This is a genomic window from uncultured Lactobacillus sp. (assembly GCF_947367125.1).
Classification (GTDB): Bacteria; Bacillota; Bacilli; order Lactobacillales; family Lactobacillaceae; genus Lactobacillus.
The window spans coordinates 1-57,671 of sequence record NZ_CANBCQ010000008.1; the positions used below are offsets into that span (position 1 = coordinate 1).

57 protein-coding genes and 1 pseudogene (1 of these 58 running past the window's edge) are annotated in these 57,671 nt (G+C 37.9%); 43 read left to right on the top strand and 15 right to left on the bottom strand.

From position 1 onward, the window contains the following. The first annotated feature begins 317 nt into the window (after window positions 1-317). The 9 genes and pseudogenes from Q0Y84_RS03480 (at window position 318) to Q0Y84_RS03520 (ending at window position 5,945) form a co-directional block, all read left to right on the top strand. Window positions 318-968 (top strand): hypothetical protein, encoded by a 651-nt coding sequence (locus Q0Y84_RS03480; RefSeq protein WP_297950884.1) that lies wholly within the window; start codon window positions 318-320, stop codon window positions 966-968. A 142-nt stretch (window positions 969-1,110) separates the two neighbouring features. Beyond that, entirely contained in the window at window positions 1,111-1,326 is a 216-nt protein-coding gene (locus Q0Y84_RS03485) for a hypothetical protein (RefSeq protein ID WP_297950886.1), read from the top strand. Window positions 1,327-1,845: 519 nt separating this feature from the next. Next, window positions 1,846-2,241, top strand: a complete 396-nt coding sequence (locus tag Q0Y84_RS03490) for a helix-turn-helix domain-containing protein (protein WP_297950889.1) — start codon at window positions 1,846-1,848, stop codon at window positions 2,239-2,241. After that, window positions 2,213-2,374: a hypothetical protein gene (locus Q0Y84_RS03495; protein WP_297950891.1), complete on the top strand. Its 162-nt coding sequence runs from the start codon at window positions 2,213-2,215 to the stop codon at window positions 2,372-2,374. The genes Q0Y84_RS03490 and Q0Y84_RS03495 overlap by 29 nt, the downstream gene beginning before the upstream one ends. 6 nt (window positions 2,375-2,380) lie before the next feature. Continuing rightward, window positions 2,381-2,683 carry a hypothetical protein gene (locus Q0Y84_RS03500; protein WP_297950893.1) on the top strand — a complete coding sequence of 101 codons (303 nt, stop codon included), beginning with the start codon at window positions 2,381-2,383 and terminating at the stop codon, window positions 2,681-2,683. A gap of 63 nt (window positions 2,684-2,746) precedes the next feature. Continuing rightward, window positions 2,747-2,959, top strand: a pseudogene (locus tag Q0Y84_RS03505) (hypothetical protein); the annotation flags it as partial. 66 nt (window positions 2,960-3,025) lie between these two features. Further along, a complete protein-coding gene (locus tag Q0Y84_RS03510) occupies window positions 3,026-3,934 on the top strand; it encodes an EamA family transporter (RefSeq protein WP_297950895.1) in 909 nt (302 codons plus the stop codon). A gap of 82 nt (window positions 3,935-4,016) precedes the next feature. Further along, window positions 4,017-4,937 (top strand): DMT family transporter, encoded by a 921-nt coding sequence (locus tag Q0Y84_RS03515; RefSeq protein WP_297950898.1) that lies wholly within the window; start codon window positions 4,017-4,019, stop codon window positions 4,935-4,937. A gap of 78 nt (window positions 4,938-5,015) precedes the next feature. Then, window positions 5,016-5,945, top strand: a complete 930-nt coding sequence (locus Q0Y84_RS03520; protein WP_297950900.1) for a DMT family transporter — start codon at window positions 5,016-5,018, stop codon at window positions 5,943-5,945. Here the strand turns inward: Q0Y84_RS03520 and Q0Y84_RS03525 are convergent. Beyond that, entirely contained in the window at window positions 5,942-6,298 is a 357-nt protein-coding gene (locus Q0Y84_RS03525) for an ABC transporter substrate-binding protein (RefSeq protein ID WP_297950902.1), read from the bottom strand. The genes Q0Y84_RS03520 and Q0Y84_RS03525 overlap by 4 nt on opposite strands. A gap of 227 nt (window positions 6,299-6,525) precedes the next feature. Here Q0Y84_RS03525 and Q0Y84_RS03530 point away from each other — a divergent pair, with 227 nt between their 5' ends. Beyond that, window positions 6,526-7,011, top strand: a complete 486-nt coding sequence (locus tag Q0Y84_RS03530) for a C40 family peptidase (RefSeq protein ID WP_297950904.1) — start codon at window positions 6,526-6,528, stop codon at window positions 7,009-7,011. 46 nt (window positions 7,012-7,057) lie between these two features. Here Q0Y84_RS03530 and Q0Y84_RS03535 read toward each other — a convergent pair whose 3' ends face one another. The 3 genes from Q0Y84_RS03535 to Q0Y84_RS03545 are packed head-to-tail and all read right to left on the bottom strand — an operon-like array spanning window position 7,058 to window position 8,546. Then, window positions 7,058-7,744, bottom strand: coding sequence for a cobalamin biosynthesis protein CobQ (locus Q0Y84_RS03535; RefSeq protein WP_297950906.1), 687 nt, complete (start codon window positions 7,742-7,744; stop codon window positions 7,058-7,060). A gap of 44 nt (window positions 7,745-7,788) precedes the next feature. Next, a complete protein-coding gene (locus tag Q0Y84_RS03540; RefSeq protein ID WP_297950908.1) occupies window positions 7,789-8,115 on the bottom strand; it encodes a hypothetical protein in 327 nt (108 codons plus the stop codon). Window positions 8,116-8,129: 14 nt separating this feature from the next. Beyond that, entirely contained in the window at window positions 8,130-8,546 is a 417-nt protein-coding gene (locus Q0Y84_RS03545) for a type II toxin-antitoxin system RelB/DinJ family antitoxin (protein WP_297950910.1), read from the bottom strand. A gap of 193 nt (window positions 8,547-8,739) precedes the next feature. On the opposite strand from Q0Y84_RS03545, the gene Q0Y84_RS03550 reads away from it, so the two are divergent. The 3 genes from Q0Y84_RS03550 to Q0Y84_RS03560 all read left to right on the top strand — a co-directional run bounded on the left by Q0Y84_RS03550 (window position 8,740) and on the right by Q0Y84_RS03560 (window position 11,808). After that, window positions 8,740-9,753 carry an ABC transporter transmembrane domain-containing protein gene (locus Q0Y84_RS03550; protein WP_297950912.1) on the top strand — a complete coding sequence of 338 codons (1,014 nt, stop codon included), beginning with the start codon at window positions 8,740-8,742 and terminating at the stop codon, window positions 9,751-9,753. Window positions 9,754-9,818: 65 nt separating this feature from the next. After that, entirely contained in the window at window positions 9,819-10,343 is a 525-nt protein-coding gene (locus Q0Y84_RS03555) for an ATP-binding cassette domain-containing protein (protein ID WP_240407118.1), read from the top strand. 241 nt (window positions 10,344-10,584) lie between these two features. After that, complete coding sequence (locus Q0Y84_RS03560; RefSeq protein ID WP_297950919.1) at window positions 10,585-11,808, top strand: MFS transporter; 1,224 nt, start codon at window positions 10,585-10,587, stop codon at window positions 11,806-11,808. 229 nt (window positions 11,809-12,037) lie between these two features. Here the strand turns inward: Q0Y84_RS03560 and thiD are convergent, their stop codons facing one another. Then, window positions 12,038-12,853 carry a bifunctional hydroxymethylpyrimidine kinase/phosphomethylpyrimidine kinase gene (gene thiD, locus Q0Y84_RS03565; RefSeq protein ID WP_297950922.1) on the bottom strand — a complete coding sequence of 272 codons (816 nt, stop codon included), beginning with the start codon at window positions 12,851-12,853 and terminating at the stop codon, window positions 12,038-12,040. 122 nt (window positions 12,854-12,975) lie between these two features. On the opposite strand from thiD, the gene glpK reads away from it, so the two are divergent. The 5 genes from glpK to Q0Y84_RS03590 all read left to right on the top strand — a co-directional run bounded on the left by glpK (window position 12,976) and on the right by Q0Y84_RS03590 (window position 18,014). Further along, on the top strand, window positions 12,976-14,475 hold the full coding sequence (gene glpK, locus Q0Y84_RS03570) for a glycerol kinase GlpK (protein WP_297950924.1): 1,500 nt from the start codon (window positions 12,976-12,978) through the stop codon (window positions 14,473-14,475). 57 nt (window positions 14,476-14,532) lie between these two features. Next, the gene (locus Q0Y84_RS03575) at window positions 14,533-15,306 is read left to right on the top strand and encodes a tyrosine-protein phosphatase (protein WP_297950928.1); all 774 of its coding nucleotides are present in this window, start codon (window positions 14,533-14,535) and stop codon (window positions 15,304-15,306) included. Between the two features lie 7 nt (window positions 15,307-15,313). Beyond that, a complete protein-coding gene (locus Q0Y84_RS03580) occupies window positions 15,314-16,264 on the top strand; it encodes a LacI family DNA-binding transcriptional regulator (RefSeq protein WP_297950932.1) in 951 nt (316 codons plus the stop codon). Between the two features lie 142 nt (window positions 16,265-16,406). Beyond that, on the top strand, window positions 16,407-17,585 hold the full coding sequence (locus Q0Y84_RS03585; RefSeq protein ID WP_297950934.1) for an acetate kinase: 1,179 nt from the start codon (window positions 16,407-16,409) through the stop codon (window positions 17,583-17,585). Then, window positions 17,586-18,014: a PAS domain-containing protein gene (locus tag Q0Y84_RS03590; protein ID WP_297950936.1), complete on the top strand. Its 429-nt coding sequence runs from the start codon at window positions 17,586-17,588 to the stop codon at window positions 18,012-18,014. 51 nt (window positions 18,015-18,065) lie between these two features. Here the strand turns inward: Q0Y84_RS03590 and Q0Y84_RS03595 are convergent, their stop codons facing one another. Continuing rightward, window positions 18,066-18,704: a TetR/AcrR family transcriptional regulator gene (locus Q0Y84_RS03595; RefSeq protein WP_297950938.1), complete on the bottom strand. Its 639-nt coding sequence runs from the start codon at window positions 18,702-18,704 to the stop codon at window positions 18,066-18,068. Window positions 18,705-18,708: 4 nt separating this feature from the next. Continuing rightward, complete coding sequence (locus tag Q0Y84_RS03600) at window positions 18,709-19,287, bottom strand: TetR/AcrR family transcriptional regulator (protein WP_297950940.1); 579 nt, start codon at window positions 19,285-19,287, stop codon at window positions 18,709-18,711. Window positions 19,288-19,583: 296 nt separating this feature from the next. Between Q0Y84_RS03600 and Q0Y84_RS03605 the strand changes: the two genes are divergently transcribed. The 9 genes from Q0Y84_RS03605 (at window position 19,584) to Q0Y84_RS03645 (ending at window position 37,879) form a co-directional block, all read left to right on the top strand. Beyond that, the gene (locus Q0Y84_RS03605; RefSeq protein WP_297950942.1) at window positions 19,584-26,507 is read left to right on the top strand and encodes a Rib/alpha-like domain-containing protein; all 6,924 of its coding nucleotides are present in this window, start codon (window positions 19,584-19,586) and stop codon (window positions 26,505-26,507) included. Between the two features lie 131 nt (window positions 26,508-26,638). Further along, a complete protein-coding gene (locus Q0Y84_RS03610; RefSeq protein WP_297950945.1) occupies window positions 26,639-28,300 on the top strand; it encodes an alpha-glucosidase in 1,662 nt (553 codons plus the stop codon). A 3-nt stretch (window positions 28,301-28,303) separates the two neighbouring features. Beyond that, window positions 28,304-30,025, top strand: a complete 1,722-nt coding sequence (locus Q0Y84_RS03615; RefSeq protein ID WP_297950947.1) for a glycoside hydrolase family 13 protein — start codon at window positions 28,304-28,306, stop codon at window positions 30,023-30,025. Between the two features lie 172 nt (window positions 30,026-30,197). After that, window positions 30,198-32,462, top strand: coding sequence for a glycoside hydrolase family 65 protein (locus Q0Y84_RS03620; RefSeq protein WP_297950949.1), 2,265 nt, complete (start codon window positions 30,198-30,200; stop codon window positions 32,460-32,462). After that, window positions 32,455-33,117, top strand: a complete 663-nt coding sequence (gene pgmB, locus Q0Y84_RS03625; RefSeq protein ID WP_297950951.1) for a beta-phosphoglucomutase — start codon at window positions 32,455-32,457, stop codon at window positions 33,115-33,117. Before Q0Y84_RS03620 ends, pgmB begins: the two co-directional genes overlap by 8 nt. Window positions 33,118-33,138: 21 nt before the next feature. After that, window positions 33,139-34,245, top strand: coding sequence for an ABC transporter ATP-binding protein (locus Q0Y84_RS03630; protein ID WP_297950953.1), 1,107 nt, complete (start codon window positions 33,139-33,141; stop codon window positions 34,243-34,245). 114 nt (window positions 34,246-34,359) lie between these two features. Next, complete coding sequence (locus Q0Y84_RS03635; RefSeq protein WP_297950955.1) at window positions 34,360-35,586, top strand: extracellular solute-binding protein; 1,227 nt, start codon at window positions 34,360-34,362, stop codon at window positions 35,584-35,586. Between the two features lie 74 nt (window positions 35,587-35,660). Next, entirely contained in the window at window positions 35,661-37,019 is a 1,359-nt protein-coding gene (locus Q0Y84_RS03640) for a sugar ABC transporter permease (RefSeq protein WP_297950957.1), read from the top strand. 2 nt (window positions 37,020-37,021) lie between these two features. Further along, window positions 37,022-37,879, top strand: a complete 858-nt coding sequence (locus Q0Y84_RS03645) for a sugar ABC transporter permease (RefSeq protein ID WP_297950959.1) — start codon at window positions 37,022-37,024, stop codon at window positions 37,877-37,879. Window positions 37,880-38,027: 148 nt separating this feature from the next. On the opposite strand, the gene Q0Y84_RS03650 is transcribed toward Q0Y84_RS03645, so the two are convergent. Then, window positions 38,028-38,867, bottom strand: coding sequence for an Rgg/GadR/MutR family transcriptional regulator (locus tag Q0Y84_RS03650; protein ID WP_297950961.1), 840 nt, complete (start codon window positions 38,865-38,867; stop codon window positions 38,028-38,030). Window positions 38,868-38,880: 13 nt separating this feature from the next. Between Q0Y84_RS03650 and Q0Y84_RS03655 the strand changes: the two genes are divergently transcribed. Genes Q0Y84_RS03655 through Q0Y84_RS03670 form a run of 4 tightly spaced genes read left to right on the top strand, consistent with a single transcriptional unit; the run spans window position 38,881 to window position 40,300 of the window. Next, on the top strand, window positions 38,881-39,021 hold the full coding sequence (locus tag Q0Y84_RS03655; protein ID WP_297950964.1) for a hypothetical protein: 141 nt from the start codon (window positions 38,881-38,883) through the stop codon (window positions 39,019-39,021). Between the two features lie 37 nt (window positions 39,022-39,058). Continuing rightward, window positions 39,059-39,436: a hypothetical protein gene (locus tag Q0Y84_RS03660; protein ID WP_297950967.1), complete on the top strand. Its 378-nt coding sequence runs from the start codon at window positions 39,059-39,061 to the stop codon at window positions 39,434-39,436. A gap of 2 nt (window positions 39,437-39,438) precedes the next feature. Beyond that, window positions 39,439-39,825: a hypothetical protein gene (locus Q0Y84_RS03665; protein ID WP_297950969.1), complete on the top strand. Its 387-nt coding sequence runs from the start codon at window positions 39,439-39,441 to the stop codon at window positions 39,823-39,825. Window positions 39,826-39,850: 25 nt separating this feature from the next. Then, entirely contained in the window at window positions 39,851-40,300 is a 450-nt protein-coding gene (locus Q0Y84_RS03670; protein ID WP_148238944.1) for a hypothetical protein, read from the top strand. A gap of 182 nt (window positions 40,301-40,482) precedes the next feature. Here the strand turns inward: Q0Y84_RS03670 and Q0Y84_RS03675 are convergent, their stop codons facing one another. Further along, a complete protein-coding gene (locus Q0Y84_RS03675) occupies window positions 40,483-40,839 on the bottom strand; it encodes a hypothetical protein (RefSeq protein WP_297950973.1) in 357 nt (118 codons plus the stop codon). Window positions 40,840-41,348: 509 nt separating this feature from the next. Here Q0Y84_RS03675 and Q0Y84_RS03680 point away from each other — a divergent pair. Beyond that, entirely contained in the window at window positions 41,349-41,852 is a 504-nt protein-coding gene (locus Q0Y84_RS03680; protein ID WP_035443773.1) for an O-acetyl-ADP-ribose deacetylase, read from the top strand. A gap of 98 nt (window positions 41,853-41,950) precedes the next feature. Here Q0Y84_RS03680 and Q0Y84_RS03685 read toward each other — a convergent pair whose 3' ends face one another. Then, window positions 41,951-43,198, bottom strand: a complete 1,248-nt coding sequence (locus Q0Y84_RS03685; RefSeq protein WP_297950984.1) for an MFS transporter — start codon at window positions 43,196-43,198, stop codon at window positions 41,951-41,953. Window positions 43,199-43,351: 153 nt separating this feature from the next. On the opposite strand from Q0Y84_RS03685, the gene Q0Y84_RS03690 reads away from it, so the two are divergent. Continuing rightward, on the top strand, window positions 43,352-44,335 hold the full coding sequence (locus Q0Y84_RS03690; RefSeq protein ID WP_297950987.1) for a cytochrome C5: 984 nt from the start codon (window positions 43,352-43,354) through the stop codon (window positions 44,333-44,335). Between the two features lie 72 nt (window positions 44,336-44,407). On the opposite strand, the gene Q0Y84_RS03695 is transcribed toward Q0Y84_RS03690, so the two are convergent. Next, the gene (locus Q0Y84_RS03695) at window positions 44,408-44,770 is read right to left on the bottom strand and encodes an aggregation promoting factor surface protein (RefSeq protein ID WP_297950990.1); all 363 of its coding nucleotides are present in this window, start codon (window positions 44,768-44,770) and stop codon (window positions 44,408-44,410) included. Window positions 44,771-44,982: 212 nt separating this feature from the next. Between Q0Y84_RS03695 and Q0Y84_RS03700 the strand changes: the two genes are divergently transcribed. From Q0Y84_RS03700 to Q0Y84_RS03720, 5 genes are all read left to right on the top strand, one after another. Further along, window positions 44,983-47,520 carry a M1 family metallopeptidase gene (locus Q0Y84_RS03700; RefSeq protein WP_297950992.1) on the top strand — a complete coding sequence of 846 codons (2,538 nt, stop codon included), beginning with the start codon at window positions 44,983-44,985 and terminating at the stop codon, window positions 47,518-47,520. Between the two features lie 114 nt (window positions 47,521-47,634). Next, a complete protein-coding gene (locus tag Q0Y84_RS03705; RefSeq protein ID WP_297950994.1) occupies window positions 47,635-49,128 on the top strand; it encodes a peptide MFS transporter in 1,494 nt (497 codons plus the stop codon). Window positions 49,129-49,186: 58 nt separating this feature from the next. Beyond that, the gene (locus tag Q0Y84_RS03710; RefSeq protein WP_297950996.1) at window positions 49,187-49,468 is read left to right on the top strand and encodes a SemiSWEET family transporter; all 282 of its coding nucleotides are present in this window, start codon (window positions 49,187-49,189) and stop codon (window positions 49,466-49,468) included. A 140-nt stretch (window positions 49,469-49,608) separates the two neighbouring features. Further along, a complete protein-coding gene (locus tag Q0Y84_RS03715; protein WP_297950998.1) occupies window positions 49,609-50,058 on the top strand; it encodes a LytTR family DNA-binding domain-containing protein in 450 nt (149 codons plus the stop codon). Window positions 50,059-50,060: 2 nt separating this feature from the next. Beyond that, window positions 50,061-50,822 (top strand): LiaF domain-containing protein, encoded by a 762-nt coding sequence (locus Q0Y84_RS03720; protein WP_297951001.1) that lies wholly within the window; start codon window positions 50,061-50,063, stop codon window positions 50,820-50,822. A 27-nt stretch (window positions 50,823-50,849) separates the two neighbouring features. On the opposite strand, the gene Q0Y84_RS03725 is transcribed toward Q0Y84_RS03720, so the two are convergent. Together Q0Y84_RS03725 and Q0Y84_RS03730 are read right to left on the bottom strand one after the other, a co-directional pair. Then, a complete protein-coding gene (locus Q0Y84_RS03725; RefSeq protein WP_013086978.1) occupies window positions 50,850-51,041 on the bottom strand; it encodes a hypothetical protein in 192 nt (63 codons plus the stop codon). Window positions 51,042-51,132: 91 nt separating this feature from the next. Then, on the bottom strand, window positions 51,133-52,335 hold the full coding sequence (locus tag Q0Y84_RS03730; RefSeq protein ID WP_297951015.1) for a L,D-transpeptidase family protein: 1,203 nt from the start codon (window positions 52,333-52,335) through the stop codon (window positions 51,133-51,135). Between the two features lie 154 nt (window positions 52,336-52,489). Here Q0Y84_RS03730 and Q0Y84_RS03735 point away from each other — a divergent pair, with 154 nt between their 5' ends. After that, a complete protein-coding gene (locus Q0Y84_RS03735; protein ID WP_297951017.1) occupies window positions 52,490-53,287 on the top strand; it encodes a DUF4931 domain-containing protein in 798 nt (265 codons plus the stop codon). 94 nt (window positions 53,288-53,381) lie between these two features. Here the strand turns inward: Q0Y84_RS03735 and Q0Y84_RS03740 are convergent, their stop codons facing one another. Then, window positions 53,382-54,026 carry a hypothetical protein gene (locus Q0Y84_RS03740; RefSeq protein WP_297951020.1) on the bottom strand — a complete coding sequence of 215 codons (645 nt, stop codon included), beginning with the start codon at window positions 54,024-54,026 and terminating at the stop codon, window positions 53,382-53,384. A 57-nt stretch (window positions 54,027-54,083) separates the two neighbouring features. Here Q0Y84_RS03740 and yaaA point away from each other — a divergent pair, with 57 nt between their 5' ends. Continuing rightward, window positions 54,084-54,845: a peroxide stress protein YaaA gene (gene yaaA, locus Q0Y84_RS03745; protein WP_297951022.1), complete on the top strand. Its 762-nt coding sequence runs from the start codon at window positions 54,084-54,086 to the stop codon at window positions 54,843-54,845. Here the strand turns inward: yaaA and Q0Y84_RS03750 are convergent. Beyond that, window positions 54,842-55,597, bottom strand: a complete 756-nt coding sequence (locus tag Q0Y84_RS03750) for an alpha/beta fold hydrolase (RefSeq protein ID WP_297951025.1) — start codon at window positions 55,595-55,597, stop codon at window positions 54,842-54,844. The genes yaaA and Q0Y84_RS03750 overlap by 4 nt on opposite strands. 130 nt (window positions 55,598-55,727) lie before the next feature. Between Q0Y84_RS03750 and Q0Y84_RS03755 the strand changes: the two genes are divergently transcribed. From Q0Y84_RS03755 to Q0Y84_RS03765, 3 genes are all read left to right on the top strand, one after another. Beyond that, window positions 55,728-56,327 (top strand): histidine phosphatase family protein, encoded by a 600-nt coding sequence (locus tag Q0Y84_RS03755; protein ID WP_297951027.1) that lies wholly within the window; start codon window positions 55,728-55,730, stop codon window positions 56,325-56,327. Window positions 56,328-56,445: 118 nt separating this feature from the next. Continuing rightward, window positions 56,446-56,970 (top strand): TetR/AcrR family transcriptional regulator, encoded by a 525-nt coding sequence (locus Q0Y84_RS03760; RefSeq protein ID WP_297951028.1) that lies wholly within the window; start codon window positions 56,446-56,448, stop codon window positions 56,968-56,970. A 2-nt stretch (window positions 56,971-56,972) separates the two neighbouring features. Further along, window positions 56,973-57,671, top strand: the 5' portion of a protein-coding gene (locus Q0Y84_RS03765) for an ABC transporter permease (RefSeq protein ID WP_297951030.1). It continues 363 nt past the right edge of the window; the window shows 699 of its 1,062 coding nt (coding positions 1-699); the start codon lies at window positions 56,973-56,975; its stop codon lies beyond the right edge, outside the window.

Below are 57,671 nucleotides of genomic sequence, written 5' to 3' on the forward strand. Positions count from 1 at the left end.
GGAACTCCTTTTTCTAATGTTTAAAGAAATAAATTTAAGGAATCATTCATCCTTACACAAACTATTTTACAGTCTCCAAAGGATTACGAGAAAATTTGACTAAAAATAATAAAAATATTAATTTAGTGTTAATTTTTATTAAAAATAAATTATAATAATTTTAATAAAAATTTTAGGAGGTAATCTTATGAAATAAATCGTTTCATTCATACACTTCCTGGTGGTGATTGTGGTCAACATAATGTGCAAAATTAATAATAGAAATGGACATAATTTTAATTTAATTATGTCCATTTCTATATAAGGAGGTGAACTGGGTGAATAAAACTAAAAAATTTATTCGATCAAGACGAATTTCTGCCATTCTTCCTTGGATAGGAATGTTGGGTATGTTGTATTTGATCTTTTCGCTGATTATGTATGGATTATTAGCATTTATAATTAATTTGGGATTTATAGCAAATTTTTATTACATAATTGATGAGTATAATTGGTTGATTGAGAGAATATCATTTGATTCTCAAAGGCTGATAGCAAATAAAAGAATGGGTATTAATCGTTTAGTTATGATAGTAAGTATAGTGATAGCTGTACTTAATACAATTATTTTAATATTGTTAAAGAGACAAGATTTTATTAGTTTTTGTGTTGGGCTCTGCTTTATTAGTGAAATTTACTTCGTAAGTCGTTTAATTGAAAACTTTCAAGTAATATTGCATATTGCATTTGATAGTTGGAAGAAATTTTATATTTTGGTTGTAATAGGTACTGCAGTTTCATCCAGTGTATATCTACTTTTATTGTGTTTTAGTATAATAGCTTATTTTATATATTTTGCAATTATTGGCATCATGTACGTGATAACATATTATATTTTAATAGAAATTCATGATAGGGTCGAAAATGATCTAGGTGGGCATAAATACTTTATAGATTTACCTGATAATCGATTTGGAAAAAGGTTTTAGTTCGTGAGATTTACAATTTTACGAACTAAAAAAGATATTAATCATAATAGCAATTTTAACGTTAGGTTCTACTTTTACATGCGCTACTACTGTATTTGCTTCTAACGGGTTAACTCAAGCGCAAACTAAAAAGTTAGGATATATGGGAAACGCAAAAACTACCAAAAAAATTTTAGTTCATACGTATTATGCAGGAAGAAAGACTAGAACACTCAAAAAGGATGCCCATATTCATGTTAGTGGTGGTGTAGGTAAATGGAATTGGATCGTTACTTATAAGGGAAAGCGGTATTTTTATCAACACTCTAATAAAAATATGAAGTCTATAACCATGATAAATTGGTTTAAAGAAATCTAAATAAAGAGAAAAAAATATAAGATTAATTATATGGCTTTGTTTTTTTAGAATAGATTTTTTGTTTCAAGACATCGCCTATTGTGTAGGGCTATATCTTGAAACAAAAAAAGCCGCCCCGAGGGACGACCTTCTGGTAATTTATGATGTACTATCTCAGAACTTAGCAATCATTGCTTTTAGGAGCTTTTTAATAGACTTCCTCAAGCATTTGATGCTGTCTCGATCGATAGGTACAATCACAAGCATAAAGATGAAGTACCACTTCACGGGGAGTATTACCTCCTTCCACACGCGAGTAGGGAGCCACCCTCAAAATGCGTGCATTTTAATTTTATCATGATATAATTAATGTAGCATAAAGAGAAGTACACAAGGCGTGTACAGAGCTATTAGCCGTAGCTCAAAGCGTGGGCGGTCTTATGACCGTCTTTTTTTGTTTAGAAGAAAAATGCACCAAGTTTTTTACGGGGCGAAGTGAACCGCGATTCCGAGCGCAGGCTCGAAAATGGAGGTGAAACCATGCCAAGCTATTTTGTCAAAACACGTATTTATGAGCTATTTCCCAGTAAAGCAATGAAAGCAGTCTTAGATCGCAACTGTGACTATCGCAGATATTGTTGGAATCAAGCCTTGGCTTTGTGGAATGATTTATATTTAGCTCATTCCATTTATGACCGAATCCGTTATACTATTTTTATGCCTAAAGAAAACAAAAAAACTCATAAAATCACGACTGTGAAACGAGACTTTCACTTGAATCCTAGTCCAAATTGGCGTTTAGTGCGTGATCGAATGGTTGAAGAAAAAGCAGACTGGCAATTTAGCTATTCGGCACACTTGCTCCAACTAGCAGTGCAAGACTTAGGCAAAGCATGGCAGAATTTTTTTGACAAGGCACAGCCTGATTGGGGGTAAGCCACGCTTTAAATCCAAACGTGAAATGCGTCAAGGCTTTAAGAGCGATCAGGCTAAAGTGGTTAACGGCAAGCTCGTTTTAGAAAAGCCCCAAGGCTTAAAGCAGGATTGGCAAGCCATTTGCTTATCGTAAAAGCCAATGGACTATCCTGCTGGCGTAATGAGTATTTATCGTGAAAATGGTCGCTACTTTGTATCTGTTCCTTATAAAATACCTAAAACTGAGCTCATTTCAAAAGCCAATACTGGCAAAGTAACAGGAGTTGACCTTAACGTAGGGCACTTTAACTACATGGGTGGCAATAAGCAAATTTTGCCTAAGGAATTGAAACGCACTTATGAGAAGATCAAGCATTATCAAAGATTATTAGCCAGAAAACGTGAAGCCAACGGCAAGGAGCAAGCTGTAAAAAGCAATAAATACTTGAAGACGAAAACCTAGCTTCAAGCAGCTTATCAGCGTGCTGCCAATATTCAAACTGATCTACTGCATAAGTTTACAACAATGCTGGCTGATTCACTGTATGTTTTGACTATGTTTGGGATTATGTGTGGCCTGCTTTTTGGTAAAAAGCGACTAGAACGTGATTCTAGTTTGGCATCACTTTTTCTTTCAATCGTTTTGCTGGCTTTTCACCCAGAATTTTGGTGGCTTTATGTAATTGGTTTAGTGATCAGCTTTTCAGGCTATGTATTATTTAGATTAAATCAGCTTTAGCAGCATTGAACTTTCCCTTTGACCCATGTTAAAATGAAAAACATTAATTTAAAGGGAAGTGTAAATGTGAATCGGCGCTATCAGGGATTAACGTTAGCTATTGTCGGTGCTTGTTTTTGGGGTGCTTCTGGCACAGCAGTTGAATTTTTATTTTCAAGCACGAATGTTAATACAGCGTGGCTGGTCGGATTGCGATTGCTTTTTTCAGGTGCATTATTAATGATCTATGCCTGTTGGAGGTATCTTGCTCAAGTAAAGGCAATGCTGCATGATAAAAAAGCAATTATGATGTTAATTGTCTTTGCCTTCTTGGGAATGGGCAGTTCGCAATTGTCCTACTTTGTGGCGGTCAAGTACAGCAACGCTCCGACAGCGACGGTAATCCAATTTTTAGCACCAGTTTTCATTATTATTTATTCCTCACTTAGAAGCAAAATGTGGCCGCGCCGGATAGATACCATTTCAATTGTAGTAGCAGTTGGCGGAACCTTCATTTTAGCAACGGGCGGCAAGTTTGATCAGCTAGCCCTGTCCCCACTAGCTTGCTTCTGGGGCCTGATTGCTGCTTTTTCTGAAGCAATTAATACAGTATTGCCTGGGGAATTATTTAAAAAGTATGGTCCAATTCCGGTAATCGGTGCAGCAATGTTAGTTGCAGGAATTGCCTTTTTGCCAATTTATTTCACGCAACCGATGCCTAAATTAGCGCCGGTTGATGTATGGGTGATTGCCTACATTATCATTGGTGGTACATTATTGGCTTATACGATGTATTTATCAAGTGTCCAGTATATTGAGCCAAGTACGGTGGGGATGCTAGGTGCATTTGAACCACTGATTGCAACGATCTTGTCGGTATCACTACTTCATGCAGATTTTGGCCCAATGGATATGTTTGGTGGCTTTTTGATTATTGTGGCTACTTTCATGCAATTAATGCCCAGTCGAAACCCAATTAAGAAAAAGAATGAATAAAAAATTAACGGACTAGTTCAAACTAGCCCGTTTTTGCTATGATAGAGGATGTTAGTTTTAGAAAAATTGGGGATTATAGAGAATGGTTACACAAAAACAGAGGCGCCTTTGGGCCTTTCTAGCAGGTTTAGCCTGTGTCATGTGGGGAATTTCTGGCTTATTTGCCAAGAGTTTGTTTAATATTAGTTCAGATATTACACCGATGTGGTTATCACAGATTAGAATGGTAACTTCCGGCATTATTTTATTAATTGTGGCTGGTTTTTTGAAGCAAAAACCGATTGCAACAATGAAAAATAAGCACGATGCCTGGGTCATTATTGCATACGGCATTTTTGGTTTATTACCAGTTCAGCTGTTTTATTTTATTGTAGTGCAACAGGCTAATGCTTCGATTGCAACGATTTTACAATTTGTAGGTCCTTTTTTTGTCATGGCTTATCTAGCCTTTACGCATAAGCAAGTAATGCGCCGCATTGATGTGCTTGCTGCTATCTGTGCCTTTATTGGTGTCGTTTTGCTGGCAACACACGGCCGTTTTAATCACTTTGCTTTGACACCTAGTGTTTTATTCTGGGGGTTGCTATCAGCTGTTGGTGTTGCGACTAATACCTTAATTCCAATCGGCGTGTTAAAGCGAGTTTCTAGCTTAGTCGTTACTGGTTGGGGACTACTATCTGCTGGGATTTGTTTGATGATTGTTCATCCGCAAATGCCGCATATTCCTAATACGCCACATGTTTGGCTTGATGTAGCGGCAGTGATTATAATCGGTACATTGATTCCGTTCCAATTAATGACGAATTCACTTAGGTTTATTAAGGCTTCAACTGCTAGCTTACTTGATGCTTTTGAGCCATTTTCAGCTACAGTTGGCTCAGTTATTTGCTTTGGCTTAGTAATGACGCCAATGGACTGGATCGGTTCAATTTTAGTTGTTGTAGCAGCAATGGCCTTGAATATTTCACCGAAGAAAAAGAAAACTAAAAAAGCTCATCAGTAAAGTTAAGGATGCCCTAACAGGTATCCTTATTTTTATGGTTTAATTATTAAATGAACGAGAAAGAAACGAGGGACAGAGATGGTCGCACCTAAAACACGAAGACTATGGACACTTTTGGCAGCACTTGCCGCAGTGATGTGGGGTATTTCAGGTTTGTTTGCTAAGGGTTTGTTCAATATTAGTCCAAAAATTACGCCAATGTGGTTAACGCAAATTCGCTTGATTGTTTCAGGACTGGTATTGTTGCTACTAGCAGGAGCTTTAAAGCAAAAACCGTTAGGGACGCTGAAGAATAAGCATGATGCATTGGTCATTTTTGCGTACGGTATTTTTGGCTTGTTACCAGTACAATTGTTTTACTTTATGTGTATTCAAGTAGCTAACGCTTCAATTGCGACAATTTTGCAATTTATTGGGCCATTTTTCGTCTTAGGCTATTTAGCATTGACGCATAAACAAGTAATGCGGCGCCTAGATATTATTGCGGCGTTATGTGCCTTTTTAGGTGTGTTTTTACTGTCGACGCACGGACAATTTGATCATTTAGCAATTACGCCGATTGCCTTGTTCTGGGGGCTTTTATCAGCAGTTGGTGAAGCAAGTTATACCTTAATCCCGGTTAATATTGTTAAAAGAGTGTCGAGCATGGTGGTGACTGGCTGGGGGATGCTGTTTGCGGGAATCAGTTTGGTGATTATTCATCCGCAGTTTCAAGCAATTCCCAATAAGCCATCAGTTTGGCTATATACTACTGCAGTAATTGTCATTGGGACGATTATTCCATTCCAAATTATGGCGAACGCCTTGCGTTATGTGGTGCCATCAACGGCCAGTTTATTGGATGCCTTTGAGCCATTTTCGGCGACGATCGGCTCTGTTTTGGTTTTTGGTTTGGTAATGATGCCAATGGATTGGGTCGGATCAGTGTTAGTTGTTGTAGCAGCGATGGCTTTGAATCTAACGCCGAAACAGAAGAAAAATAAAATCAAGCAAAAAACGGAGCTTTAGTTGGCTCCGTTTTGTTGTTTAACTATTAAATCTAGTAAACAAACTATAAATACAATAATATTGTAAATCAGAAAAATGCTGACAATCAGACCAAAAGTATAGGTCTTGAACCAAAACAGAATTACGATTGCAGAAAGTATCAAAATTAGACTGATCGTAATCCAGTTAAGCTTGTGAAATTGTAGCGTAATTCCTGAAGCAAAGGTACAGATAATAGCGATAGTTAAAAAGATGATACCAATAGTGGAGGAATCATAGGCAATTATTTCGCGCAGTTCTGAAACGAGTGAAAGTCCTAAAATTAGCGCAATTAATATTAAAAAATGTCGTACATAACTATCTATCTTATCCATAATAAAAAACTCCTAAATTAATGTAATAAGCATATAGAAAATTATGGCGTTTTTCAAGTTAAGTAAAATTCGAATAAAATGTTAAGCATTTGCTTATCAAAATTACAAAAAGTAGCCGATTTTGTTACATTGCTTAATTACATAGTATTTATTTTAAAACAAAGCTGTAATATTTCTCCGGTAATATAGAAAACGTTGAAAGATAAGAAGTGTTAAGGAGAAATAAATTGAGTTTTAAACGTAGTTTAGTTAAGTTTGCCACAGTTTTGTCAGTATTTTTTACAGGAATTTCATTCATTAATGTTCCACTTCAAATACAAACTGTCCAAGCAGCTAGTCAAAGCAAAACAGAAAAACGTAACGCAGTAGTCCAACTTGCTAAAAAACAAGTTGGCAAAAGTTACGTTTACGGTGCTACCGGTCCTTCAGCCTTTGACTGCTCTGGCTTAGCTCAATACGTTTATAAAAAAGCCGCTAAAAAGACATTACCAAGAACTACTTATGGTCAAGTTACTAAGGGTAAAAAGGTTTCGTTAAGCCATCTTAAAAAAGGCGACTTATTATTCTGGGGCTCAGCTTCAGCTCCTTACCACGTTGGTATTTATGTTGGTAATGGACAATATGTGCATGCTGCAACTCCTAGTCAAGGGGTGAGAAAGCAGGCTATCAGTGCCTACTTTTATCCCTCAGCTGCTAAACGTGTTTTAAATTAATTTGATAATGAAAAAGCCCAGTCAGAAATTCCGACTGGGTCATTTTTTATTCTGTGACTTTTTTGGCTTCGCTAACACGTTCTTGATGCCAAGCGATAATCATTTTCATGATGGCATTAGCAACATTAGTATTTTTAAGTAGTGGGCCATGTGAGTATGAACCGATGAAGTTACGGTAGCGCAGGCCTTCGACGTGGTCTTGCGGGTTGTTGCCGTAGCCTTCGATCATGTCGCCGAAGGGATGCAACTTGTCCTTGTTGTCGAAGTATGTTTGACCGGAGTGATTTTCAAAAGCCTTAACTTCGCCCCATTCGGTCATGTAACGGGTATCGCCGATCATCCGCTTGTCGCTCTTGAAGACAGTATGCAATGGCAAAATGCCCAAACCAGGAATCGTTACACCAGAATTTGTCTTGTAGTAGTCCCCCATTAATTGGTAACCACCACAGATGCAAAGCATTGGCTTATCATCGTTAACATATTTTTCAAGTGTTTCTTTATGACGTGGCAAGTCTTTGGCAACAACGGTTTGTTCAAAGTCCTGACCACCGCCGAAGAAGACGAAATCATAGTCAAAGGCATTGAAGTCATCGCCCAGTGAAATATTGTCCACTTGAGTGTTGTAGCCTTCTCGTTTTAGCAAGAAACTTAGGATTTTAACATCGCCAGAGTCGCCATAAGTGTTCATTAAATCTTCGTAGAGGTATGCAATTTTAATTAATTTATCGCTCATTTTATTGTCCCTTAGTTCATTTAATTTCTTCTGTCTAGTATAGCTTAATAGCTAGAGTGGGGCAAAGGATTAGTAGGTGTTTGCTTTACTTGTTGATGAAAGAAGCACATCTGAGACCCAAACAGTGTCGTCTTGTACGTAATAGAAAATGGAATACTTTTTACATTAACCTTTCTGAATGCTTTGTTGCCATGTCGTGCAATTATTCTATAGCGTTCTGGAAAATAGTTTAAGGACATGATCATTGCTTTGATTTCGTTAAGATAATTTCGTGTGATTTCATCAGACAACGTATAATTGTGAATTTCTAGGCCAATCTCTTCAAGTTCATCGTAAACATATGGATAAAAATTAATGTCGTATTCTTTCATTATGATTTGCGGCACTATTTTGATAGTCTGAACTCCTTATCTAATTTTTGAAAAGCTTCTTTAGCACTAATATAGTTGCCATTATCCATCTCTTGGGCATGCTTAGCCAACCTTGCTTCAAGTTCTTCTTTAGTTATCTTATTCATATTCATCCAATCAGGAGTAAGTTCAGCTAATTTATCCTCCCAGTTGGATTTAACGATTTCATATTGAGCTGTAGCTTCTGCCACCATCATGGCAGTATCGTGGTCGCTTTTATTTTTTCTTTTCTTTGAAGACAAATTAAAAGGAATTCCTCTAGTCAATGCAATTTGTCGTAAGTACATGTCAATTGCAACTGACATCGGTATGCCGAGTTTATTTAATACTTTTTCTGCATTTTGCTTAGTTTCTTGGTTAACACGGACATTGATTGCTGCTTTTTCAGTCATATTTTTCTCCTTCTGTAGTTAACAGATAGTTGTTTGGTAGTTAATGACTACATAATATCAAATGCAGCATGAAAGTGAAACCAAATCAATTTATTTAGTATTGACATAGGATAAATAATAATATAAAATTCATCTAATTTTATATTCATTATATTTTAATATTTTAGACTACTAGTCAGAGTTAGGTGACACTATGCATACGATTTTTAGCAAAATTGATAAAAAGTATAAAATTGAATATTGGCTTCTATTAGGAATGAATATTATCAGTACTGGCATTTTGACTTTTAATGTTTACTTAGAAGGAATATTGTTAAATTCCTTAGTATATAAGGCTGATAGGGCTGCTTTTGTACGTAGTATTGTATTAATAACAACTTTAAGTCTTATCAGACTTTTGTTGTCATATTTTATGAACAAAATTCAGATTTTAAGATTTAGAGAAATAAACATGGAAGTTAATGATGTAATAATGAAAGAACTGTATGTGAAGGATACGCTAGCAGTTACAAAGATGAATTCGGTTCAAGCAGCAGATAGAATTACTGAAGATACTACTGAAGTGTTGACTTTTTTATTCCAAACAATAAATCAAATTATTTCAATCGTCCTTTCTTCAATTTTGATTTTTACATATTTATTTATGGCTGGGTCTGTTTTTTTATTGTTAATAGCGATCCTGTTACCTGCATATAGTCTCATATATTTATTTTTGCGATCTAAGATTTTTGAAGTTAGTTTAAAATTGAAAGAAGCTTATAATGAATACTTTTCTGGTTTTACTGAATGGTTAAGCAGATATATTGAAATAAAAGGTAATCGAAGAGAGAAAATCGAAACTGAGAGATGGAGCAATACTAAAAGAACGCTTTTAGGCGTTGCTAAGCGAGATTTTCTTCTCAATTTAAATATGTCTAATAGCGAGATTGTTTTGCAACTTATTTTTCAATTAGTATTGTTTATTAATGGCGGTTTATCAGTGATTTCCGGCAAGATGACAATCGGTTCCTTTTCAATTATTTTTCAATATTTTAATCAACTTTTGGGACAGGTTGATGAAATTTTTTCTATCTTATTTAAATTTGAATCGTTTAAAGTAGCGTGGATGAGAATCAACAATTTACTAACCATGAAGAATGAACAAGATGGTAAAAAAATAATTTCTAAAATAAACTTGATTCAAGTACAGATTTTAATATTTATTTAGATGAAAAAACACCCTTATTCACCTCAAATTTTTCTGCCAATTTTGTTACTCCAGGATTTTATATTGTGAGGGGCAGAAATGGAATTGGAAAATCTACTTTGCTCAGAACAATAATTGGCCTATACACGCCGAAAAAGGAAGGAAAAATAACCATAAATGGTATAGATGCTGATTTAATTAATAAAAGAAAACTGAGAGAATCAAATATAAGTTGTTTATTTCAAGATATACCACTTCCTAATTGTTCAGTGAGGGACTATTTAGGATCATATTCTGATAAAAGTCAGGTTTATAAAAGCAAGTATTTTGCAAAAGTTTTTGATTCGCCACAATTTAGAATTGAAAAGATTTTAGATAGAAAGATAAATGAACTATCAACAGGTGAAATACAGTTAGTAAAGTTATATTCTGCTGTTTTAAAAACTGGCGCGCAATGTTTTTTACTAGATGAGCCGTTGGCAAATATCTATCCTGAGTTACAAAGTGATTTATTAAAACTATTGCAGGAAATAGCGCAAGTTAATTTGGTTATTATCATAAGTCATGATTTGAAATTGAATGAAAATACGAAAAATATAAGGATAGAATGACTATTATTGATAAGTCGCTATCCATGCTACAATTAACTTAATTTTCATAGAAAGCGAGGACTAAAATGCGCGACATTTTAGGTTTAAGTTTGCGAATGAATTATTTTCTTTCATTCGTCAAACGCTACTTGAGGCTCAACCCAGATTTTTAGCTGAAGGTCTGGGAGTTTTAACTATAATTGAATAGTAATTTTCCCTGGCTTTCAGCGGCATTAATAGTGTTGTGAAAAGGAATGGGAAAATGTTTAACTTAATCGAAAAAGAAGATCTCAATGTCAGACGATTATTAGCAGGACGAGTGTTAACCAATATCGCCGATTCGCTATTCTATATGGCGATTTTGTGGTTTTTCAAGGTACGCTTTCATTCGCCGCTTATCTTGTCGTTAATCTTTGTTGCAGACTCATCAATTGAAATGTTGTCGTTCGTCTTCGGGCCGCTGATTGATCGTGTTTATATCAAAAAGATGCTTACGCTTGTAACTCTAATGCAGATAGTGACCAGCGTTATAGCGACGTTGCTGTTTCAAGTTAAGTTGTGGCGCGATTTAGTGATTTGGCTTTTGCTAGGGATATACGTCATTTCAACGATTGGCTCAACTTTGATTTATCCTGCTGAAGAAAAAATTTTGCCAGTCATCGTTTCAAAAGCGAAGCTAACTAAAGTAAATGGCGTTTTCCAAATGACTTATAAGACGCTGGATTTGTTTTTGAATGCAGCGGCAACGTTATTGATTACTTGGATGTCATTTGACTCCACGGTAATTATTTCTGCAGTATTTTTTGCAAGCGCCCTAGCTTTTTATACACGACTAATATTGCCTAGGAAATTATTACTTCCAAATAAGTCGAATGAATATTTCACAGAAAATTATGGGCAAGATTTGCTTAAAGGCTGGCAAACTCTGAAGCAAGAAGGTAAGATAGCACGGTTGATCATGCCTTTTGCAGTGACTAATCTTTTTTACGGCATTTCATCTGTGGGTTTGCCGTATTTTGCGACTGAACATTTGACTAAATCGGCAATTAGTTATGGTGGCTTAGAATTAGCTTCATCAATAGGTGGGTTAGTTGGCAGTGTACTGGTACAGCGACTAACTTTTGATAAAAGCAAAATTGAAAGGTTAGTCGTCATTTGTCTCACGTTATCAGGTTTAGCAATTGTCCTTGAACCAGTTGTTCCCAAAGGGATGCCGCTTTTATTGTTGATTTTGTTTTTCACGTCCGAATTATGGATCGTGATGATGAATATTAACTTTGAAGTGTTGGTGCAAGAGAGTTTTAGCCCGCATATTTTAGGTAGAGTAGAAACAATTAACGATTCTATTTTATCGTCGATGATTCCGATTGGGTCATTTTTAGGTGGACTGATCGTAGCGCATTTCGGCGCAGATTGGGCGATTGCACTTGAAGGAATTGCCCAAATTTTGACAGCAGGATATTATTTTGTAATTGAGAAAAAGTAAACAAATTAGCAGCAATGATTGATTTCATTGCTGTTTTTTTGCGTAAAAAAAAGTGGTCAAATGACCACCCACAAGACGTCTTTCGGATGAAGGTACATTATATAAGTACAATAATAATCAATTAACGAAGGCAAGTACTCTAGATTTAGGTAAAATAGTGGGCCTAAAGAAGATAAAATAGACACAAAAATACCGAAGTTCAAAATCTGAGCTTCGGTATTTTTTATAGTTATTCGTTTTCTTCTTGTGCAGCCAAATGATTAATTGGGCCCCATTTTGAGCCAACATCAATTGGGTGAGAAATAGCGTCATAGGTAAAGTCCTTACCAATTTTTACAGCGTCAATCACTGACTTGCCCTTGGCTAATTCTGCCGCAATCACGGCGGATAAAGTATCACCAGTGCCGTTTACGCGGTCGGTTTTAAAGAATGGCTTAGTAAATTCGTGGAATTCACCGTCTTCAGTTAACAAGATATCGGTTACTGTAGTTTGCGTATCTGAATCGTGGCGCCCTTTCATCAGAACATTTTTAGCGCCCATCGCTTGCAATTTTTTAGCCCCGGCGTGAATTTCTTCTTTATTATTTAATTCTAAGCCGGTCAGTTTTTGTTGTTCGTAAAAGTTAGGCGTAATCACATCAGCTAGCGGCAATAATCTGTCTAAGAAAGTTTGATAAGCATCGTCGTCAAGCAGGGTAGCGCCATGCTTAGTAACGATGACCGGATCCAGCACGATTTTACCCATGTCATATTTTTTAAGATTATCGGCAACACAGTCGATAATTTCTTTGTTGGCGAGCATCCCCGTCTTAGTCGCATTAATCTTGAAATCATCGTTTAGTACATCAAATTGCTTTTGAATAAAATCAAGTGACATAATTTGTTGGGCAAAAATTCCTTTGGTATTGCCAGCAACAGCGGCTGTCATCAGCCCCATGCCATAAACACCGCGGGCGTAGAATGAATGAAGATCTGCTGGCATGCCTGCACTGCCGTCGCTATCATTACCTGCGATTGTAACTGCAATTTTTTGATTTTTTTCCATCGATTAGCCTCCTTAAAATTTCATTATAAAAATTATACCGTATCTATAGTAATAACTGCTAGAATCTACATCTAAAAAACAGTAATATTATAAGAAAGCGCTTTCCAGAAAAGAGAATAGCTATGACAGAAAAATATATTTTAGCAATTGATGAAGGAACCACGTCAACTAGAGCCATTTTATTTGATCATGATGGCCATGAGGTTGCTTCAGCTCAAAAAGAAATTCCGCAATATTTTCCTGAACCTGGTTGGGTAGAGCATGATGCCAATAAGATCTGGATGGCAGTGCAAACGACGATTGCCAATGCCTTTATTAGCTCTGGTATTTGGCCTAGTCAAATTGCTGCCATTGGGATTACTAACCAGCGTGAAACGACCGTTGTTTGGGATAAAGATACTGGCAAGCCAATCTATCATGCGATTGTTTGGCAATCACGACAAACGACAAAATTAGCTGAAAAATTAAAAGCAGAGGGCTATAGCGATGAAATCCGGCAAAAGACTGGCTTGATCATTGACCCGTACTTTAGTGCTACCAAGATCCGTTGGATTTTGGATCACGTCCCTGGTGCGCAAGAAAAGGCAGAGCGAGGTAAGCTTTTATTCGGTACGATTGACAGCTGGTTAGTTTGGAAATTAACCAATGGTCAAGTTCACGTAACCGACTATACCAATGCATCTAGAACGATGTTGTTTAACATTCGTACTCTGCAATGGGATGAAGATATTCTGAAGTTGCTCAACATTCCCAAGCAAATGTTGCCTGAAGTTCGTTCAAATTCTGAAGTTTATGGTGAAACAGCTTCTTACATGTTCTTTGGCGGCGAAGTTCCAATTTCCGGCATGGCCGGAGACCAGCAGGCTGCTTTATTTGGTCAACTTGCCCTCAAGCCGGGAATGATCAAGAATACTTACGGTACCGGGGCCTTCATCGTGATGAATACTGGGGCCAAGCCAACGACTTCTAACAACAACTTGTTAACGACAATTGGTTATGGTATTAATGGTAAAATCACCTATGCTTTGGAAGGCTCAATTTTCGTTGCCGGCAGTGCAATTCAGTGGCTGCGCGATTCAATGAAATTAATCAAGCATGCACCTGATTCTGAACAAGTGGCCCTTGAGTCGACTTCAGAAAATGAAGTCTATGTCGTACCAGCCTTTACGGGACTTGGTGCGCCATATTGGGATGCAGAAACGCGGGGCGCAATTTTTGGTGTTACACGTGGAACTACAGATAAGGATATGATCAAGGCAACCTTGCAATCGTTAGCTTACCAAACCCGCGATGTGGTTGATACCATGCAAAAAGATGCCGGAATTGAAATTCCTGCCTTGCGTGTTGACGGCGGTGCTAGCAACAACAATTACTTGATGCAATTCCAGGCTGATATTTTAGGGATTAAAATTGAGCGTGCTCAAACGCTGGAAACAACTAGCATGGGTGCAGCCTTTTTAGCTGGGCTTGCAGTGGGCTATTGGAAAAATATTGATGAATTAAAGCATACCTTTACGATCGGCCAAGCCTTTGAACCGAAAATGAGCACAGTTGAACGTGAAAAACTTTATTCAGGCTGGCAAAGAGCAATTCGTGCTGCTCGGTTATTTGCCCACGATTGATAATGATATAATAAAAGTATCGTATTAACATTTTAATGAGAAAAGGCAAGAGAAAAAATGAAGCATGATCGAATATTAGCTTTGGATGGGCCGCTGAATTTCAGAGATATCGGCGGCTACCAGAATGACAAGGGTCAACATGTAAAGTGGAACAAAATATATCGTTCTGATTCACTTAGCTCCTTGTCTAAGGAAGACCAGGAAAAGTTAGCTGAACGCCGCATTACCGTCGATGTTGATTTGCGTTCTAGGTATGAACAAAATTCAGCGCCCGATAAGCTGTGGCCTAACGTGCGCTTTGTTGATGCACATATCTATTCTGAAGACCGTAAACAGAATAAGGGCGATAACAAGCTGTATCGCTTTGTGCACCATATTCCGGATATGGGCGACAATTGGATGGGCCAAATTTACCAACAAGTTTTGCTTAATTCACATAGTCAACATGAATTTGCTAAAATTTTTGCGGAATTGATTGAGCTACCTGAAGAAGATGCGCTAGTTTACCACTGTAGCGCGGGAAAAGACCGTACCGGGATGACCTCGGCGCTGATTTTAACTGCGCTCGGCGTTGATGACGACACCATTTCACGCGATTATTTATTAACGAATGAATTGTATGACTTTGCCTTAGCCAAGCAATTCCCGGATGATAATGAAATTGCTAGCCTAGTTTCTAAAATGAATATCACCAAGGGTGAAGGGCCGGCGATTCGCGGAATTACTGAGACTATCCGCCAAGGCTGGGGCAGTTTTGATGGCTTTTTTAAAAAAGAACTTGGCTTTAGTCAAAAAGATTTAGACCGGTTCAGAAAGATGTACTTAGAATAGGAATAATATGACTACTTTATCAGATGTTGCTAAAGAAGCAAATGTGTCAAAAATGACGGTATCACGGGTGATTAACCACCCAGAACAGGTAACGCCAGAATTAAGGGCGATGGTAGAAAAAGCAATGGAAAAATTGAACTATCATCCAAATTCAATTGCGCAAGCTTTAGTTAATAATCGAACTAATGTGGTAAAATTCGTCACTTTAGAGGATATTGATACTACTGAGCCATACTACATGAACTTGCTTTTTGGTTTTGCCCGCGGCTTAAATACTAAGCAATATGCGATGCAATTAGTTACCGATCCTGATCAAATTGAAAAGGGGCATGCTGATGGCTATTTAATTACTGGGGCGCGGAATAAGAATTATGAATTATTCGATAAGCTTGGTAAGCCCTTTGTTTTGTTCGGCGAAAATCACCGGGGCTATGACTTCGTTGATTCTGATAATCAACTGGCAGAAAAGATAGCGACGCAGTATGCTTTAAATCGGTTATATAAGCATATTATTTTTATCGGGATTGACTTAAAGGAACCCTTTGAATATTCACGTGAAGCCGGCTATATTAATACTTTGCAGCAGCACCAATTAATTCCGCAGATTTATCGGGTTTCTAACCACAGTCATGCCGCCCAAGATGTGATTCATGAGCACTTTAAAGGGTTTAAAAAAGATACTTGTTTTGTCTGTGCTAGTGACCGAATTGCGGTAGGCGTTGTCCGGCAGCTGCAAGCTGAGGGCGCTCGGATTCCGGAAGATTTTGGTGTGATCGGCTTTGACGGTGTCTTTTTGGACCAAGTTTCTAATCCAAAGCTAACGACAATTAAACAACCAATTTTTGAAATGGGTGAAATGTTAGCCAAAATGCTCTTGCAAAAAATCGCTCAATCGGGTTCACCTCAAGGTGAAGTAATGCTTAAACCTAAGCTGATTCGGCGTCAATCAACTAGATAAATCGAAAAATAACGGGCACGTCTGATATCTCAGAGGTGCTTTTTTACTGCCTTTAAAATTGTTTCCTATTATGGGTGAAAGCGCTATAATGGAAACAAGAGGCAATTTATTGAGAGATAAAATATGAATAGAGGTCACGATTATGAAAAAAGTTTTGGCAATAAATTCTGGTAGTTCATCATTTAAATATAAGCTTTTTTCATTTCCAGACGAAAAAGTTATTGCTTCAGGGATGGCTGATCGTGTAGGAATGGACAATGCTGTTTTTAAAATAAAGTTGAACGATGGCAAAGAATATATTAAAAATACTTCAATTCCAGACCAAGAAGCAGCTGTAAGCTTGTTAATTGAAGATTTAAAGAAGTTTCATGTTTTAAAGAACTTAGACGAATTATTTGGAGTTGGACATCGAGTGGTTAACGGGGGCGAAGTCTTTAAAGATTCCGTCTTAATTGATAAGCAAAAGCTGCAACAAATTTTTGATTTAGGTGAATTAGCCCCTTTGCATAATGTGCCAGAAGCAATGGGGATTAAGGCTTTTATGAAGATTGTTCCAGATGTGCCACAAGTGGCAGTATTTGATACGTCATATCACACTAGTCTTGATCAAGTTAATTATCTTTATCCAATTCCATATAAGTATTATGAAAAATATGGTATTCGTAAGTATGGTGCTCACGGCATTTCTGTTAGCTATGTTGCTCCAAGAGCAGCGCGCATGATGGGCAAGAATCCATATACAGTAAAATTGATTGTTTGTCACTTAGGTTCTGGTGCTTCAGTTACTGCGGTTAAAAATGGCAAGTCACTTGATACTTCAATGGGCTTTAGTCCTGTGACTGGGGTAGCAATGGGAACACGTAGCGGCGACTTTGATCCATCAGCCCTTGAATATATTATGCAAAAGACCGGCATGACGATTGAAGAAGCCGTGGATATGTTAAACCACAAGTCGGGGATGCTCGGTGTATCAGGCGTTTCCTCTGATATGCGGGATCTGTTAGCAAGTAAAAATAAGCATGCACGGCTGGCAAGAAAGATTTTTGTTAACCGCGTTGTCCGTTATGTTGGTGCATATGCGGCAGAACTTGACGGTATCGATGGTATTGTCTTTACTGCTGGCATTGGTGAACATGATCCAGGCGTTCGGGCCGGCGTAATGTCATCATTGCGTTACTTAGGCTTGGAGCCTGATTATAAGGCCAATGATACTGATGGTGAAAAGTTTATTTCTAAGCCAGATTCTAAGGTAAAGGCCATGATTGTGCCAACCAACGAAGAATTGATGATTGCCCGTGAGGTTGTAAGGTTAGCAAAGTAGATGACAGATAATATTAAATTAGTAGGTGGCAGTTTAAGCGTTGAGCAGTTAAATGCTATTTTTGAGACTATTCCCCAAGAAATGGATGTCTTAGATGAAAATGACGTGGTTGTTTGGTCATCGATGAATAAACATCGTTTGTTTAAGCGGACAGAAAAAGATATTGGTAAAACCGTCTTTGAAGTTCATCCCGGCCACAGTCAGGGTCATGTTAAAGCTGTTTTGCAACAGATGCATGATGGCAAGCGCGGTCAATTGTCGATTATGATTCATAAAAACGGTATTCCGGTGAATATTGCCTTTTATAGTTTGCATAATGATCAGGGAAAATATCTTGGTTGTATTGAAGTAACGCAGCCGGTGGCTGATCTGCAGGAAAAAGGCAGCAAGTGGCGGAATATTTGGAACATGATCTTTAAGAAAAAATAAGCAAACGAAAAGGCGCAACTCAGTGTGAGTTGTGCCTTTTTTGATATAGCTTTACTTTTTCCGCTTAAGACTCAAAAGCAGGTCAACCGGAGATTCAACTTGTACGCGACCTAAAATTTTGCGGACTTGATAAGGCGTAAGATTATTTTTATTTTGCAGCCAAGTGATAATCGTCTCAAGCACAGCGCCAGTGTAAACATTATACACAATTTGAACCGGAATATCACCATCTGTACCAACATCAATAAAATTATTTTGGTTAAGAAAATCAATTCTTCGTTTGACTTCCATGCTGACAAGTTGCCAAACCCGGGTTAAAAAATTAATGTCGCCATTGGTAGATAAGAGGATATTTAATACATCCTTGTTGGTTGTACAGAAATCAATAATATGCTTGAATTCCTTTTCCGCTAGTTCGACGTTTGCTTGATCAGTTAGGCGGGCATTGACTTCAGTTACGTATTGGTAATCCAGATCATTTGCCTTTTTGATGCCTTTAAGGAGCACAGCTTCAATTTCTTGTAAAATAATATTTTTATCAGAATAGTAATGATAATAAGTTCGCGGACTAATCTGAGCTTTGCTGATAATATCTTTGTTTAAAATCGTGTCATAGCCTTTTTCTTTCATACAAGATAAAAGGCCCATTTTAATCCGATTTTTGGTAGCAATACTTCTAATATCTGTCATAAAATTAATCTTCTTTTTCTATAATTAGGGCATCTTTTTGTAAAATTTTTTCTGCATCTTGGATTGAGACTGTATCAGTGTAATTAAGCCAATTGATGATAAATATTAGCTTGCTATCAATAAAAGCATTAAAAATTAAAGTATTTTTTGAGCTTTTGAGGTAATCCTGGAATGCACCTTGACTAAGTGTTTCTTTTAAGTTAGCACTAATGGTTTTTCTTAAGCTGTACCCAAAACTAATTTCGCCGTTGGGAGAAAGTAAGGCGGCAATTAATTTTTTATTGGCATAAATATAATGCAACACAACGATCAGCAGCTTGCTAGTAACATTGTTTAAATTATCGACATTTTCTAAATGACTGCAAGCAGTTTTTAATTGAGCAGATAATTCTTCATTAAGACTTTGAATAATAGTATTTAACAAGTCATTTTTGTCTTTATAGTAACGGTAAAAAGTACGGGGACTGATCCCAGCTTGATTAATGATATCGTTATTAGTAATTAGCCGAAATGGCTTTTCCTGTATATTGATAAGTAAACTTTCTTTAATTTGGTCAGTTGTGTTCAGTATACGTAAATCCACGTTGCTCACTTCCTATAGCACTATAAATTTATTATAAAGATAATAGCGCTATTTTGGTTAGTTAATTCAAAAAAATACCTCTTTAAGAGAAAATACACTTTATATGCAAGAAGTATATTAAAAAATACTTTCAGTATACTAGTACATATATTAGCTCAATTATAAGCAAGATATTGAGTAGTACTACTTATTAATAAAATAAATAGCTACAATACTACATGTGAGGCTAAAACACCCGTTATTTTTTATTAATTCATTAGTAACTGATGTTGATGGAATTAAGAAGGAGTAATTTTATGTTATCAAAAAATAATTATCAAGAGCGCTTACGCAAAATGGAGCCCAAAAAAGAGCGGTTCTCCATTCGTAAGTTTACAGTCGGAGCCGCATCTGTTTTAATCGGTTTCACTATTTTTGGAATGAACAATGGCCAAAGCGTTAAGGCTGATGAGGTTCAACCTAATAAGGCCGTTGAAGTAAATAAGCCTGAGACAGATAGTACTGCTTCTGATCATACGTCTGAAGTAAAAGGTAATCCTAATTCAAAGTCAGGTACTGATCAACAAGGGGAAAAGGGAAAAGCAACTAGATCTGAAAGTTCCACCAATACAAATCCAGTTGCTCAGAAGTCAAAAGATGCTACAAATACAGAAAATCAAACTCAAGGAGTAGATCCTGCAAAAAGGGTAGCCGACAAGAATTTAACACCATCTCAAAATAATGGCAAGGTTGATGGTTCAAAGTCTGCAATTGAAACCAATGAGATTAATCTTAAGGGAAATACTTTAGAACAAACTACAGCTGGATCTAATGAAGTAGCCAAAGAACTTGTTGCTCAAGCTATGGTAAGTTTAGCTGCTCAACCAGCTGTTCAGCCACAAGAAACTACTCAACAAAACTTACGTGGTACCCAAACTGAAGAAGTAAGAGACTGGCAAAGCTTGGTTAATGCCTTAAATAATGCTAATGCCGGTACTATTAAATTAACCGGCGATATCACTGTTGCTAATAAAGGTACTAATGTCAATGGAATTAAGCGCCCAAACCCAGTTGTTAATGGCGGTAAGATGAACTTAACTGGTGAAAACATCTCCGGTGGCTTGATTATTGATGGTCAAGGTCACTCCATTAACTTTGGTGCAAATTATCTTAGTTTTGATACTGATAACCAAAAAGAGAGTGATCCATGGGATATTACCTTTAAGAACATGGCTATTAATGCCGATGGGTATGATAATTCATGGACCGCTCTTGGTGGCGCATTTAGTCCAATCTATATGGGCGGAGATGATATTGATACTAAGCTTTTAGCTAAGAACAAGGTTACCTTTGAAAATGTGAAGGCTGATGTTAAAAATGGTGCCTTTTATAACACTACTATGGCTCAACAAGTTACTGATAATCCATACACTACAGTAACTTTCAAAGGTAACAATAATATTACGTGTGAAGCAGTAAACGTAAAAGGTAACCAACTTTCTAATTATTCAAGTGCTGTTTCAGCTTCCCACATTATTTTTGCGGATGGCACTAATACTGTCTTTAATGTAAGCAGTGCGAAAACCAACAATGATCAAAATCCTGGTGGAAACATCTTGCGTGCTAAGGTTGAAGATGAGAAAAACGATACAGCTCCAGCAATCGATGTACAACAAGGTGCTACTGTTACCTTAAATGGTAAGTCTACCGATGTTAAAGGTATGCTTGTAAATAGTGCTATTACTGGTACGGTTCAAGTCGATGGTAATTTAAATGCTAATATGGCAGATGGTCATTCAATAGCTATTTGGGCTGGTAATTTAAACATTGGTAAGACTGGTGTTGTTAATATTGATACCAAGCAAAGTAATGATGGTACCGGTGCTAACGGTGTAACTAATTACAATGGTTATCACTATGCTCCAATTTCATTAGGTGTTGGTTTTGCCTTTAATGTTACTAATGCTAATTCAAACGTTTTAGATAATGCAGGTACATTAGTAATTAAACGTACTGGTGACAATAAGTCTACCTCACCATTGATTTCATTTGGTTCTGGTAATGGTACTGGATCTATCTTTACTGTGAATGTACAAAATGGTGCTACCTTGGATCTTCAAGATTCAGCTCAATCTTCAATCGCCGGTGCAACTACTAATACCCCTAACATCGGTTTAATTACAATGTGGGGAAGTGGAAATGGTAGCGCAACTAGTTCTGATACTATTAACATTACTAATCCAGCATATGTAAACTTCCAACGGACAGGAAAGCAAACTGGTACGTTACTTCGTCTTGAAAACCAAGTAAACCATGTAAACATTCAAAGTAATGGTGCCAATAATCCATTGCCTCTTGCTCAATGGGATGAAGGTAACTATAATAACCCATCATATTACTGGTATATTAACAACCTCACAACTCAAAACAACTGGGGTAACAACTCAATCAGTGGTTTTGCTGGTGAAGGTCAAACTGTTGGTGCAAATAAGGCTGGTGAAGCTAAATTCCTTCACTCCAACGGTACTGTTACCATGGGTGGTAGCCAAGCAGGATTGAACCAATATCAATACACTGACGGTACAATTACTCAAGGCCAACCAAATCCTGGTGTAGATTATGAAACGCCATACTTAAATAAATTCTTAAATAATTTTAATTGGTGGACTCCACAACGAGTTGCTATGGGTACTAACTTGGCAGATGTTGCTAAGCCAACTGATGCACAAAAGTATCAACCACAAACCCAAGTTATTACTGGCTATACCGACCAAACCTTGAATGACTTAACTGCTGCAAATGGTATTAGTGGTTATGTTGATGAAAATGGTCAACCAGCTACCTTAACTGGCACTACTGTTGCTTGGTACAATCCTGCTACTGATGCAGATGCTTGGAAAGACGCAATGGGCGATCAACCTGCTCCAACTAACCCAACTGGAAAGTTAAAAGTTACGGATGGTTCTGCATGGGCTAAGGTAACTTATCAAGATGGTACTGTTGATTTTGCTAATATTCCATTAGATATTAAGAGCCAAGCTGAAGAATATAATCCACTTGGTCAAAATGTAAATACTATTGTTGGAAGCGAACCATCAGCCAAAGACGGTATTTCTAATACCAGTGATTTGCCAACAAGTGCTCAATACAGTTGGTCAACTACTCCAGATGTTTCTAAGGCTGGTATTGTTCCATCAATTGTTAATGTAACTTATGATGATGGCTCAATGGACGAAGTTCCAGTGAACGTTATTGTTAAAGACAGTAAAGGTAATATTCCTGACAAAGCTGGCGATGCTGCTGAAAATGACCCTCAAGGTAAAGACGTTTCAACAGTTATTGGCGAACTTCCAGATCCAAATACTGCTGTTGACTGGCCAAAGGCCCCAGTAAATACTGATGGTAATCCTATTGATCCAACACAAATTAAATATGGCTGGTCAACTACACCAGACATCTGGACTCAAGGCAATCACCCAGGCGTTGTTAAAGTAACTTACCCAGATAACACCACTGACTTAGTTCCAACTACGGTTATCGTAACCAACTCTCCAACTGGTCAATCAACTTCAATTAAGCAAGGCGGAGACGTTCCAGATCCATCAACAGTTATTGATTGGACTAACAATGGTAAAGTTCCAGATGGTACTAAGCCAACTGATCCAAAGGTAACTTATACTTGGGTAGACAAGCCAACAACTACTAATCCAGGTCAGCAAACTGGCACAGTTAAGATTACTTACCCTAACGGTGAATCAACTGTTGTTAGAGTTCCAGTTACTGTAACCCCAACTAGCAGTACATATAATCCATATGCTCAACACTTAGTTTTGCCATATAGCCCAACAGGTGATGGTGTTCCAGAAGCAGGTTCAGTAATTGAATTGCCAAACGGTGAAACTGCTCCAGCAGGTGTGCAATATACTTGGGAAACTAAACCTGATACAACTAAGCCAGGGATGCAAACAGATAATATTACTGCAACTTGGACTGCTGATGGTAAGCCTAATACCAAGTACATCCCTGTAACAGTTACTGTTGGTCCAATGGCTGATTACTATAATCCAAAGGCAAATGACTTAACTGTTCCTTACAATGCAGATATGAATAAATATCCTGCAAAGAACCAAATTACTGATCTTCCAGCAGACTTAAAGACTGATGATGTTTGGGCACCAATGCCTGTAACTTCAGTTCCAGGCACCCAACCAACTATGATCAAAGTAACTTACAGTGATGGTTCATTTGACTACGTTCCACTTAATGTAACTGTGGAAAATACCGCATATACACCAAGTTACAATCCTGTAAGTGTCAAGCCGGGCCAACAAGTAACTGATAATATTGTTATTCCAGATGGTCAAAAGACACCATCAGGCACTAAGTTTACAGCTGGTGAAACTACACCAAATTGGGCAACAGTTGATCCAACTACTGGTACGATTACTTTGAAGCCAGGGCAAGACGCAACACCAGGGTTCTACAAGATTCCAGTTACAGTTAGTGTTCCAGGTAAGGATACACAAACGGTTACTGCTCCAGTTATGATAACTGGTAATGATCCAGAGCATCATACCTACTATGGCAATCAAAGTATGACGAGCTTCATCACACCAACTATTTCAGTTCACAGAACCACTGATAGTCATGAACTTGATCCTAATATCGCTAAGATTCAACAAATTGTCTACAGAACTGACTGGGATGGTAAGGGTAGTGCAGCAAGTGACTACAAGACAGTTACTACTTATAACTTACAAGGTGATAAGTATGTGAATGCCCAAGATCCGTCAGATAGCTTTGATGCAAATGTTATTAAGTATAGCTGGGTCAGAGCGGGTAATGGTATCTTAACTCCAAATAGCAATTGGGATATTGCAAATGGTACCGGTGATATTCTCTATGATCCAGCAAATCCTAACTCTAAGGAACAAACTTCATCTGGTGAAAGCCTACCAGGTAACTCTAAGTGGCGTGTAAACTATAGCTTTGATGACAGTGATTTATTCGGCTACATTGGTTTATCTACTCAAGACAGTTGGATGAACACTTACTTCAACTTCTATGGTTCAACTACTAATCAGCCATTAACTTTCAAGCAAAATCAAAATATTTCTAACTTAAGTCAAGATCAATTTAAGACTTTGATTAATGTTAATAGTCTTGAAAATGGCTGGGGTGGCACTAATTCATCTGATTCAGCACAAGCCAATGATTCTGCCAAGACATTCACTATGACCTGGGCTGAAAATGGCCAGCCTTCAACTAAGAATATTGCAAATGGCGTTAAGGGTACTGTAAGAATTAACTTTAGTGATGGTACTTATCTTGATGTTCCTGCAACAATTAATGTTGAAGCTGCAACTCCAACACCTGAAAACTTTACTCAAAGCATTGTTTATAAGGATGCGAAAGGTAATGTGATTTTTACAGCTAAGGATGCAATTAAGGGACAATTTACTTCAACTACTCCAGCAACTGTAAGTGCAGAAGCTCAAAAGAATGCAATTGATAGTAATGTTCCAGAAAAATGGGTAATTTCAAAGAGTTACACTTATCCATCAGCTGAAACAGTTAACACTACTGCTCCAAGTGCAATTGAAGTTCTTGTTGAACATGGTACTAAGGACATCACTCCAACCACTCCAGGCGTAGATCCAACTGATCCTAAGTACAAGGACATGTTCAAGACAGTAACTCGTGATATTTACCAAACTAAACCGGGTGAAAAACAAACATTAATTGATACCCAATCAGTAGATTTCGGTAGAAACGGTGTTGAAGACTTAGTAACTGGTGAAGTAACTGGCACAGGCAGCTGGAAAGTTGGTAAGATCAGTGATAACAAGTTTACTTTAGGTGGCAGTGCTGAATTTGCTGAAGAAAATGCTCCACAAATTAGTGGTTACGATTCATACGTAGATGGCACTAAGTCTACTAAAGTTTCAAGTGCTTCTGCTCTTGAAAATGGTCAGCCTGAAAATGGTCAACCTGTTTACATTACTTACCTCAAGGCTGGTAATACTACACCGGCTCCTTACGATCCATCTAACAAGGATATGAACAAGGAAGTAACTCGTACAATCAACGTTTACAAGCCAGGTTCATCTAAGGCAGAAACTATTATTCAAACTGTTCACTTTGTTCGTGGCGGTGAAGGCCAAAATGCTGGTACTGAAGATGCTGAAGGTAACATTGCTTGGACTCCTTGGACTGTTGCAACCAAAGATGGTAAAACTTGGAAGTCAACTGGTGCTACTGAAGGTAGTTGGCAAAAATATGATGTTGATCAAATCGACAAGTACACCTCAACTGTTGATGGCAAGGATGCAACTAAGGTTGATGCAAAGACTGTTAACGCAGATACTGATAACGCAACTGTAATCGTTGCTTACACTCAAACTTTGCAACCAACTGATCCAACAATCAATCCAAACAAGCCAGGCGACAACAGTGACATGTTTGCTAGTCCAACTAGAACAATCAATGTTGAAAACCCAGTAACTGGTAAAACTGAAACTACTCATCAAACCGTATGGTTCGGCCGTACCAAGACTATTTCAACTGATCCAAATGTCAAACCAACTTATGGTAAGTGGCAATTAGGTAAGGTTGAAAATGATAAGTTTGTTGCTGATCCAACTGGTAAAGCTAAATGGCCTGAATTTACCGCTCCAACATTTACTGGCTATACTCCAAGTCAAAGTTCAGTTGCTGCAAAGGATGTAACTGCAGACACTCCAAATGAGACAGTAACCATCACTTATACCAAAGATGGTGGTGGTCAACAAGGTGGCAACCCTACTCCAACTCCTGAACCAGGTAAGAAGCCAGAAAATCCTGATGACAAGAAGCCAACTGATGATAAGAAACCTGAAGATAAGACTCCTGAAAAGAAGGATGATACCGATAAGAAGGTAACTCATCATAAGAAGGTAAGTCACCGTAAGGCTAAGGGCTATAACCACAATAATAATGCTAAGGGTGAACAAACCCCTGGCTACAACGAAAATAACGGTGTCCATGGCGAAGGTTATGGTGATAACACTGGTGTCCACGGTGAAGGCAATAATAACATTGGCGTTCATGGCACTAATGCTGCTAACGCAGGCGACAAGAATGCCAAGACATTGCCACAAACTGGTGAAAAACAAAACAGAGCATCAATTATTGGTTTAGCATTAGCTTCAATTGCAGGTCTTTTAGGCTTTGGTGTTGATCGGAAACGTAAGCACAACTAAAAGTTAGTAATTGAATAGAAGAAAAGGCACAACTCAAAAGCGAGTTGTGCTTTTTTGATACCGATAACAATAGATATGGTGTTGAAAACGGTTTCTTTAATCCGTTACACTATGCGTGGAGGAAATTAATTATGGCACATTGGTATGATCACGCAATTATATATCAAATTTATCCTAAGTCTTTTCAAGATAGCAATGGCGATGGCCTCGGTGACCTTAACGGTATTCGTAAGCGCATCCCTTACTTGAAAAATCTAGGCGTAAACGCCGTTTGGCTGAACCCAGTGTTTGTTTCACCACAGGTGGACAACGGCTACGACGTTTCAAATTACTTCGCCATCGATCCACACATGGGAACAATGGAAGATATGGAGAACTTAATCAAGGATCTGCACAAGGCAGGAATTCACCTCATCATGGATTTTGTCTTGAATCACACATCTGATCAACATCCTTGGTTCCAAGACGCAATCAAGAATCCTGACAGCCTATATCGTGACTACTATATTTTTGCTGGTCATGACGGCAAGTGGCCGAACAATTGGGGGTCATTCTTTGGTGGCAGCGTTTGGGAGCCAGATCCAGCTGGAACCGGTCAATCATACTTTCACTTATTTGATAAGCGAATGCCTGATTTAAACTGGAAGAATCCTGAAGTTCGTCACGCCATGCTTGAGGTAGCTGAATATTGGCTAAAAAAGGGAATTGATGGCCTACGTTTAGATGCCTTTATCCATATTGGTAAGGCAGATTTGCGGCAGAATTATCCGACTAAAGATGGCTCGGTTGATAAGCCAATCGTGGCGGAACCATTTTTCGCTAACTTGCCGCAAGTGCAGGAATGGATGCGACCTTTCTGCGAACAAATTAAGCAGGATTACCCGGATACGCTTTTGCTAGGTGAAGCTGCCAGTGCTAGCGTAAATTTGGCCGTTGATTACACTTCTAAGCGCAATCACCTAATGGATAGCGTAATTACTTTCCGTTACTTTACTGATGATGATTCCAATTGTGATCCGCGTTTTTCAAAGCAGTACCAGCCTAAAGCCCTGGATCTGATAGCCTTTAAGCAGAATCAAGTTGTCTGGCAACAGACTTTGGCTGGCGTATCGCAGCCGACCTTGTATTGGAACAATCATGATATGGCGCGCTTAGCAACGCGGGTGGCTAAGACACCAATTCAAGCCAAGAGCTTAGCCATGTTAATGTATTTGCAACGCGGGATTCCAGTGATCTACTACGGTGAAGAATTAGGGTTAAAGAATTTACGCTTCACCAGCGTTGATCAATTTGAAGATCAGACCGTTGCCCCATGGCTAAAAGATGCTGAAAAGGTTTTAAGCAAAAAAGAAGCTTTAGCAATGGTTAGTGAAACACATAAGTTGCCAGCTCGTGGCCCAATGCCATGGGATGCTTTAGAAAATAATGGCTTTAGCGAAAATACGCCATGGTTAACCGGAATTAAGCAAGATGACGCTTGCGTTGCTAATGAGATTAACGATGCTACTAGTATGTTTACTTTTTATAAAGAAATGCTAGAGCTGAAAAAAGAGCTATTGTTCCAAAACGGCACTTACTACATGATCGCAACAGATAAGAATAGCTACGTTTACCAACGCGATCTAGATGCTGAAAGTGCGATTGTGGCTGTCTCATTGAGTGATAAGAAGACGACCATTCAGCTGCCGGCTGGTTATACGACCGCAGTATTAAAAGCAGGGGAATCACAATTATCTGATGGAAAATTAACTTTGATGCCTTATGCAGGCGTTGTGTTGAAAAAGGAGAATTAAAAAATGCAATTAGCAGCTTTAAGACACCGAACTGAAAGTGAAGATAGTTTTGTAGTTGATCCAAGTCATGTCCGCGTTCGTTTTCACAGTGCTAAGGATGATGTTAAAAAAGTAATCGTCCACTACTGCGATAACTATTTGCCACTTGAACAAGCCAAGACTTGTGAAATGGAAAAAATCGGTGTCGGACAATATGAAGATCATTGGGGCGTGACGCTTGAAGCACCATACCACCGCTTGAAGTATACCTTTGAAGTGATCGGCAATGACGGTAGCAGCGTCGTTGTCGGTGACCGGGCAATTAGCAATGACGTAGCCAGTGCAATCATGGAAGATGGTTTTTACTTTAAGGTACCATATTGCCATGAGATCGATATTGTTAAAACACCAGAATGGGTTAAGCATACTGTTTGGTACCAAATTTTCCCAGAACGTTTTGCTAATGGTGACAAGTCTAATGACCCCCAAGTAGTTAAACCGTGGAATCCGGAAGATCATCCTGGTCGTGAAGACTTCTACGGCGGCGATTTGCAAGGGGTACTTGATCATTTGGACTATTTGAAGAAGCTCGGCGTTAACGGCCTTTACTTCTGCCCAATTTTTAAAGCTGCGTCAAACCATAAGTACGATACGATTGACTACCTGCAAGTTGACCCAGCCTTTGGCGATAAAGATTTATTTGCCAAAGTAGTTAATGAAGCTCACGCTCGTGGAATGAAGGTTATGCTTGATGCGGTCTTTAACCATTTGGGAGACCAATCAATGCAATGGCAAGATGTTGTTAAAAATGGTCCAAGTTCTCGTTTTGCTAATTGGTTCCACATTAATGAATATCCAGTTGAACCATACCGCGATCCGCTAAAGGGTGAGGGCAGCCCTAAGTACGATACTTTTGCCTTTGAAAAACATATGCCGAAGTTGAACACGGCTAACCCAGAAGTACAGGACTTCTTGTTAGAAATTGCCACTTATTGGGTAAAATACTTCGATATTGATGCTTGGCGGTTAGATGTGGCTAACGAAGTTGACCACCACTTCTGGAAGAAATTCCACAAGGCCGTTACTGATATCAAGTCAGACTTCTATATAGTAGGGGAAGTTTGGCACTCAGCTCGGCCATGGCTTAACGGCGATGAATTCACTGGCGTAATGAATTATCCATATACCTTGCAGATTGAAGATCACTTCTTCAAGCATAAGTTATCAGCTCCAGAATTAACTAGTCGTTTGACTGACCAGTTGATGAAGTACAGGGATGCCACTAATGCAGCGATGATGAACATGCTTGATTCACATGATACTGCTCGAATTCTAACGGTAGCTGATGGTGATCAAGACTTGGCTTTGCAGACTTTAGCCTTTGAATTTATGCAAAAAGGTAGTCCATGTATTTATTACGGAACTGAAATGGGCATGACTGGTGGCAATGATCCAGATTGTCGTAAGCCGATGGATTGGTCTAAAGAAGATGGCCCGGTTTGGCAACGAGTTCATCAGTTGATTGAATTCCGTTTGCAACATGATGAAACTTTCGGTAAAGGTCGAATTAAGTTATACGTAACAGAGAATGGTTTAATTGAAGTCGATCGTGAAGGTAATGAAAGCATTAAAGCATACTTTAACACGACTGATCATCCAGTAGAGATCAAATGCGAGGACACGTTTAGTCAAGATTATGAGAATAATCAATTGGCACCAAAAGGCTTTGTAGTGAGTGTTCATTGAAAGTTACTTTTGATAAGCAAAAAAGGGAAGGTAGATTAAGATCTATCTTCTTTTTCTATTAACTAATCCTGATAACGGTAACAGTAGATTTAATATTGTAAACCGCTTTCAACTAAAGGATAATGAAAGCGTAAACAAGAAAGCACCTCAAATATTACGGGAGATAGAATATATGAAACGAATTTTTGAAATTGATCCTTGGAAGGTCGTTACCCATAATTTCGAACCAAAAGATAAGAGATTGCAAGAAAGTATGACTGCAATCGGCAACGATTACATGGGTATGAGAGGAAACTTTGAAGAAGGCTATTCAGGCGACAGCCTACAAGGTACTTACCTTGCTGGTGTTTGGTTCCCTGATAAGACTCGTGTTGGTTGGTGGAAGAACGGATATCCAAAGTACTTTGGTAAGGTTCCTAACTCACCAAGTTTCATCAACATGGGAATTACAGTCAATGGTGAAAAGCTTGACTTAGCTAAAGTTAAGTTTAGTGATTTCTACTTAGCACTTGATATGCACCAAGGCCTTTTAACTAGAAGTTTCACTTACGAAGGTAAGGACACTAAGGTTAAGTTCGAATTTGAAAGATTTTTACATATTACCTTAAAAGAAGCTGCTTTGATTAAAGTTAAGGCTACCGTTTTAAGTGGTAAGGCTAAGATCGACTTTGATGCAGCTCTTGATGGAACTGTTGTTAACGAAGACAGTAACTACGATGCAAAATTCTGGATGCCTTTAGGTGAAAACGCTGAAGCAAGAACCATTAAGGTTGAAACTAAGGCTAACCCATACAAGGTTCCACAATTTACAGTCCTCCTTAAGCAAAGTCTTCGTCATAACGGTGAAGTCGTTAAGGGCGATGTTTCAACCGAAGCAGCACAACTTCATGAAAAGCTTTCAGTTGAATTAAATGAAGGCGAAAGCTACGATCTTGAAAAAGATGTCATCGTTGTTACTAGTCGTGACGTTAAGCCAGATGACCAAGATGCTAAGGCAGCTGAATTGATGACTAAACTTCAAGCTAAGAGTTTTGAAGAAAACTTAGCAGATCATGAAGCTGTATGGCAAAAGCGTTGGGACAAGTCAGATGTTGTCATTGCTGGTGATGATGCCGCTCAACAAGGTATTCGCTTTAACATTTGTCAATTATTCATGACTTACTACGGTGAAGATGAACGTCTTAACGTTGGTCCTAAAGGCTTTACCGGTGAAAAATACGGTGGTGCTACTTACTGGGATACCGAAGCTTACATTGTTCCAATGTACTTATGTGTTACTGATCCTAGTGTTACTCGGGCACTCTTACAATACCGTCATGATCAATTGCCAGGTGCATACCATAACGCTAAAGAACAAGGTTTGCCAGGTGCATTGTTCCCAATGGTTACCTTCAACGGAATTGAATGCCACAACGAATGGGAAATCACTTTTGAAGAAATTCACCGTAACGCTGATATCCCATTTGCGATTAAGCAATACACTTCATACACTGGCGATGATTCATACGTTAAGGATGAAGGAATGGATGTCTTGGTTGGGACAGCAAGATTCTGGGCAGCTAGAGTTCACTGGTCCAAGTGGCGTAACAAGTACGTTATGCATGGTGTAACCGGTCCGAACGAATACGAAAACAACGTTAACAACAACTGGTTCACTAGCACCATGGCAAGATGGTTACTCAAGTACACTTTGGAACGTTTGCCATTAGCAACTAAGGAAGCTCAAGCAAGAGTTAATGTTACTGATGAAGAAAAGAAGAAGTGGCAAGACATCGTTGACAAGATTTACTTACCAGAAGATAAGGAACGTGGCATCTTTTTACAACAAGATGACTACCTTGATAAGAACCTTCGTCCAGTAAGCGAAATTGAAGATCAACGTCCAATCAATCAACACTGGTCATGGGATAAGATCCTTCGTTCACCATTCATTAAGCAAGCCGATGTTTTACAAGGAATCTACTTCTTGAATGATCAATACACTAAGGAACAAAAGGAAAGAAACTACGACTTCTACGAACCAATGACTGTTCATGAAAGTTCGCTTTCTCCATGTATCCACTCTATCTTAGCTGCTGAACTTGGCAAGCAAAAGAAGGCCGTTGAATTATATGAAAGAACTGCTCGGCTTGACCTTGATAACTACAACAACGATACGGTTGATGGGTTGCACATCACTTCAATGAGTGGTTCATGGCTCGCAATTGTTCAAGGCTTTGCAGGAATGCGTTATGACCATGATCAATTGAAGTTCAACCCATTCGTACCAGACAAGTGGGATCACTACGGTTTCAAGATTAACTACCGTAGTCGTTTGATCGAAGTTTATGTTGACCATAACGAAACTAAACTTACCTTGCTTAAAGGTGACGACTTAGATGTAGTAGTTAAGGGTCAAAAGCTTACTCTTAAAGAAGGTGAAACGCAAAATGCTTAAAGGATTATTGTTTGATTTAGATGGTGTTTTAACTAATTCAGCTAAGTTTCACCTGACTGCTTGGAATAATTTGGCTAAAGAGTTAGGAATTACACTTACTGATGCTCAACTTGACAGCTTACGCGGTATTTCAAGAATGGATTCACTTAATTTGATCTTGCAATACGGCGGTCAAGAAGATAAGTACACTGAAGCAGAAAAAGAAAAATTTGCGGCAGAAAAGAATGCGAAGTTCGTTGAACAAGTTGAAACCATGACACCAAAGGATATCTTGCCAGGTATCCCAAAGTTATTGGCAGATGCCAAGAAGCAAAACTTAAAGATGGTTATTGCTTCTGCTTCCAAGAATGCACCTAAGATTTTAACCAGATTAGGCATTATGGATGAATTCGATGGCATTGTTGATCCAGCAACTCTTTCAAAGGGCAAGCCAGATCCTGAAATTTACATCAAAGCGCAAGAAATTGCGGGCTTAAAGGCTGACGAAGTAATTAGTTTTGAAGATGCCAAGGCTGGTGTTGAGGCAATCAAGGCCGCAGGTCAATTTGCTGTAGGAATCGGTGACAAGGAGCTTTTGAAAGAAGCTGATTACATCGTTCCAACTACTGCTGAGTTGAAACTGAGTGAAATTGAAAAAGTTTTTAATGAAAAATAATTAAAGAGAGTAGGGGAAACAATGGTTGAGGTTGATTTAAACCATATTTACAAAAAATATGCAGGTAACGACAGATATTCTGTTAACGACTTTGACTTACATATCAAGGATAAGGAATTCATCGTTTTCGTCGGTCCATCTGGCTGTGGTAAGTCAACTACTTTGAGAATGGTTGCTGGTTTGGAAGATATCAGTAAGGGTACCTTGGAAATCGATCATAAAGTAATGAACGATGTTGCTCCAAAGGACAGACACATTGCTATGGTTTTCCAGAACTACGCCTTGTATCCACACATGACTATTTACGACAACATGGCCTTTGGTCTGAAGTTGCGTCACACACCTAAAAATGAAATTGATCAAAAGGTGAAGAAAGCAGCTAAGATGTTAGGTCTGGAAGAATACTTGGACAAGAGGCCAGGTGCTTTGTCCGGTGGTCAAAGACAGCGTGTTGCATTAGGACGGGCAATCGTTCGTGCCGCACCTATCTTCTTAATGGACGAACCTCTATCAAACTTGGATGCTAAGTTGCGTGTGATAATGCGTACCGAAATCGCTAAGTTGCACCAAGACTTGGGTACCACAACTATTTATGTTACCCACGACCAGACTGAAGCCATGACTTTGGCCGACAGAGTTGTTGTTATGTCTGTTGGTAAGGTTGAACAAATCGGCTCACCACTTGAGGTTTACAACAAGCCAGTTAACATGTTCGTTGCCGGATTCATTGGTTCTCCACAAATGAACTTCTTCAATGTTCACTACAAGGACGGTCGAATTTCCGATGGTAAAGGTTTAAATATCGGTATCCCTGAAGGTAAGGCAAAGTTGCTTAAAGAAAAGGGCTACAACGATAAAGACCTTGTCTTCGGGATTCGTCCGGAAGACATTCACTCAGAAGAAGCATTCATGGAAACTTGGCCAGATTCAGTAATTGAATCCAAGGTTGTTGTTTCAGAGCTTCTGGGTGCAACTATTCAACTTCACCAAGAAGTTGATGGTACTGAATTTACTGCCATTGTAAATTCACGTGATTACCATAAGCCAGGTGACAAGGTTAAGATGGGCTTTGATGTTAACAAGGCTCACTTCTTTGACAAGGATTCCACCAAGGCAATTGTTAACTAATCTAGTACTGAAAACGCAGTACAGATAATTATTAATTAAGCTTACAACCTGATGTAGCAAAGGCTACTGTTGTTAAGAATTGTTTATTGTTTTGATTTTTAGGAGGAAAAAGTCATGAAAATTTGGAAGAAAATGGCTTTAGGTAGTACTGCTGTTCTTGCTGCATTATCATTAGCAGCATGTTCAAACGGCTCAAGTAATTCATCATCAAGCAGCAGTAATTCAAACAAGAAGGCTAACTTGACTCTTTGGGTGGATACTGAACAAGTTCCTTACTACGAGCAAATTGCTAAGGACTTTACTAAGAAGAACAAGAACATCAAGGTTCGTGTTGTTCAAAGTCCTAACGGCTCAGCTAATGCCAAGACTGACGTTGGTAAGGACCCATCAAAGGCTGCCGATGTCTTTGAAGTTCCTAACGACCAATTAGGTCAAATGGCTGAAGCTGGTTACATTAATCCACTTTCACCATCAGCAACTAAGGACATCCAAAACAACTACATCGATGTTGCTTCAAAGGGTGTAACTTGGAAGGGCAAGGTTTACGCATTCCCATACGCACAACAAGCTCAAACCATTTACTACAACAAGTCTAAGTTATCAGCTAATGACGTTAAGGACTGGAAGACTTTGACCTCAAAGGGTGTAGTTGCTACCGACTTTACTAACGCTTACGTAATGTGGCCAGTAATGTTCTCAGCAGGTACAACATTGTACGGCAAGAACGGTGAAGACCTTAAGGGTTCAACATTTAACTCACAAAATGGTATTAACGCTTTGAAGTGGTACGCAGCTCAAAAGAAGAACAAGGGCGTAATGCAAACTTCAAACGCTTTGAACCAATTGAAGAAGGGCAACGCTCAAGCTATTTTGGACGGTCCTTGGAACGCTGCTAACATTAAGAAGATCTTGGGCAAGAACTTTGCAGTTGCTAAGTATCCTAAGATTGATGTTGGTGGTAAGAATGTACAAATGGAAGCATTCCTTGGTATTGAAGGCTTCGCAGTTAACGCCAACACCAAGAACGCTAAGGCTGCTTCAGATTTAGCTGCTTACATCACTAACAAGAAGGCTCAATTAATTGCTCATAAAGAAGCTGGTCAAATCCCAGTACTTAAGACTGCTGTTAACTCAAGTGCAGTTAAGAGCGACCCAGTTGCTGAAGCTGTAATTGAAATGGCTAAGCCAGGTAACTCAGTATTGCAACCTAAGCTTCCACAAATGGCTGCATTCTGGAACGGTTCAGCTCCACTTATCAGTGGTACTTACGACGGTAAGATTAAGCCATCACAATACAAGGCACAACTTGCTAAGCTCGCTAAAAACATTGAAAAGAAATAATTTGCTAAAAGCATAAGCAAGGGTTGGGCTAAATAAAAATTGTCCAACCTTTTTGCCTAAGAAGGGGAGAAGTTATGTTTCTAAAGAAAAAGCATGTAGCTCCTAAAGCAACATATCGCGAGGTTTGGTCAAAAGGCGACATTGCTACCAAGTTATCATTCTTCTTAATGGGTAGTAACGCCTTGGCTAACAAACAATGGATTAAGGGTCTTGCACTCTTACTTTCAGAAATTATCTTTATTATTTGGTTCTGCCTCAGTGGTATTCCTACTTTAAATTCATTAGCTACATTAGGTACTATTAAAACCAAAAAAGTTGTTTATGATGCCGCACAAGGCGTTTATGTAACCCAACAACCATCAAACTCAGTTTTGATTCTGTTATTCGGTGTGTTGGCTTTGATCTTATGTGTAGCAATCATTTACCTATACATTGTCAACTTACGCTCAACTAGACATAATTATGTTTTGAAGCGTGATGGAGACCATATTCCAACTAACGTTGAAGAACTTAAGAGTTTGCTTGATACTCGGTTACACGCAACCTTGATGGTTATTCCATTATTAGGTATCTTGTTCTTTACGATTTTGCCAACGATCTTCATGATCTCAATGGCCTTTACCAACTATGATCGTCAACACCCAATTGCCTTCTCATGGACAGGTTTCCAAGCATTTGGAAATGTTTTGAGTGGTGATTTAGCTGGTACTTTCTTCCCGGTCTTAGGCTGGACTTTGATCTGGGCTGTGGCAGCTACTGCTACGACTTTCTTCTTTGGCGTTTTGCTTGCTCTTTTGATTGAATCAAAGGGAATCAAGCACAAGGGCTTCTGGAGAACAATCTTTGTTATCATTTGGGCTGTACCACAATTCGTTTCACTTTTGATGATGGCGCAGTTCTTGGACTACCAAGGTGCTTTGAACAACATCTTGATGAACTTGCATTGGATTAGTTCACCAATTCACTTTATTGATAACCAAGCCTCACCTTTAGTTGCGAGAATTACTGTTATCCTTGTTAACATGTGGATCGGTATTCCAGTTTCTATGTTGGTTTCAACGGCGATTATTCAAAACTTGCCACAAGATCAAATTGAAGCTGCTAAGATTGACGGTGCCAATGCCGCACAAATTTTCCGTTCAATCACTTTTCCACAAATTCTATTTGTAATGGCACCTTCACTTATCCAACAATTTATTGGTAACATCAACAACTTCAACGTTATCTTCTTGTTGACGGGTGGTGCACCTATGAACAGTAAGTATAACGGCGCCGGATCGACCGACTTGTTGGTAACGTGGTTATATAACTTGACCTTCGGTCAAGAACAGCGTTATAACGCCAGTGCCGTATTGGGTATCTTGATCTTTATTATTAGTGCAACCGTTTCGTTGATTGCATACCGTCGTACTAATGCATTTAAGGAGGGCTAGACATGAAATCATATTCAAATCAAAGACGGCTCTCATTAATCTTTCGGTATATTTTGTTAGCTATTTTAGCAATTCTCTGGATTTTACCGATTGTCTGGATCGTCTTAGCAAGTTTTTCATTCAATGATACTGGATTCGTTTCGACCTTCTGGCCGGAAAAATTCACGTTGCAGAACTATATTGGGATTTTTACTAACCCACAATATCCATTTGGTAACTGGATCATTAATACTTTGATTGTTTCAATTGCTTCAATGATTGTTTCAACTTTCTTAACTATTTCAGTTGCTTATGTTCTGTCACGACTTCGCTTTAAGTTTAGAAAGCCATTCTTGCAAATCGCATTAGTATTAGGGATGTTCCCAGGCTTCATGTCAATGATCGCTTTGTACTACATCTTGAAGGGTCTTAACATGTTAAACCTCTTCGGTTTGTTCCTAGTTTATGTAGGTGGTGCCGGTTTGGGCTTCTACGTTGCCAAAGGATTCTTTGATACTATTCCTAGATCAATTGACGAAGCTGCCGAAATCGACGGTGCTACTAAGTGGCAAGTATTCCTTCACATTGGTTTGCCACTTTCAAAGCCAATGATCGTTTACACTGCCTTGACTGCTTTCATCGCACCTTGGACAGACTTCATTTTCTCAGGCATTATTCTTTCAACCTCAGGAAATGCTAAGACTTACACGGTTGCATATGGACTTTACAATATGGTCCACACAGCTAAGGGTAATGCGACCGCATACTTTGCTCAATTCGTTGCAGGGTGTGTAATCATCGCTATCCCAATTACTATCTTGTTTGTCTTCATGCAGAAGTTCTACGTTAACGGAATTACTGCAGGTGCAGACAAGGGTTAATCCAAATATTGCTTATGCTAAAAAACGCTTTGCTTTCGGGCAAGGCGTTTTTGTATGGAGTTTAAATTCGTTTTGCAAATCTGCAAAAGTATTGAAGCTGAAATAGATATGAGAGTATTATAAAAACATAAAAATAAGAAGGAGATGATTACAAGTCTTTAATACGAGTAAAAAGTGTAGAAAAGTTGTGAGCAATCTGAGGTAGGCCAAGAGTCTTAAGTGAAGAAATAATGTTTAAGATTTCAGTTTCGTTATCTTTATTTAATCGATAATGAAGTAATTTATCTAAAAAGTTTCTTCTAATTTTCATATAGCTGCATTGAATAGGAATTGGTAATTTATTGATTTTTTCTAACAGCTTTTGGGCTAGGCTAGGATTGCTAATAATCAAACTAGTTAGTGAATTTAATATTGAACCAATAGAATCAATAAAAATATCCCAGCTAGAAAAATCTTGTAAATATAGCTGGCTTAAGATTTTATTGCATATTTGATATTGAACTTCTGGCTTAATCAGAAAAACGGTATTTGCAAAAACTGTTATGTAAAATTCTGACCAATATTCAACATGAGAGAATAGATAATTTAATCGATTTATATCTTCTTGCGAGAAAATATTTTTTTGAGTCAGGTCAAAATAATAATTATTAGCAATTGCTGTTAAAAATAGATCGTATCTATCTCTGGAACTATAGTATTTATCTAATTGTTGTTGAGCAAGAGCATGCAACTGATTAATATCATCTGAATTATATGCTTTTGCAGCTTTAATTGAGAAAGTATCGGATGGATTAATTTCACAATATCTAGCAAATTCTCTTAATGTTAAATGGATATCTGCGAGTAAGTGGTTTAGTTGAGAAAAATTGATGTCTAATTTATCATTTTCCCAGCGTGATAAAGTTGAAATTGAAACAACATCTTTTGCTGCTTGTTCTAATGATATATTCTGCTTAATTCTGATTTCTTTAAATTTTTTACCGTACATAAAGATTACCTCAATGATGAAAAGAAAAAGAAACAAACTTACGCTTACAATTATAACGGCTTTTGTCATTTTAGGCAGTATAGATACTTTTGAAATACCTAAATTAAATGTCAAGCCAGGTGTTGAAAGGATGGAAGAAAAAGAGAATAGATAATTAGTATAAGTCATTTGATAATTACGGAGGTATAAAAATGAAATCAATTTCAAGAAAGCTAGTTTCATTGTCATTAGTAGGATTAGTTGGTACAACTTTACTTACATTTTCAAGCAAAGTTGATGCATCAACTGAAACACAATCAACTGTAAGTTCAGAATTAAGAGCAGATTACTATAAGCCTAAGAGAATTTGGATCACTTTAGGTTCAAGTTACGATTATGGTCCCACTCATTACTTTGAATACAACGGATATAGAGGATATCTTTCAAAAGTTATGCGTGAAAAAGTAGGAAAAAGTGCTACTACTCTGTATAGAGGGTATCTATACAGTTATGATGTTAAGAACATTCCTGCACCAGCTTCGGCTCGCAAAAAAGTATTATTAAAATTAGAACAAAACGAGGAGAAATAAAAATGAAAAAAGTATTATTGACAACTGCTACACTTTTAGGTGTAACTGCAGCTACAGTCTTGGCTACAAATAATCAACGTGTTCAAGCATCAGAAACTACGGTTCAAGAAACTAAGGGAGTCAAAGTCTATGGACCGATCAAAAATGCTCCACTTCACAAGTATGTATCTAATGTTTATAGATATAGTAGTTGGGGTAAAGGGGATGATATGAATTTACTTAATACAACCCCGTCTAAGGTTTATTATAATGATGGTGCCTACAGTGGCTATTTGTATAGAAACAGTACCTGGATGGATCACAATTTTAAAACAAATAGAAACCGATGGGTTAGCATGTATTCAGGAAATGTAAGACTTATTTCGAGAGGCTTAGTGCCAAATAATTAATGCTGAATTTAAGAGGAAACGTATTATGAAAAAAAAAATGACGTTATCCGTAATTGCAGTAGTTACAGTACTTGTAGCAGTTATTGGTGGAATGTTTTTCTACAATAATCAAACAACGGTACCTAAAAACTGGGTTAATCGAACATTAACAGTAGACAACACAGAAAATCGCTTGAGTAATTGGTTTGATTTATATTTTACAAAGAATCATGCTATTTTAGTTGCTAAAAATAGTAGCAACTCTGAGCAAAAGAAGACTAAACTTAATAAAGAAATTTTACAAGCATATTCTACTAAGAAAAATAATCCACCCCAAACAGGTGTTAAGGCTGATTTGGGCCGAGTTGATACAACTGAATTAAAAAACGGTTACACAATTAGGACGAAAAAAGTTGTCTTTATATTTACAAAGATGAGTGATGGCTCATACCGTAGCCAAGATGGAACAGTATGGCAATTCTCACCCAAAGAATAGTTGATTAATAGAAAATAAGACCGGCTTAGTGCTAGTCTTATTTTTTATTGAATGATTGAAAATACCTGATGTAGTTTTAAAGTAATAAGAATTCAATAATTTATAGCAGTATGACGTAAAGTAATCAAAATATTGCTAATTAATTTTATTGTTTTCAGATATTTCATTTTGTGTCCTATGATTTAAACTAATTTCTTTGAAATTTTAATAGTCAGCAAGCTTAGAATAATATTGCCAATAGCAAAATAATTGCTAATGCGCTCATTTAATGTCAGTCCAGGGTAGGCTAGTTCTATTATTGAAATAAGAGTGATGAAGCCTAGTAGATAATATTGTGTCTTTAGCCTGAAATTGATTTTAGCAATTCTGATAGCAACGGCAATGAATAAACAAACTAAAATGATATTTGCAATTAAAAAGAAAGTACTTGTGAAATCATTTGATTTAGTAAAACCGAAGATAAATGTCGGGCCGACTGAAAGCAAATAGATAATAATTAATGCGTTATTGATGATTTTTAGTTCTTTCTTAGAAAACATAGTGACTTATTTCTTAATCCTTTTAGCAATAAAAATTGTTAGTAAGCATATACTCAGATAAGCTATAAAAAAAGTATAAATAATGCTAATCATTGGGAATCTGATCCAAGCAATGATAGTTGTGAGCAGCAGAATTATACTCAGACTAAACGATAGGTAATCGAATCTGTTAGACAACAACAGAATGCCCAGAATTACGATTCCAATTAAATATAAAAATATGATGAGATCATCTAAAACTATTTTACTAGCTTGAACACTAGGAATGAGAATGCTTAAAGCAAAAGAAAATAAGATGATCGAAATGATGCATAAACTGCGTCGTAAAATTTTCATTTCGTTGCTCCTATAACGCTAAACTTAATATTAGGATACTAAAGATAGAAATCAATTCAAGTTCGTAATATAAAAATAATGGGATGCTTTGTATTCTTTTTTGGATCAAACCAATATTATTGGTGTTAGAATGGTGGTGGAAAGAAATGTTGGTTATTTCTAAGGACATAATTATGAAAGACATAAAAATTATTAAAGGCGATATTACTAAGATGAAAGCCGACGCGATCGTTAATGCGGCTAATAATTCATTACTTGGTGGTGGCGGCGTTGATGGTGCCATTCATAGAGCAGCTGGTCCACGGTTACTTGAGGAATGCATGACTTTGCATGGTTGTCCAACAGGTGAAGCAAGGATAACACATGGCTATAATTTACCTGCGAAATATGTAATTCATACAGTAGGCCCAGTTTATGCTGGCAAGACTAGTGATGCACATATGCTAGCTTCTTGCTACTATAATTCACTGGCTTTGGCAAAGAAAGCGGGATTGCATAGCGTAATTTTTTCAGCTATTTCTACGGGTGTGTATGGCTATCCTGCAGAAGATGCAACTAAGATCGCAGTTGACGCGATTGAAAAGTGGCAGAAAGAAAATTCAGGTTATAAGTTGGACATTTCAATGTGCGCTTATGATAATCGGATGTATCGCATTTATGAAAAGATGGTAGCGTAAAAAATTGAAAATAATAAAGAGCTGTAAATATTTTTTGTGTGATATTTACAGCTCTTTTATTGCATTTTTAAATTCCATACTTTAGGAATATGCTTAACCTATCTATTCCGATAAGAAATTCCCCAAGCAAAAATCAAAACAAGCACAAAGTTGATCAGTAACGTAAATCCAGTTACCCAGAATACCGTTGCATAATTTGAAAAACCAGAAATAATCGATCCCATTAACGATCCTAACACGGCACCAACTGCTTGAAATGACTGGTTATAACTAAAGATTCGACCGAAACTTTCGCTTGGTGTGTTTAAAGTTAATACCGTCTGTGCTGCTGGCAACATCCCTGCACTAGCAATACCTAATAAGAAGCGCAGTCCTGCTAGTACCCAAGGCGAATTAGTCAAAGCCATTGGTACAAACAATGCGGCACCAACAACTAAGCCGATTCGCAATACGCGTAACGGTCCAACTTCATCCATCTTGTGTCCAATTCGCGATGCCGCAATTAGCGTTCCAAGACCAGGCGTTGCCGCAACAACACCTGCAACAAAGGCAACATCCCCGCCATGAGGCATCATTGATTTTACGTATAATGAAACAATTGGGTCAATTGACATGGTTGATGATTGTACCAACATGGTAGTAATAAACATCACCACAATCAATTTTACGCTAGGCAAGCTTTTCATGATTTCGCCCATTGGCTTCATCTTTTCACGAGAAATTGGAGTAAAGTCTTCGTGGACTAGGAACGTTGTTCCCAAAAATACGATGAACATTAAAACACCGGTAATGAAGAATGGGATCCGATACCCCCAGGCGCCACCAAACATATTGCCAAAGAAGCTGGAGAGAGCACCACCTAATAGCGGTCCAACCAAATTCCCGGCAGTTCCGGCAGTCATCATTTGACTCATGACCCAGCCGCTACGTTCATGCGGCGTTTCACTTGCCATTAAAGCGGTGGCGTTGTTAATATAACCAGAAAAAGAACCTTGAATAAAACGCATTACAATAATATAAATTGCATTGGGTGCAAATCCAGTTAGGGTAATAGTTAAAGCCATCACGCCTGAAGCCCGCATACACATTAGTTTCCGTCCTTTGCGGTCAGCTAAGTTGCCCCAGTAAGGTGAGACGATTGCCTGGGCAATAAAAGTCATCGCAAAAGCCAAACCTGAATAAAGGTTAACCTGTAATTTAGAGTAATTTCCTAAATCTGAAATAAACAATGAGATAAAGGGCATCGTCATTGAATAGCCCATTCCGGTAATAAAACAGCCCAGCCATAAAGTGTAGAAGGCCATATGCCAACCAGCCGGCAGTTTAGTCGATTTAGTTTTAGTCAAAAAGTCATCTCTTTCTAAAAAATAAGCACAGCGATTAACATTCATTTTAGCACATACAAAACAAAGCTAAATTTTTCCTGAAATTTCCTGCTTACTTAAAGCAAAAAAACGATAATGTGCTACTATAGTGCTTTGAGAAGGGAGTTGCAGTTTATGGCACATATGTCGCGACGTGAATATCGCATGAAAAAAGAGCACGGCCAAGCCGGCGCAGATCGTTCGCGTACTAATTATACTAAGAAAAGAGCAACTACACGCGAAGAATTTCGTAGCAGAAAAATTAACAATCCTCAGCCGATTGTTAATCAAAATGTCGCAAATGCATCAAGAGAAAATTACCATCATGTTAAATTGAACTTTTGGAATATTTTCTCTGATCGACCATATATTTCAGTTGCGATTATTGTTTTAGCTTTATTTTTCGCCATGATTAAATTCTGGTGGGGATTGGTTATCTTAGCCTTGATCGTTATTGCAGGGATTTTTATTATTGGTCACAGTCACCATCCTGATCGAGTTTTAAGTCTGGAATTTCATCTGAAAGCTTCAAGAAAATTAAGCATGTTAAGAGCACTAGAATTAGGTGGCTCAGTTACCATGTTTTTAGCTACTTATATGAAGCAAGTTGTCACAGTTGATTTTTCATCTGCAGGATCAACTGATAGTTTCCAACTTGTGCAAGGCATTCTCTCTAATAATGGTGGCGTTTATGGCCAACGTGGATCTTATTTCTTAAGTTTGCTCAATACCTTATCCGGTGGATCGCTTTGGAGTTCATATCGCTATGCTACTAACAGCGCCCAGATGATGAATTCGAGTTCTGGTCGCTGGATTATTATGTGGATTTTGTTATTGATGATTGCTCCAGCCTTCTGCGTATTGGCGCAATTCTTTAAAGAGCCATATTCGCGTAATGTAGCGTTAGTGACTTCGATTATTAGTACGGTTAGTTTTGTTTTAACCCCAGTCGTGATGCGTAAATGGGTTGTAGGCTATGCGATGGAAAATCAAATGGCCCGCGAAGCTGCTAATAATGCGGTACATATCGGCACGATGGCCTATGTAGGAATGGCGTGTTCGATCTTAGTTTTAGTCATTGCGCTCTATCGTTTTATTAAACAAGATAAATTTGAGTAAATTAAAAAACCAGCTTAGTCTAATTGACTAAACTGGTTTTCTTTAGCTTTGGGGAATTAAATGAATTTAATTTTAGTACCAGTTGTGAGCTAACCAAAATCTCTTGGCGTTAACCCATGAACCGTAACGACCATAAACGTAGTTGTCAGCAACACGTTCTTGGTTCTTAGGTGAAAGGTTACCACCTAAGTAGCTAATGTTTAATTGGTATTTACCGTAACAAACACCATTTCTAGCAGTGTAACTACCACCTGATTCGCGCATTGCGATCCATCTCTTGGCAGCTTTTTCTTTCTTAGAAAGCTTTCTAGCAGCTTGAACAGTTTGACTAGTTGAAGTGGTAGAAGCAAAAGTATCAGCAACTGCAACACAAGCAAAGGCAAGCGCTAAGGCAGCTAAGATTTTAACTAAAGTAGATTTAACATGTTTCTTCATTAATACATTCATCCTTATTAAATTTAATTAATTCTTTCAAAACTTATTTATTTCTTAATGACTATGCTTCTATAGTACAAGCTCAATATGACAGCAATGTTACAGAACTGAAACGTCATCCTTACAATCAACAAGAAATAGCCTTTTTTGAGCGCTTTCTTCTTTATTTTGGTAGAATTAAAATGAAATGAGTTATTAATAGGAGGTAGAAAATGGCAGTTAAACGTTTTTATGAAACTTTTCATCCAGAGCACTATGATTTGCGCATTAACGTAAACCGTAAACAAAAAGAAATTAATGGTACTTCAACAATTACCGGTGAAGTAATTGAAAACCCAGTATTTATTAACCAAAAATACATGACCATCGACAGCGTTAAGGTTGATGGCAAAAAAGTAGATTTTGAAGTGCTTGAAAAAGATGAAGCAATCAAAATTTCAACCGGTGTAAATAGCAAGGCTGTAATTGAAATTGCTTATAGTGCACCACTTACTGATACTATGATGGGTATTTATCCTTCATACTACGAGTTAGAAGGTAAAAGGAAGCAAATTATTGGTACCCAATTTGAAACTACTTTTGCTCGTCAAGCTTTTCCATGTGTTGATGAACCAGAAGCTAAGGCTACTTTTAGTCTTGCACTTAAGTGGGATGAAGAAGATGGCGAAGTTGCTCTTGCCAACATGCCTGAAGTTGAAGTAGACAAGGACGGCTACCACCATTTTGAAGAAACTGTTCGCATGTCTAGTTACTTGGTTGCCTTTGCCTTTGGTGACTTGCAATCAAAGACTACCCATACTAAGGATGGCGTCTTAATTGGTGTTTATGCAACTAAGGCCCACAAGCCTAAGGAATTAGACTTTGCTTTGGACGTTGCTAAGAACGCAATTGAATTTTACGAAGAATTTTACCAAACTAAGTATCCACTTCCACAATCATTGCAATTGGCTTTGCCAGATTTCAGTGCTGGTGCCATGGAAAACTGGGGGTTAGTAACTTACCGTGAAGCATATTTATTGCTTGATCCAGACAACACTAGTCTTGAAATGAAGAAGTTGGTTGCGACAGTTATTACCCACGAATTAGCTCACCAATGGTTCGGTGACTTAGTAACCATGAAGTGGTGGGATAACTTATGGCTTAACGAAAGTTTTGCTAACATGATGGAATACTTGTCAGTTGATGGCTTGAAGCCTGATTGGCATATTTGGGAAATGTTCCAAACCAGTGAAGCACCTGCAGCTTTGACTAGAGATGCTACTGATGGTGTTCAACCAATTCAAATGGAAATTAATGACCCAGCAGATATTGATTCTGCTTTTGACAGTGCCATTGTTTATGCCAAGGGTTCTAGAATGTTAGTGATGGTTCGTTCGCTTCTTGGTGATGATGCTTTAAGAAAAGGCTTGAAGTATTACTTCGATCACCACAAGTTCGGTAATGCCACTGGTGACGATCTTTGGGATGCCCTTTCAACCGCAACGGACCTTGATATTGGCAAGATTATGCACTCATGGTTAAAGCAACCAGGTTATCCAGTAGTTAGTGCATATGTTGATAGTAGCGATGGTCATTTAAAGCTTTCACAACAACAATTCTTCATCGGTGAAGGCAAAGACGTTGGTAGAAAATGGCAAATTCCATTGAATGCGAACTTCAAGGCACCTAAGATTATGTCTGACAAGGAAATTGATTTAGGTTACTACAAGAATTTACGTAGTAAAGCAGGTCACCCACTTAGAATTAATGTAGGTAACAACTCACACTTTATCGTTAAGTATGACAAGACTTTGCTTGATGATATTTTGGCTCATGTTGATGAACTTGACCCAATTGCCAAATTGCAATTATTGCAAGACTTACGTCTTTTAGCAGAAGGTAAACAAATCTCTTACGCTGAAATTGTGCCACTTTTGACTAAGTTTGCTGACTCAAAGTCAAGTGTAGTTATTAATGCTCTTTATGCTACTGCTGCTAAGTTGCGCCAATTTGTTGAACCTGAATCAGCTCAAGAAAAGGACTTAAAGAAGCTGTATGACAAGTTATCCGCTGGTCAAGTTGCTCGTTTGGGCTGGAAAGTGAAACCAGGTGAAAGCGATGAAGATGCACAAATTCGTCCATATGAATTAAGTGCCAGTCTTTACGCTGAAAACAAAGACTCAATTAAGACAGCTCATGAGATTTTCACTGCTAATGAAGACAACTTAGAAGCAATGAATGCTGATGTTCGTCCATATGTTTTAATCAATGAAGTAAAGAACTTTGGCAGCCACAACCTAATCGAAAACTTGATTAAGGAATACCAAAGAACTGCTGATCCTTCATACAAAGTTGATCTTCGTAGTGCAATTACTAGTACGATTGATCCGGCTGAAGTTGCGTTAGTTGTTGATAATTTTGAAAATGCTGACGTAATTAAACCACAAGACTTGCGTGGCTGGTATGCTGGCTTGCTCAGCAACCATCATGGCCAACAAGCAGCCTGGGACTGGATTAGAGAAGATTGGGATTGGCTTGATAAGACTGTTGGTGGTGACATGGAATTTACAACATTCATCACAGTAACTACTCGCGTCTTCCATACTCCAACTAGACTTAAAGAATTTAAAGAATTCTTTGAACCAAAGGTAAATATTCCACTTCTTAGTCGTGAAATTAAGATGGATACCAAGGTTATTGAAGGCAAAGTTGACTTAATCGAAGCTGAAAAAGTGGCTGTTAACAACGCAGTTGCTAAGGCAATCGATTAATTTGAAGTAATAATTACCTAATAAATAAGGATTCACTGTAAAAAGTGAATCCTTATTTTTCGTGGTATAATTATTTCTATTGTGCTTACCTATTGATAAGAAGGGAGTTTTTCTTTGGGTAAACGAGATTCAAATACAGAATTTTTTGGACAACCAAAGGGTTTGTCAACTTTATTCTTTACTGAAATGTGGGAGCGCTTCAGTTACTACGGGATGCGCGCCATCCTGCTTTTCTACATGTATTACGCAGTTACCAAGGGCGGTCTGGGTATGGACCAAACCACGGCTGCGTCAATCATGTCAATCTATGGTTCACTAGTTTATTTATCAACTTTAGTTGGTGGTTGGCTATCTGACCGTGTTTGGGGATCAAGAAAGACCGTCTTTTATGGCGGCGTTTTGATCATGTTAGGTCACATTGTCCTGGCACTTCCAGCTGGTGTAACGGCGTTGTATGCTTCAATTGCTTTAATCGTGGTGGGTACTGGTTTATTAAAGCCAAATGTATCTGACATGGTTGGTGGTCTTTATTCAGTTGAAGATCGCAGAAGAGATGCCGGTTTCAGCATCTTTGTCTTTGGGATTAACTTAGGATCATTTCTTGCACCATGGTTAGTTCCATGGGCAGCAGAAGGTTTTGGTTTCCATATTTTTGGTAATGAAATGAACTTCCATGCCGGCTTTTCTTTAGCTGCAATCGGGATGTTCTTTGGCTTAGTGCAATATGTTTGGGGCGGTAAAAAGTATCTTTCTCCTGAAAGTTTGACGCCTAATGATCCTATTAATAAAGGTGACTTGCTTAATATTATCAAGTGGGTAGTTATTGGGCTTGTGGTGATTACCCTTGTATTAACCGCAATGGCCGGTTTTGGTCAATTGAATGTTGATAATGTCATTACTTTATTGACTATTTTAGCGATTGCCTTGCCAATTTATTACTTCGTGATGATGTTACGTAGTTCAAAAGCAACTAAGGTTGAGCGTTCACGGGTCAAAGCTTACATTCCATTGTTTTTTGCGGCAGCTATTTTCTGGGGCATTGAAGAATCAGGCTCAGTAGTTTTAGCTCTATTTGCTGCTCAAAGAACCGTGCTTCATATTGGAAATTGGCATTTTGCGGCAGCTAACTTCCAATCACTTAACCCATTATTCATTATGATTTTAACGCCAGTCTTTGTTTGGCTTTGGGAACATTGGAAAAAGCAGCCAACAGCTCCAGGCAAATTTGCAGCAGGGCTAGTTTTTGCTGGTTTGTCATACATGTGGATGGCTTTGCCAGGGATGCTTTATGGTACAGCAGGCAAGGTTAGTCCATTTTGGCTAGTTGGCTCTTGGTTCTTAGTTGAAATTGCGGAAATGTTGATTTCACCGATTGGACTATCAATCACCACTAAGTTAGCGCCAGAAGCTTATCGTTCACAAATGATGAGTCTATGGTTCATGGCTGATGCGACAGGTCAGGCGGTTAATGCGCAGATTGTTAAATTTTATTCAACTGGCACGGAAGTCCAATATTTCATGGCTGTTGGTTTGGTCAGTGTAGCCTTTGCGGTAATAATGTTCTTTTTAGTTAAGAGAATTAATGTGCTAATGGAAGGTGTCCACTAAAATTAGATTTTTTGCAATGATCTCTGGTTTTTCATACAATAAACGATAAGGGAGAGATTTGTTAAAAAAATTTAAAGGATTAGATCGAAAAACTGTATTAACTATAGGACGTATTGGATCCGTGTTATCTGTACTGATGTACGTTTCTTATATTCCACAAATTATTAATAACTTGAACGGAAATTATGGAAATCCTGTTCAGCCATTAGTGGCAGCGATTAACTGCACGATTTGGGTACTCTATGCAGTTCTGAGTGAAAAGAAAGATTGGCCACTATTTACGGCTAATTTCCCAGGAATTATTTTCGGATTGATAACATTTTTTACTAGTTTACATTGATAATAAGTAATAAGACGGCAGAGGTCGTCTTATTTTTTTGCCACTTAGAAGTCAAAATTTACCGCTTAGTTCAAAATTATGGAAAAGTTAACTGAAATATTTTTTAATGTAAATATCAGATTTGTAAGGGAGTGAGAAACATGAAAGTAAAACTTGAGATTGATCCAGATGCCTCAGAAGATGAATTGATTATTAAGGCTAAAAATATTTCTCCAGAAATAGAACAGCTTTATCGCAAATTGCAAAATATAGAGCATGCAGATCAAATCGAGTGCTTCAAGGATAATGTTTCTTACTACTTACCACTGAACAAAATTTTATTTTTTGAAACAGATGCTAAGCAAGTAATTCTACATACACAAGATAGGGCATACTTGGTTAAACATAAATTGTATGAGCTGGAAAATATTTTAGGCGCAGGTTTCATGCGGATTTCCAAATCGACAATTATTAATTTAGATCAAATTTATGGTCTAACTCGGTCGATTTCGGATTGTAAAATCCAATTTCATGATACCTATAAAACCGTATATGCATCCCGTCGATATTATAAAGAATTGCGTACGCGCTTAGATGAAAGAAGGGCTTAATTATGAAAAATAATTTTAGCAGAATTTTATGGGGTGTGGGATTGCTAGCTGCAGCTGTACTCCTGGTTGTGAGTCAATTGGGACTATTAAGTTTTAAAATAGGCTTTTGGATGATTATTTTGACCGTCATTTTTGTGGCTTGCTTAATCAAAGGCTTGCTTGATCGCAGTATCTACGTTTCAGTTTTCTCAATTGCCTTTTTGGTAATTACTTATGCCGGACCGCTAGGAATTAAAAAGCTTCTGTCCGCTTGGATGATTCTGTTTATTGCCTTACTTGTTTCAATGGGATTGAGTTTACTTTTAAAGAGGGATTTTCGACCAAAAATCACAATTGAGAAGTCATTTAACTGGGATGATGACGATGACAGTAGCGATGATGACACGGAGACAACGGTAGTACATCATCATGTTCAAGATATGATTGAAGATGGTGATAACATCGTAATTAATCAAAAGATGGCTGGCGACTCGTCACGTTATATTCATTCACAAAATTTACAATCAATTAATCTTGAAGCTTCATTCGGTAATGCCAATATTTATCTTGATGATGCTAAAGCTGCTGGTGATACCGTCGTGCTTAATTTGACTGCATCAATGGGGAACGTAAATCTTTATGTACCATTGTCATGGCGAATTGATAATCAGTTGAGTGTTAGCCTTGGTAATGTAATAGTTAAAGGTAAAAGCAATGGAGGCGGCCCAACCTTGGTTTTAAAGGGTAGAGCTAACATGGGTAACGTGGTAATCAATTATATTTAAAAAAAGGCGTGAAAATTCACGTCTTTTTTAGCGCAATGCAATCCAATAACCGATTAATAAAATTCCGAAAACGAGGAAAATGATGGCTAAAGTGCGTTGCCATTTTGCCTCGTTTTTGTTTTCTGCTTGCTTTTGGTTGGCTTGTCCGTTTTTTTCGCTAAGATACTTGAAGTAAGAAATCACTGCCACAAATAGGCAGATAATACCAATAATTAACATGTCTAATCCTCTCAAAAATCTATATCTTTTCTATTAATTTTACGCAAAAAAATCGCCTGCTTCAATTGAAGTAGACGATTAATCTTTATTTTTAATATACGATAACAGCGTCGTTGGTCAAAACATTGTTCCAAACGCTTCTAATCTCAGCTGGACGAATGTTAACACAGCCATGCGAACCGCCAGTAAGATAAGCTGACTTACTCCAATCGTTACGCCAGCTAGCATCGTGTAAACCGCAGCCACTCAAGGTAAATGGCATCCAGTATTGAACTTTGGAGGCATACTTAGAACCGTCGTCGTTATAGCCACGAAGTACGCTTGGTGATTCCTTATACATGATGTACCAAACACCCTTAGGCGTAGCATTGCCCTTGTCTTCGGTTCCCGTTACTACATCATTTAAATGAACGGCAACTTTACCTTTGCGGACAACCCACAATTCTTGGTTTCTAATTGAAACAACGACATAGTTTTGACCGATACCATGATTGCTCTTGCCATAGCCGTGGGCATAAGCGCTGTAGCCATCACCGTAAATGTACTTGCTACCATCAACAGTAGTTTGACCATTAATCAAGGCTTTTTCTACTGCGGCTACAGCTTTCTTGACATAAATTCCCCAGCCATAGCTTTCGTTCTTAACGGTAATTGTTTTGCCGTTGACCTTGTTGCCGACGGGAACAGTGAACTTGTAACTCTTCTTCAGAGTTTTAACTTCCTGATCGATTTTTTCCAATTTGGCATGTAACTTCTTAATGTCAGTGAACTTGTACTTGCCATCTTTGTAAGTAACTTCGTGGATTAATTCATCAGCTCTTAGTTGATATTCCTTGCCGTTAATTTTATAAGTTATGACAGCCTTTTGAATCTTTTGCAAATTCTTTTTGGCTTCATCCATTTTGGCGGATTTGAAGACGTATTTTTGCTTACTTGGCAAATCAGTATGTTGTTTAGTAAAAATATTTTTAACTTCAGCTTGACTGATAGTTTGAACATTATCGTCTTTTTCAGCAATAATCTTTTTATCTCTTAAAAAGACCACATTGTCTGCTTGATCATTGATCTTGGCAGTTGCCTTATTAACCGTCAGCTTTCCGACCTTTACACCATAGATTGTAACGTTAGGATTAAAGTGTGTAGACGCATATTCACGTTGGCTACGCTCGGCTGCTACTCTTTGATTATGGATGAAAAAACCGCAAATAATTGCAATTACGGCAATTATGCCAATAATAATAAGATAGAGATTGTTGCGGTTGTTTCGCTTTCTCATTTCTGTTCTAGATTGCATTATTAAAACCCATCTCTTAACAAATTTCGAATGAACGTTTGCTTTGACACAGTATAACAAGTATTTTTATGCTAGTAAAGCCACAAAAAATTTATATATAGTAAAGCTATACTCATTTAATTTTAAACTATTTTAAGTAAAAAAAGGAATAAATATGACTAATGATCCACTTGTTTTTCAAATGGGCGTTGCTAAAGGCAAACCACAATCTTATCGCAAGGATAAGAAGGCCAATGTCTGTCCATTTTGTGATGTTGAAAATTTAACTGATATTTACGCTAAGGAAGGGGATATGATTTGGCTTAAGAATAAGTTTCCGACCTTACGTGATACCTGGCAGACTGTGTTAATTGAATCTAGCGATCACCACGGCGATCTTAGCACCTATACGCCAGAATATAACCGTCAGCTAATGCGTTTTGCGCTGGCATGTTTTGAAAAAATGCAGGCTAATGACCAATATGAGTCAATTGTTTGGTACAAGAATTATGGTCCACATTCCGGTGGCTCACTAATTCACCCGCATATGCAGATAGTTGGTTTTGAACATGAGGACGGCTACAAGTATATCCATCCCAATAACTTTGAAGGCGAGACTTTGTTTGAAAAAAGCGGAGTAGAAGTTAACATTGCTGAGCACCCCGTTCAAGGTTACACTGAACTCAATATTAATTTATTAGATAAAAATAGTATTGACTTGTGGGCCGACTGGATTCAAAGCGGTGCCAAGTATTTACTAAATATCATGTATAACGGGCACTGTGATTCTTATAATCTATTCTTTTATCCGCGTAACGATGGCGGTATTTGTGCTAAATATATTACGCGTTTTGAAGCACCACCATATTTTGTTGGCTATAAGTTGTCGCAAGTTAATGATGAAATTACGCTGGATAAAGAAGCACATCGTTTTAGAGAATTTTTTGATAATGGCTCAGTGATTGAAGCTTAAGCAAGGATCAATTTGATTCTTGTTTTTTGAAAATGAAAATAGCAACCACATAAGGTTGTAAAAAAGGCGTTCTTCCACGGAGAACGCCTTTTTACTAAAACTTCGTTTCTAAAATATCATCTTCAGGTCGGTGAGCTTGAATTCGTAATACTTGCCAAGAAAACTCATCATCTGGCTTAGTCAATTCAATGGTTAATTTTTGATCCTTATAATTAAAATCAAGATCAGTACGGTGTTCAATCCATTCTACCCGGTTAGGTTCTTCAGCTAGGCCTTCTACCACGATTTTATCAGGAAGAGGACTAGGCAAGAAGACGTATTTTTGGTAATTTGCGTGGCGATTTTCTAAAATAAAGCCATCGCTGCTGGTTAAAGCACTAGCTTGACCTTCATTGAAGGCGTGACCGAATTGGTGCATCCAATCATTGATCGTGTCTAGCATTGCTTGAGTTACGGCAGAAAACTTGCCTGCTGCAACGGGCACATTAATAATTGTAGCCTTACCAGCTTTACGGTTATTGATCATCGTGTCAATAACGTTATTCTTAGTTAAATCAGCACCATTTTCTGAATCAGCTAAAAAAATAGTATACTTAGCGCAAGCCGGCTTGAAGTCTTCAGTTTGACTGTCAGTTATCACTGCCCGGGCACCGATATTACGGGCTGTTTTTACTAAAAAGTCGGCATCGGCTTCACCGTTAAGTTGATAATTTAAGACAATTGCAAAATCAGGATTCATGTTTTTTCCTCCTTATTAATTACAATTTAGTTTAACGTAAAGGGACTGATTTCCAAAATGAAAGTTATTATTGCACCTGCAAAAATTATGAAAAGTGACCGTGATTCTTTTCCAGTTCAGTCAAAACCAGAATTTTTAGACCGGACGAGAATTCTGGCTAACTTTTTGAAATCACGCACTAATGCTCAATTAAATGACCTTTGGCAGGCCAGTGAAAAGGTAACCAAGCAGAGTATTTTACAATTAGAAGAGATGAATCTAGATGAATGCCTGACGCCAGCAATCCTAGCTTTTTCAGGGATTCAATATCAATATATGGCGCCGGACTTGTTCACTCAGCCGGCATTGGATTATATTCAAAAAAATTTGCGCATCTTGTCTGGCTTTTATGGGATGCTTAGACCATTTGATGGTGTTTGTCCGTATCGCTTAGAATTAAAGACGAAGATGGTCGGCTTTCGTGACTATAGCCTGTATCACTTTTGGGGAAGTTCAATTGCCGACCAACTTTATCAAAATGACGAGGTAGTTATTAATTTGGCTTCTAAACAATATGCACGATTGGTAAAGCCATTTTTAAATGAGCACCGGCAATTAATTACGATTGATTTTCAAGAATTAAAAAATGACAAATGGAAAACTGTTGGGGTTCATGCCAAGATGGCGCGCGGGGAAATGGTGCGCTACATTGCCGAAAGACAAATAAAAAATCCCGCTGATTTGCGAGATTTTCATGATTTTGAATTTCAATTCAAGCCTGAATTAAGTACAGCAGACCACTATGTTTTTCGTACCCAATTTGATTTCACTAGGCATTAGAATAATGGCTTCAAAAATTCTGCGGCTAAATCTGCGGCAGGTGTTTGGTATTGACCAGTGAAACTATGATCAGCATTTTCAATTGCATGAAGTTCACTATTTTCGTAGACTTCGTGATATTTCTTAGCGTATTTAGGATCAACTACTTCGTCATTAGTGCCATAAATGACTGAAGCAGGACCAGTAAAGCGTTGGGCTACTTCATAAATTGGTAAAACTTGAGCCGTTCTGAGATAAAAACCGCCTAATTTCATGCCTAATTTTTTACCAACAAGTGGAACTACTGGAGGGATGTGATTTGGATCATAAGTTGCACCTTGAGTATTGCCCTTAAGTGCATCATCTTTTAATTGAGCTGCTGGTGCTAACAAAACGACTTTTTTGATTACATCAGGATAAAGGCCAGCCAGCATCGAAGCAACTACGCCACCTTGTGAATGGCCGACTAAGAAAATATTGCGCACATGTGGGTCGGTGCGGACATAATTCAAAATTGCGTTGGCATCGGCAATTTCGTTAACAACAGTCATATCTTCGAATTTGCCGTCACTTTCGCCATGACCATTAAAATCAAAGCGGACGCTAGCCACGTTTTCATCACGTAATTTATCAGCGATTTCTCTTAATAAACCAGTATTGCGATTAGCGGTGAAACCATGCATTAAAATTGCCATATCGTAAATTTCACCAAAAGGCTCTTCGCGGTCTCCTACTAAAGTGAGGCCATCTCTTTCAATTGTAACGCGGGACATAATGTTTCCCCTTTCTAGGTATCTATTTCTATTTTAAGCTTTTTTGAATTTGAAAAAGCTAAAAAACAGTAAAGAAATGGAAAGATTCCCTAAATAAGGGTATGATTTTTAGGAAAAGGTGATGTGAAAAATGGAAATAGTTTTTATTCGTCATGGACAAACTGATGTAAATAAGGATAATCGACTTCAGGGAGCACAAGTGGACGCAGATTTAAATGAGTATGGCCGTGAATATGCCAGAAAGTCTGCCGCTAAGTTTGATGAAAGCCAATTTGATGTCGTTTATTCAAGTCCAATGAAAAGAGCAGTTGAAACTGCACAAATTTTTACTAAGGGTAAGAAAAAGCTAAATTTAGATAAACGTTTGCTAGAATTTGACTTTGGCGATTGGGATGGCAAAAAAATGGCTGAGATTGCTCAAGAATATCCAGATGTAGTCGATCCTTGGGGTAAAGTTACGCGAGATTATATTAAATATGCTAAAAATGGCGAAAGTTACCCTGAATTTGAGGCACGTTGCGCCAGCTTTTTAGACGAAGTCTATCAAAAATATCCCAATGGGAAAGTTTTGGTTGTCGCTCATGGCCGTTTAATTCGGATGATGGCAGCGCACTATTTGAGTGATGGTGATATGGATAAAATTGATACACCAGCTAATTGTGCTTTAAGCAAGTTTAGTGTGCATGATGGTCAAGCAAGAATGTGTTACTACAACCGCGTTTTAGCATAAAGAAGGCGAAAGCCTTCTTTTTTTGTGTCTATGTATTGACAATGCGTCACAATCAGTTATGATATAGGTACTTAATGACGCACTGTCATTTGTGTTATGAGAAAAGGGGATAATAAAAATGGTTAAACAAACTTTTAAAAATTTGCCGACTGCCAAACGTCAACGAATCGAAAATGTTTTATTAGAAGAATTTAGTACTTATCCATTGGCTGATGCTAAAGTTTCACATATTGTGAAAAAAGCCGATATTGCTCGTGGTGCTTTTTACAAGTACTTTGATGACTTAACTGATGCCTATGTTTATATGTACCATCTTGCAATTGAAGAGATCCATTCCAAGATGAGTCCAGATGAGAAGTTCGATCCGGATAACTTTTATGATCGGGTGATTAAATTTATTGATAAAACGCAAAACAGTAAATATGAACCAATGATGAAGCTGCATATGTCGCAGAATGAATATCTGATTCCAGATAATTTCAAAATTTATTCTCGGCAATTGTTAAAAATGGGACCACAATTGTGGAGTGCAATGGTTCTAAGTCATGAAGTAATTAACTTGTGTTTATCTGATCCAGAAAATGAAGCTAAGAATTTAGCTCGTTATAAGAAGAGCTTGTACATACTAGCAAAGGGGATGTAGCAATGTTTTTAGCACTTAAAGAGATTAAACATGAAAAATTGCGTTACGGTCTGATTATTTTGATGATCTTTTTGATCAGCTATTTAATTTTCATGCTGTCATCGTTAGCTGTGGGGTTGGCTAGTCAAAATACACAAGCGATTAAAGGCTGGAAAGCGCAAAAGATTGTTTTGAACAAAAATGCCAATGTCAGTTTAAGCCAATCGATTTTGACTAAAAATGATTTAAAAGATGCCAAAATTGGCAAAAATGAAGCAGTTATCGGACAATTAGGTATTGTGGCTAAGAAAAAAGGCAAGACGTCTATTTCAGCACAATTTTTAGGTGTTAAAAAAGATCAATTTATTTATCAGGATCAAGATTTAGTTGCTGGTAAAAAGGCCAAGACCAATAATCAAGTCACAGTTGATAGCAGCTTTAGAGATAAAGGTTATCGCTTAGGCGATAAAATTACCTTAAATGGTTCGAAAAAGAAGTACACCATTGTGGGCTTTGCTAATAATGCCAAAATTAATATTGCGCCAATTGTTTATGGCTCAATGAAAACTTGGAAAAAATTACGGATGGTGGCCCCGAATGTAGCTGCCGCTGCAATCATTTCTAAAAAGAGTAACTACAAGTTTAATCATGCGGACGCTAAGACTTACCCGATTAAAACCTTTATTAATAAGTTGCCCGGTTATACGGCACAAAATTTAACT

Bases quoted from the DNA above. Each gene is read 5' to 3' on its own strand.
- Q0Y84_RS03650 (WP_297950961.1), bottom strand. From the start codon at position 38,867: ATGTACGGTAAAAAATTTAAAGAAATCAGAATTAAGCAGAATATATCA.
- Q0Y84_RS03605 (WP_297950942.1), top strand. From the start codon at position 19,584: ATGTTATCAAAAAATAATTATCAAGAGCGCTTACGCAAAATGGAGCCC.
- Q0Y84_RS03695 (WP_297950990.1), bottom strand. From the start codon at position 44,770: ATGAAGAAACATGTTAAATCTACTTTAGTTAAAATCTTAGCTGCCTTA.
- Q0Y84_RS03620 (WP_297950949.1), top strand. From the start codon at position 30,198: ATGAAACGAATTTTTGAAATTGATCCTTGGAAGGTCGTTACCCATAAT.
- Q0Y84_RS03680 (WP_035443773.1), top strand. From the start codon at position 41,349: ATGAAAGACATAAAAATTATTAAAGGCGATATTACTAAGATGAAAGCC.
- Q0Y84_RS03760 (WP_297951028.1), top strand. From the start codon at position 56,446: ATGGTTAAACAAACTTTTAAAAATTTGCCGACTGCCAAACGTCAACGA.
- Q0Y84_RS03575 (WP_297950928.1), top strand. From the start codon at position 14,533: ATGAAGCATGATCGAATATTAGCTTTGGATGGGCCGCTGAATTTCAGA.
- Q0Y84_RS03645 (WP_297950959.1), top strand. From the start codon at position 37,022: ATGAAATCATATTCAAATCAAAGACGGCTCTCATTAATCTTTCGGTAT.
- Q0Y84_RS03540 (WP_297950908.1), bottom strand. From the start codon at position 8,115: ATGAAAGAATACGACATTAATTTTTATCCATATGTTTACGATGAACTT.
- Q0Y84_RS03490 (WP_297950889.1), top strand. From the start codon at position 1,846: ATGCCAAGCTATTTTGTCAAAACACGTATTTATGAGCTATTTCCCAGT.
- Q0Y84_RS03520 (WP_297950900.1), top strand. From the start codon at position 5,016: ATGGTCGCACCTAAAACACGAAGACTATGGACACTTTTGGCAGCACTT.
- thiD (WP_297950922.1), bottom strand. From the start codon at position 12,853: ATGGAAAAAAATCAAAAAATTGCAGTTACAATCGCAGGTAATGATAGC.
- Q0Y84_RS03535 (WP_297950906.1), bottom strand. From the start codon at position 7,744: ATGAGCGATAAATTAATTAAAATTGCATACCTCTACGAAGATTTAATG.
- Q0Y84_RS03580 (WP_297950932.1), top strand. From the start codon at position 15,314: ATGACTACTTTATCAGATGTTGCTAAAGAAGCAAATGTGTCAAAAATG.
- Q0Y84_RS03675 (WP_297950973.1), bottom strand. From the start codon at position 40,839: ATGTTTTCTAAGAAAGAACTAAAAATCATCAATAACGCATTAATTATT.
- Q0Y84_RS03590 (WP_297950936.1), top strand. From the start codon at position 17,586: ATGACAGATAATATTAAATTAGTAGGTGGCAGTTTAAGCGTTGAGCAG.
- Q0Y84_RS03630 (WP_297950953.1), top strand. From the start codon at position 33,139: ATGGTTGAGGTTGATTTAAACCATATTTACAAAAAATATGCAGGTAAC.
- Q0Y84_RS03730 (WP_297951015.1), bottom strand. From the start codon at position 52,335: ATGCAATCTAGAACAGAAATGAGAAAGCGAAACAACCGCAACAATCTC.
- Q0Y84_RS03585 (WP_297950934.1), top strand. From the start codon at position 16,407: ATGAAAAAAGTTTTGGCAATAAATTCTGGTAGTTCATCATTTAAATAT.
- pgmB (WP_297950951.1), top strand. From the start codon at position 32,455: ATGCTTAAAGGATTATTGTTTGATTTAGATGGTGTTTTAACTAATTCA.
- Q0Y84_RS03545 (WP_297950910.1), bottom strand. From the start codon at position 8,546: ATGACTGAAAAAGCAGCAATCAATGTCCGTGTTAACCAAGAAACTAAG.
- Q0Y84_RS03515 (WP_297950898.1), top strand. From the start codon at position 4,017: ATGGTTACACAAAAACAGAGGCGCCTTTGGGCCTTTCTAGCAGGTTTA.
- Q0Y84_RS03660 (WP_297950967.1), top strand. From the start codon at position 39,059: ATGAAATCAATTTCAAGAAAGCTAGTTTCATTGTCATTAGTAGGATTA.
- Q0Y84_RS03755 (WP_297951027.1), top strand. From the start codon at position 55,728: ATGGAAATAGTTTTTATTCGTCATGGACAAACTGATGTAAATAAGGAT.
- Q0Y84_RS03670 (WP_148238944.1), top strand. From the start codon at position 39,851: ATGAAAAAAAAAATGACGTTATCCGTAATTGCAGTAGTTACAGTACTT.
- Q0Y84_RS03655 (WP_297950964.1), top strand. From the start codon at position 38,881: ATGATGAAAAGAAAAAGAAACAAACTTACGCTTACAATTATAACGGCT.
- Q0Y84_RS03615 (WP_297950947.1), top strand. From the start codon at position 28,304: ATGCAATTAGCAGCTTTAAGACACCGAACTGAAAGTGAAGATAGTTTT.
- Q0Y84_RS03750 (WP_297951025.1), bottom strand. From the start codon at position 55,597: ATGTCCCGCGTTACAATTGAAAGAGATGGCCTCACTTTAGTAGGAGAC.
- glpK (WP_297950924.1), top strand. From the start codon at position 12,976: ATGACAGAAAAATATATTTTAGCAATTGATGAAGGAACCACGTCAACT.
- Q0Y84_RS03485 (WP_297950886.1), top strand. From the start codon at position 1,111: ATGGGAAACGCAAAAACTACCAAAAAAATTTTAGTTCATACGTATTAT.
- Q0Y84_RS03720 (WP_297951001.1), top strand. From the start codon at position 50,061: ATGAAAAATAATTTTAGCAGAATTTTATGGGGTGTGGGATTGCTAGCT.
- Q0Y84_RS03735 (WP_297951017.1), top strand. From the start codon at position 52,490: ATGACTAATGATCCACTTGTTTTTCAAATGGGCGTTGCTAAAGGCAAA.
- Q0Y84_RS03725 (WP_013086978.1), bottom strand. From the start codon at position 51,041: ATGTTAATTATTGGTATTATCTGCCTATTTGTGGCAGTGATTTCTTAC.
- Q0Y84_RS03715 (WP_297950998.1), top strand. From the start codon at position 49,609: ATGAAAGTAAAACTTGAGATTGATCCAGATGCCTCAGAAGATGAATTG.
- Q0Y84_RS03740 (WP_297951020.1), bottom strand. From the start codon at position 54,026: ATGAATCCTGATTTTGCAATTGTCTTAAATTATCAACTTAACGGTGAA.
- Q0Y84_RS03610 (WP_297950945.1), top strand. From the start codon at position 26,639: ATGGCACATTGGTATGATCACGCAATTATATATCAAATTTATCCTAAG.
- Q0Y84_RS03640 (WP_297950957.1), top strand. From the start codon at position 35,661: ATGTTTCTAAAGAAAAAGCATGTAGCTCCTAAAGCAACATATCGCGAG.
- Q0Y84_RS03690 (WP_297950987.1), top strand. From the start codon at position 43,352: ATGGCACATATGTCGCGACGTGAATATCGCATGAAAAAAGAGCACGGC.
- Q0Y84_RS03665 (WP_297950969.1), top strand. From the start codon at position 39,439: ATGAAAAAAGTATTATTGACAACTGCTACACTTTTAGGTGTAACTGCA.
- yaaA (WP_297951022.1), top strand. From the start codon at position 54,084: ATGAAAGTTATTATTGCACCTGCAAAAATTATGAAAAGTGACCGTGAT.
- Q0Y84_RS03635 (WP_297950955.1), top strand. From the start codon at position 34,360: ATGAAAATTTGGAAGAAAATGGCTTTAGGTAGTACTGCTGTTCTTGCT.
- Q0Y84_RS03700 (WP_297950992.1), top strand. From the start codon at position 44,983: ATGGCAGTTAAACGTTTTTATGAAACTTTTCATCCAGAGCACTATGAT.
- Q0Y84_RS03500 (WP_297950893.1), top strand. From the start codon at position 2,381: ATGGACTATCCTGCTGGCGTAATGAGTATTTATCGTGAAAATGGTCGC.
- Q0Y84_RS03550 (WP_297950912.1), top strand. From the start codon at position 8,740: ATGCATACGATTTTTAGCAAAATTGATAAAAAGTATAAAATTGAATAT.
- Q0Y84_RS03595 (WP_297950938.1), bottom strand. From the start codon at position 18,704: ATGACAGATATTAGAAGTATTGCTACCAAAAATCGGATTAAAATGGGC.
- Q0Y84_RS03525 (WP_297950902.1), bottom strand. From the start codon at position 6,298: ATGGATAAGATAGATAGTTATGTACGACATTTTTTAATATTAATTGCG.
- Q0Y84_RS03560 (WP_297950919.1), top strand. From the start codon at position 10,585: ATGTTTAACTTAATCGAAAAAGAAGATCTCAATGTCAGACGATTATTA.